A 56,551-nucleotide genomic window follows, 5' to 3' on the forward strand; every position below is an offset into this window, starting at 1 on the left:
GGCCGCCGGCGCGGCCGTGGCCCTGCTCGACGGCGTCACCGAGGACCGCGTCCGCGCGTACGCCGGGGAGCTGGCCCAGTGGCTCGCGGGACCGGACAGCCGCTCCGTCCGCCCCGCGGACCTGGCCCGCACCCTGTCCGGCCGCGTGGGACGGGGCCGCCACAAAGCGGCGGTCGTCGCCCGCGACCGGCAGGAGCTGACCACGGCACTGGCTCGTCTGGCCGGGCGGGAGCCCGACGGGCGGGTGGTCCTCGCGGCGCCCGCGCCCGGCGCGTCGTCGACCGGCCCCGGCGCCGTGTGGGTGTTCTCCGGATACGGGTCGCAGTGGCCCGGCATGGGCAGCGAACTCCTCGCCACCGAACCGGAGTTCGCAGCCGCCGTCGACCGCCTGGAGCCGTTGCTGCGTGACCTGGCCGGCATCTCGCTGCGGGACTGCATGGACCCCGGCGCCGATCTCTCCTCGCCCGCCGTCGTCATGCCCGCCCTCTACGGCATGCAGGTCGCCCTCGCCGAGCTGTGGAGGTCCTACGGCCTCGAACCCGCCGCAGTGATCGGCCACTCCATGGGAGAGATCGCCGCGGCCGTCGCCTGCGGCGCCCTCGACGCGGCCACCGGCGCGCGCGTCGTGGCGATCCGCTCGCGGCTCCTGGCCGGGCTCACGGGCGGCGCGATGGCGGTGGTGGACCGGCCCGGCGAGCACATCGAAGCCCTGGCCGCCGACTTCCGCACGCTCCAGGTCGCCGTGCACGCGTCACCCGCGCAGAGCGTGGTCACCGGCTCCGCCGACGATGTGCGCGGGCTCATCGACCACGTCACCGGGGAAGGCGGGTTCGCCCGCTCCCTGCGCGTCACCGGCGCCGGACACTCGCCCCATGTCGACGCGCTGCTCGGCGAGTTCGCCCGGGAGCTCGGCACCGTGCGCCACGCGCGGCCCGGCTGCCGCCGCTACTCCACCGTCCTCGCCGACCCGCGCGACCCGGCACCCTGTGACGCCGGCTACTGGGTCGCCAACCTGCGGCGTCCCGTCCGCTTCACGCAGGCGGTCCGCGCCGCCGCCGACGACGGCCACCGGCTGTTCGTCGAAGTGGCGCCGCATCCGACGCAGTTGCACCCGCTGACCGAGACGCTGCGCGAGGCGGACGCCGAGAACCCGCTGATCCTGCCGACCCTGCGCCGCGGCACCGACGACGCGCTCACCTTCCGCACGTCGCTGGCCACGCTGCTCGTACGAGGTGTCGGCGGGCCCGCGCCACTGCAGGAACTGCATCCCGGCGCACGCATCGCCGACGTTCCCACGCCGCGCTGGCGGCACCGCCGCTTCTGGGCGGGGGAGGCGCCCGGCCCGCAGGAGATGCCACGCCACGCACCGGCCCCCGCCCGCCTCACGGGTCCGCTCGACCGTCTGCGCGGCTGTGTGGCCGACGTCATGGGCTACACCCCCGACCGCATCGACGCCGACACCCCCCTCACCGACCTGGGACTCGATTCGCTCAGCGCGGCGCGCATCCGGACCGCGGTGGAGCGGGAGTTCGGGGTGGAACTGGAGCCGGGGGTGCTGCTGCGGCAGGCGACACTGCGAGGGGTCGCGGAGCTGCTGCCGCAGGGGCGTGGAGGGGCCTTCCGGGAGGCGAGGGAAGAACCCAGGGCGAGGCGTGGGCAGGGCCCCTTCCGCGTGCTGGCCGACACGGGGCACGGCACCCCCCTGTTCCTGGCGCACGCCGCGGGCGGCACCTCCGAGGTGTACGCCCGTCTCGCCGAGCGCCTGTCCGGCTCCCGCCCCGTGTACGGCTTCGACCGGCTGACGACCCCGGAGGATGTCGAGCCCCGTGCGGCGGAGTTCGCGGAGCGTATCCGCACCCTGTGCCCCAACGGGCCCTGGCTGCTCGGAGGTTGGTCCTACGGCGGGCTGCTGGCCCAGGAGGCGGCGAGGCTCCTCACGCCGCACGGCACCGTCCGCGCCCTGGTGCTCCTCGACTCCGTGCTGCCTCTGCCCGTGCCCCCGGGCCTGACCCCGGTGGCGGAAGCGCACCGCCGCTACGCCGGCTTCGCCACCTACATCGCCCGCACCTATCACGCCGAACTCGCCCTGCCTTACGAGGAGTTGGCGCGCCGGGACGACGCCGAGCAGATCGCCCTCGTGATGAAACTCCTGGAACAGGCCGTCGGCCTCCCCCAAGCGGTCCTCGACCATCAGCGCACCTCGGCCCTCGACCTGCGCAGCGGCGAACGCCACAGGCCAGGACCGTACGCGGGCCGGACCCTGCTCTACCGGGCGACCGAACCGGCCCCGCACACCGTGCGCGACGCACGGTACGAGCGGGACGACCAAGGTCTCGGGTGGGACGCCCATTGCGCCGACCTCACGGTGACCCCGCTGCCGGGACACCACCTCGCCCTGCTCGACCCGCCGGTCGTGGACACCCTCGCGGAGTTCCTGACCCGCGACCTGCGCGACGCCTGACCGTTCGCACGTGCACCCGCCCACCTACCCGCTCGCCCGAGGAGAGGACCACCCCATGCCGCAGAAGCACCGCAGACCACGCAAGAAGCGTGCCGCCCTGGCCGCGGTCGCCGCGCTCCTCGCCACCGGCGGAGCCCTTGGCACCTCCACCGCCCTGGGGGCGCCCACCGCGGCACCGGCGGCAGTCCGAGCCGCCGAGATCCCGCGCGTCGTCGGCGAGCAGTGGATCGACTCCCGCACCGTCGACCTCACCGTGGACTCACCCGCCGTGGGCAAGCAGCTCCCCGTACGCGTCATCCTGCCGGCCCGCTTCAAGGAACAGCCCGACCGCACCTGGCCCGTGCTCTACCTCCTGCAGGGCGCCCACGACGACTACACCTCCTGGACCCGTGAGACAGACGTCGAGGAGTTCATGGCCGACAAGGACGTCATCACCGTCATCCCGGCGTCGGGCCCCACCGGCATCCCCACCGACTGGTGGAACCACGGCAGCCCCACGGCCCCCGACTACGAGACCTTCCAGGTCGAGGAGTTGACGGGAGTTCTGCGCGACGCCTACCGGGCCAACGGCACCCGCGCCGTCGCCGGAGTCTCCACCGGTGGCTACGGCGCCATGGCGTTCGCCGCCCGGCACCCCGGTACCTTCGGCGCGGCAGCCTCGTACAGCGGCGTCCTGGACACCACGGCCCTCGGCATGCCGACGGTGATGAGCGCCATCGTCGCCCGGGAGCTGCAGCTGCCCTCCGCCCTGTGGGGCAGCCCCTTCCTGCACCGCGAGAACTGGAACCGGCACAACCCCGCCGCCCTCGCCAAGCACCTGGCCGGGACCCGGCTCTACGTCTCGCAGGGCAGCGGCGTCCCCAGCAGCGACTTCGGCAACCTCGAGGGCGCGATCCTGGAGGGCACGCTATGGAACCAGGCGCACGCGTTCGCGCGGCAGTTGGACCGCGCCGGTGTCCCGGCGACGGTCAACTTCTACCGCGGCGGCTCCCACGCCTGGCCGTCCTGGCAGCGGGAGTTCAAGGCTTCCTGGCCGACGCTGGCGGCGGGCCTTGGGCTTCCCGCGCGGGCGTCCTGACGTCGGCGGAGATGCGGGCGAGCCGCCGCTCGTCGGGCCACCGCACCGCGCTCGCCCACGAGGCCAGCTCGAAGAGGCGGATCAGCCGGGCGCTGGAGTCGAGCTGCCCGCGCAGCACTCCGTGGCGGGCGGATGTCGGGTCGGCGTGATGGAGGTTGTGCCAGGACTCGCCGCCGGAGAGCGGCGCGAGCCACCAGACGTTCCCCGAGCGGTCCCGGACCCGGAAGGGACGGTCCCCGCTGATGTGGCAGATCGAGTTGATCGACCAGGTGACGTGATGGAGCAGACCGATGCGGACGAGACCCGCCCAGAAGAAGGCGGACCAGGCGGCGCCGGAGTCCCAGGCGCCCGCACCCCACAGGCCGCCCACCACCGCGGGCGCGCCGAACGAGAACAGCACGATCAGCGGCTGCCAGCGCGCCACCAGGACCAGGTCGCGGTCGGCGAGGAGGTCGGGGACGTAACTGCGCTGGTCCGTCTTGTCGTTGTTGAAGGTCCAGCCGACGTGCGCCCAGACCATGCCCTTGAGCAGGGCGCGTACGGAGGTCCCGAACCGCCAGGGGGAGTGCGGGTCCCCCGGCCGGTCCGCGAACCGGTGGTGGCGGCGGTGATCGGCGCACCAGGTGATCGCATCGCCCTCGACGGCCAGCGTCCCGGCCACCGCGAGCGCGATCTTGAGGGGCCGGGCGGCCTTGAACGCCCTGTGCGTGAACAGGCGGTGGTAGCCGATGGTGATGCCGTGAACGGCGACGGCGTACATCACCGCCCCGATCACCAGGTCGTGCCAGGTGACCCCCCACCCCCACAGCACGACGACGGACGCGATCACCGCGACAAAGGGAATTCCGACGAACACCCCCACGACGACCCGGTCCGCTGTGCCCATCCGTTCGCCCCGAGCGGCCTTCACGCTCTCTTCTTCCATGAGCTTTTCTCACCTTTCAGTGCGGGTGAGCCGGACATTAGCGACGGAATTACTAAGACCTCTACTCGGAAAGTGATGACAAGGCGAGGGGTGGCTTAGCGATCCCGGTGAATTGCGGCCGATCCGCTTGTGGAGTGCGGGTGTTCCGCGCACTGTATGGACCCACAGGACAACTGCCGTTGGACAACTGTGCCGAAGGAGGAACCTCATGGATGTGCTCGCAGAGGCGGTCGTAGCGGGAGCCGGGGCGGACGAACTGCGCCGGCTTCCCGTGCCCGCCGAATTCACCGCCGCGCATCTGCGGAGGGAGGACGTGGAGAGTTTCACGGGGGTCGCGGACAAGGATGTCCGAAAGACACTTCATGTCGGCCCGGTGCCGATGCCGGAACTCGCCCCGGACGAAGTCCTGGTGGCCGTCATGGCGAGCGGGATAAATTACAACACCGTGTGGTCGGCGATGTTCGAGCCGTTATCCACGTTCTCCTTTCTGCGGCATTTCGGCGCGAAAGGAGGATGGGCGGAGCGGCACGACCAGCCCTATCACGTGGTGGGTTCGGACGCGGCCGGTGTCATCGTCCGCACGGGGGCCGGGGTGCGCCGCTGGACCATCGGCGACGAGGTCGTGGTCAGCCCCGCCTACGTGGACGACGAGGAACCGGCGACCCACGCCGACGGCATGCTGGGCGACGCGCAGCTGGCCTGGGGCTTCGAGACCAACTTCGGCGGCCTCGCCCACTACTGCGTGGCCCGCGCCAGCCAACTCCTGCGCAAGTCGGACCGGTTGACCTGGGAGGAGGCGGCGGCGAGTCCGCTGTGCGCGGGCACCGCCTACCGCATGCTGGTCAGTGACCGCGGCGCGCGGATGACCCAGGGCGACGTCGTGCTGATCTGGGGCGCGGCGGGTGGCCTCGGCGCGTACGCGGCGCAGCTCGTCCGCAACGGCGGTGGCATCGCGGTGGGCGTGGTCGGCAGCGAGGAGAAGGCGGAACGCGCCCGTGCCTACGGCTGTCACGCGGTGATCAACCGCGCGGAGATCGGGCTGACCGGCACCGCTCCGGCCGATCCGGCGGCGGTCGGCAAGAGGCTCGGCAAGCGGATCCGCGCCGCGGTGGGGGAGGACCCGCACATCGTGTTCGAGCACGTGGGGCGTGCGACCTTCGGGGTCTCCGTCTTCGTGGTCCGCCGGGGCGGCGCCGTCGTCACCTGCGGATCGAGCACCGGCTATCTGCACGAGTTCGACAACCGCTACCTCTGGATGCGCCTCAAGCGCGTCATCGGCAGCCACGGCGCCAATCTCCAGGAACAGGCCGCGGTGGCCCGCCTCCTCGACCTCGGTCACATCCGGCCGGCCCTGTCGGTGACGTACGACCTCGAGGACACCGCCGAGGCCACCCGCCTCGTCCAGACGAACCGCCACACGGGAAAGGTCGGCGTGCTCGCGCTCGCGCCGAGGACCGGTCTCGGGAGGCGGAACGCCGTCCTGACGTGAGCCGGGGCGGGCCCTCCCGTCCGGCGGAAGGGCCCGTCCCGCGCGTGGTGCGCTCAGCGCACCGTCACGAAGACGACGGGCGAGATGGCGCGGCCGCCCACGATGCGCAGGGCGTTGCGGCCCTTGAGGCCGAGCTTGACCCGCATCTTGTAGGTCCCGTTGCGCGCGGTGTACACCGAAGCGGGCAGCGACACCCAGCGCTTGCCCTGCCTCTGCTGCAGCGTGACGCGCGTACCGGCCTTCATGTAGCGGCCGACTCCGTAGATGTAGAAGTTCTGCCACGCGCGCACCTTGGCCGTGGTCGACTTCGCCGTCAGTGTGGGACGCGGGGCCGCGGTCGCGGCGGCTCCGGGTGCGGGAGAGGTGTGCGGGCTCACGGCGCCGGCACCGGCCGCGGGGCCCGCCAGAACGGCCAGAGCCGCGATTCCCGCCACCGTCGTGTACTTCATCGACGTGTACTTCAGCTTCAACCGGTTCACGGTCAACTTCATGTCTCCATCTGTCCGTTGAATTCCGCTCGGACCCGGCTGCGCGGGGGCTCGCTTCCTGGTCGAACCATGTGTAGACCGCGGGAAGATGAACGAATCAGATGAAGAGGCGTCTTTTGTGTAATTTGACCCAAGTGCGTCACGCGCCCGGTGGATCCCACCCGCACGGCGGTGTCCACTCGACCGCGCCGATCGATGGGCCGTGTTCGATCGCGGTGATCAGCTGATGGACCGAGGCGGCGCCGAGCGGCCCGGCGACGGAGACGACTCCGGCGAGAGCCTTGTGCGCCCGGCGCCAGGCCCTGCTGTGCCGACCGCGCAGATGCTCGACGAGGGCGTGGGCGTACTGCGTCATGGAGCGCGCCCATATGTCGTGCCGCGTCTGTGTGCCGGCCGAGGCGCGGCGGACGCTGTGCAGGGCGTCGGCCGGGCGGACGCGCGCCTGTGCCACGGCGAGCCCGGCCCAGCTGACCGCGGCGGGCGGGCCGTGGTCGGCGTGGACGGGGACGGTGTGCGCGGCCTCCCGCAAGTGTTCGATGGCGCGTTCCGTCTCGCCGTCGCGCAACGCGATGACGCCTTGTACGTGGGCGACCCTGCCGATGGTCGCGTCGTCCCCGCAGAGCATGGCGGCCCGCCACGCCTGGCCGAGAAGTTCCTCGGCCTCCGGCGCGCCCGTGCAGGCCGCGAGCCAGCCGGCCAGCCACAGGGCCTGGCCGCGGCCAACGGTGTCCGCGGGCCCGAGCGGCAGCAGCCGCCGCAGATGCTCGCGCCCCTCGGCGGCGTGTCCGCAGACCGCCCACCAGAACCACAGGTCCACGACCATGCCGAGGGCGGTCGCACCCCGGTCGGCGCTGTCCGGACCCCACTCGAGGGCGGCCCGGAGGTTCGGCTCCTCGTCGCGCAGCAGCAGGGTCGCCTGCTCGTGCCGTCCGGTGGACCACAGCTGGTGGGCGGTGGAGGCGACGGTGCGGTACCAGTCGAGGTGGCGGGCTGCCGCCGCGGCGTACTCGCCCGCGGATTCCAGGCGTTCGGCGCCGAAGCCGCGGGCCGCCGCGGGCAGCCGGTAGCGGGGCTGGAGCACGCCGCCGGGGTCACGCACCGGTTCCAGCACCGAGGCCAGGGCGAGGCGGGCCAGGCAGGACGCCACCCGCGCCGGGTCGAGTCCGCCGCCCGCGCAGACATGAACGGCGGCGTCCTCGTCGAACTCGCCCGGGAAGACGCTGAGCCGCGCCCAGACGCTGCGCTCGTCCCGGCCGCACAGCGCGTAACTCGCGCCCACGGCGGCCCGCAAGGACCGGTGGCGCCGTATGGGCGCCTCCGGCCTGCCGAGCCAGCCCTGGGTGAGCCGCAGCATGTGCGCGAGCCGCGCCGGGGGATGCAGGACGGTCTGCGCCGCGGCGAGCTCCACCGCGAGCGGTACGCCTTCGAGCCGCGCGCAGATGTCACCCACGGCGCGCAGTTCCGCTGCGTCGGGTGCGGGCGGGGGGTCCGGGTCGGCGCCCGGGGCCGGTGGCGTGTCCGTCCGGTGCCGGGCTCCGTGCGCACGCTCGATGAACAGCTCCACCGCGGGGCCCGGTTCCTCCTCCGTGCCGGGTGCGCCGACAGGGAGCGGCCTGAGGTGCAGCACCAACTCCTGTCCCAGGCCCAGCGGCTGCCGCCCCGTGGCCAGGACGCGCACCCCCGGCGCTCGCTCCAGCAACGACTGCACGAGCCGTACGCACTCATCACGTACGGGATCGAAGTCGTCCAGGACGACGAGCACCCGGTGATCCTGAAGCCGCGCGATGAGCTCCGTTTCACCGGCTCCGTCCCGGACCCCCGTGCTCTGCCCGCCTCGGGCAGCGGGCGTGACGGGTGTGTCTGTGACCGTGACCGGCACCCCGCCCGGCTCCCCGTCCATGGCCTCGACCAGCGCCCGTGCCACCGACTGCCCCCGCGCGGGGCCGCCGTCCCACCAGCGCACGACGACCACGCTGTCCGTCAGTTGGCTGCCCACCGCCGCCGCGGCGTGCGCGGCGAGGGCGCTCTTGCCGACACCCGGCCCGCCCGTCACCGTCACCAGCCTGCTGCGGGCCAGCAGGCGGCGAACTCCCGCCAGCTCGTCGGCCCGGCCCAGCAGGCCACCCCCGCGCACACGCACTCGCCCTGTCATCCCCTTCATGCCCGGGCCCTCCCGTGTCGCGAGCCTGCCGCCCGCCGCACGCCACACTCGCCCTGCAGAATCGTCTCTGCAATGAATTCGACAGATCCTCTAACTCCGTGTCCCGATCTGGGTTACGGGGCGAAGGTCCGGGCGGCCGCTCAGGCAGATCGGCCGTTACCGGCGTCCTTCCCACGTGACCAAGAACGAGCCGGCGCTGCCGGCCCACCAGATGCCGACGCCGGCGGGACCGGGGCAGGAGCGGCTTTCCGCGGGGGAGACCTGGCGGGCGCTGTACCGCTACTTCCGCCCGCACCGCTGGATCGTCGCGCTCGGCGCCCTGTGCACGCTGATCGGCGCCGCGACCGGCCTCGCCCAGCCGCTCGCCGCGAAAGCCCTGGTGGACCGGCTCGGCAGCGACGACTCGATCACCGGGATCATCGTCCTGCTCACCGCGCTCGTGGTGCTGGGCACCGCCATCGAGTCCATCGGCGCCTACGTCCTTGAGCGCACCGCCGAATCCGTGGTCCTCGCGGCCCGGCGCACCCTGATCGGACGGCTCCTTCGACTGCGCCTGCCGGAGGTGGAGCGCACCCAGCCCGGCGACCTGATGTCCCGGATCACCTCGGACACGACGCTGCTGCGCGCGGTCACCACCCAGTCCGTGGTGTCCGCCGTCGCGGGCGGGCTCACCTTCATCGCGACGATCGTGATGATGGGCCTCATGGACATCGTCCTGCTCGGCGTCACCCTCGGTGTGATCGTGCTCATCGGCGGCGTGGTGGCCCTGGTGATGCCGAAGATCGCGCGGGCGACCGAGCGGGCGCAGGAAGCGGTCGGCACGATCTCGACCGCGCTGGAGCGGGCGTTCGGCGCGTTCCGCACGCTCAAGGCGTCGGGCGCCGAGGAGCGCGAGACGGCCGCCGTGCACGCCGCCGCGCAGGAGGCCTGGCGGCACGGGGTGCGTTCCGCCAAGTGGCAGGCGGTGGCGTGGAGTTCGGTCGGCTTCGCGGTGCAGGTCTCCTTCCTCGCCGTCCTCGGCATCGGTGGCGCCCGCGTCGCGTCCGGCGCCATCTCGGTCTCGACGCTCGTGGCCTTCCTGCTCTTCCTCTTCTATCTGATCGACCCGGTCTCCCGGCTCGTCGAGGGCGTCTCGCAGTACCAGGTCGGCTCCGCGGCCATCGCGCGGATCGTACGGGCCGAGCGCCTGGAGACGGAGGACGCCACCGCGCCCGCCGCGGACGCGGGGCGGCACGGTCCCGCCGCCGTCACCTTCGACGACGTGACCTTCCGCTACCGGGAGTCCCTGCCGTACGTCCATCACGGCGTGAGCTTCGACATCCCGGGCCCCGGCATGACCGCCTTCGTCGGCCCTTCGGGCGCGGGCAAGACCACCGTCTTCGGGCTGCTCGAGCGGTTCTACGACGCCACGGGCGGCCGTGTGCTGGTCGACGGCCGCGATGTGCGGGAGTGGTCACTGGCCGAACTGCGCTCCGTCATCGGCTATGTGGAGCAGGACGCGCCCGTTCTCGCGGGCACCCTGCGCGAGAACCTCCTCTTCGGGGCGCCCGGCGCGAGCGACGACGAGATAAGGGACGTCCTGGTGCGCGCGCGGCTCGACGCACTCGTCGACCGCCTGCCGGACGGTCTGGAGACGCTGGTCGGGCACCGTGGCTCCCAGCTGTCCGGCGGCGAACGCCAGCGTGTGGCCATCGCGAGGGCGCTCCTGCGCAGGCCGCGCCTTCTCCTCCTCGACGAGGCGACCTCGCAGCTCGACGCGGTGAACGAACTGGCCCTGCGTGACGTGGTCGCCGAGGTCTCCCGTGAGGTGACGGTCCTCGTCGTGGCGCACCGCCTGTCGACGGTGACGCTGGCCGACCGGATCGTGGTGATGGACGCGGGGCGGGTCCGCGCGTCCGGCACCCACGAGGAGTTGGTGGCAGCCGACCCGCTGTACGGGGAGCTGGCGGCGACACAGTTCCTCGCCACGTCGGCGTGAGCGCACGGCCACCGAAAAGGGCTGGCCCGGACATGACATTCAGGATTGGATGGCGGGCATGACCAGCGGACGCAGACGTGCGGAACTGTTCGTGGACGAGGAGCAGGACGGCCGACTGGCCGGACCCACCACCGGCGACGAGCGACGCATGCTCGTCGAGTTCCTCGCGGCCCAGCGCACGACACTGGAGCTGAAGTGCGCGGGCCTGGAGAGCGAGTTGGCCCTGCGGTCCGTGGAGCCCTCCACACTCTCGCTGCTCGGTCTCGTCCGGCACCTCGCCGATGTGGAGCGCCGCTGGTTCCGGCGCGTGCTCGCCGGCCGGGAAGCGCCGCTCCTCTTCGGCTCCGACGCGAACCCCGACCAGGACTTCGACGGCGCGGTCCCCGATCCGGCCGTCATCGCCGCCGCGTGGGAGGCCTGGCGTGCCGAGGTGGCGTTCGCCGACCGCCTGGTCGCCGAAGCGCCCGATCTCGACATCGCGGGCGAGGACGGATGGCGCGGAACGGTGTCGCTGCGCTGGGTCCTCATCCACATGATCGAGGAGTACGCCCGGCACAACGGCCACGCCGACCTGCTCCGCGAGCGGATCGACGGCGCGATCGGCGTGTAGCCAAGACCCCGGGCGGCAACGGCGACGATCGCTGCGTGCATGCGGGCGAGATCCCGGTCAGGCAGGCGAGGACGGTGACGTCACCAGCCGGGTGACGAGGTCGTGCCACCCGGCGTCCACGCGGTCGAGCGGCATGCCGCGCTCGACGGTGAGGTGGTGCACGAGGACGCCGTCGATCGATCCGAGCAGGGTGTGCGCGAGGAGTTCGGCGTCGCCCGCGACGCCCGCCTGGCGCAGCAGCATCGTGACGTGCGTGAGTCGCAGGCGGTTCGCCGGGACGGCGTAGGTGCGCAGCGGGTCGGTCCGCGAGGACAGGATCAGTTCGTGGTGGTCGCGCTCGTGGCGGATCAGGGCGGGCCCGAACGCGTGCAGGCGCTCCAGGGCCGGGGCGTCGGGGCCCAGCGGGGCGGGCCCGGAGAGGAAGGCGGCCTGGAGCTGCTGCTCGCTGTGGTCGAGCAGGGCGACCAGGAGCCCGGTGCGGTCGCCGAAGCGCCGGAAGACGGTCCCCTTGCCGACCCCCGCCGCCGTGGCCACCGCGTCCATGGTCAGCTGCGCGGCGCCGCACCCCGCCATCAGCTGTGAGGCGGCCTCGAGGAGCCGTGTGCGGTTGCGCGCCGCGTCGGCCCTGAGCGACGGCGGCTCGCCCACCGGGGTGAGGGCGAGCTCGGTCGACCCGCCCGCTCTGTCGGGCGAGGGGAGGGGCGGGAGAGCGGAGCCGGTCATGCGTCCAGCGTAGCGCCCCGAGCCGCTAAGTGGACCGCGGTCCGGATCGGTGGTACAAATTTAAACGGACCCCGGTCCGCTTGATTCGTAGCCCCCTTGTGAGTCCCGCCCCACTTTTCAGGAGTTCCGCCATGTCTGTACGCATCGTCGCCCTCGTCGGCAGCCTCCGCGCCGGCTCGCACAACCGCCAGCTCGCCGAGGCCGCCGCCAAGCACGCGCCCGCCGGTGTGGACGTCGAGCTGTTCGAGGGTCTTGCGGACGTGCCGTTCTACAACGAGGACGTCGACGTCGAGGGCAGCCTCCCGGCCGCCGCGGCACGCCTGCGCGAGGTGGCGGGGAGCGCCGACGCCTTCCTCCTCTTCTCGCCGGAGTACAACGGCACCATGCCCGCCGTGCTCAAGAACGCGATCGACTGGCTGTCCCGCCCGTTCGGCGCCGGTGCCCTCTCCGGCAAGCCGGTGGCCGTCGTCGGCACCGCCTTCGGCCAGTACGGCGGCGTGTGGGCGCAGGACGACGCGCGCAAGGCCGCGGGCATCGCGGGCGGCGTGGTCGTGGAGGACGTCAAGCTGTCCATCCCCGCCTCCCTGACCCGCTTCGCCGAGACCCACCCGGCCGACGACACCGAGGTGGCCACGGCCCTCACCGAGGTCGTCGGCCGCCTCACCCAGCAGGCCGCGCCCGCCGCCGCCTGACGCGCACGCGGCGCCCGGCCGGGCCGGTCCCGGCCGGGCTACGCGCAGTCGACGCGGTAGGTGTTCGGACGGTCCGGGCAGGTGAGGCACTCGAAGAGGTAGACCCCGCCCATGTCGCCGAACATCATCCCCGCGTGCTCGTGGTGTACCTCGCGGTCCTCGACAGGTGTCCAGGCCCGCGAGGATTCGGCATCGCCTTCGCCGCTCTCGAACGTCAGCAGATGTTCCATCGGCCGCCCGCACCGCGCGCAGGCCGCGGGCTGCGGGTCCTGGCCCCAGCCGGGATAGCCGCCCAGCTTCGTGCCCGGCGCGGTGGAGAGGTGGTACTGGTAGTCCCAGCCCGTCTCCTTCTCCACCTGCTCGAACCGCCCCTCCAGGGCATCCCACACCGTGGCCGCGAGGTCCCAGCTCGGGTACTCCGTCACCCGTTCCGGATGTACGGCGCAGGGGCGCGGCACGTAGTGCGCGTGCCGCTCCGCGGGCACCGGCGGAGCGTCGAGCACCTGCCGCACCTCGGCCGCCGCCCGCCAGTGGATGCGGGGCATGACCCACGGGCCGTCGCTGTGCCGCCGCGGGCACCACAGCACCTGGAGCACGTCGCATTCCTGGGGGAAGGCGACGACGTCCGGCACGTCGGCCCGGTAGATCTGCGCGACGGCCACCATCGGCGCCCCGCCGTGCTCGTCGCACACCGGCCATGGTTCCCGCGCGGGCCAGAGCAAGGGACCGCCGACGGAACTCTCGAGACACGTCGGTTCGCCCGCACGCGGGTGCAGCCGCACCGCCTCCTTCTTGAAGCGCACGACCTCGGGGAAGAGCCGCTCCACGTCCAAGGGGCGCGGCGGCGTGCGGCGGGTCATGCGCCGAGGCTACCTGTGGCCGGGAAAACCGTTTCCACGGCGGCGTGGCCGACGGGTAGCCTGCCGACACCGCCCACCCCTTGGAGAGTTGAGATGGTCGGTTGCCGAAGCGCGCGTTGACGTCGTGGGTCGTGATGACCCGTCATCGCGTGCTGCCCGTGAGCTGTGGCACCGCGTCACCTTCTCTGCCTCAAGGGGCTCTCTGTGCCGTCCGCTCCTCGTGACGTTTCCGCGCGCCATCGGTCCAGCCCGTGGCGTGACGCCGACTTCCGCAGACTCTGGTCGGGGCAGACCGCCTCGCAGCTCGGGGCGCAGGCCGGTCAGGTGACGCTGCCGCTCGTGGCCGTGCTGGCGCTCGACGTCGGCGCCGGTCAGCTCGGCGCCCTGCGCGCGGTGGAGCAGGCGCCGATCCTGCTCTTCTCGCTCTTCGCCGGGGCGTGGGTGGACCGGCGCCGCGCTCGCGACGTGATGGTCGTCGCGGACCTCGGGCGGGCCCTCGCGCTTGCCGCGGTCCCCCTCGCGTACCTGCTGGGAGTGCTCGGGATCCCGGCGCTGCTCGTGGTCGCCTTCCTCGTCGGCTTCCTCAGCGTGTTCTTCGACGTCGCCTATCAGGCGTCGCTGGTACGGCTGTTGCGGCGCGACCAGTTGCTGCGCGGCAACAGTGCGCTCGAAGGCAGCAGATCCGCCGCACAGATCGGGGGACCGGCGCTCGGCGGCGCCCTGGTGTCACTGTTCTCCGCGCCGGTCGCCACCCTGGCCGCCGCGTTCTCCTTCGCGGTGTCCTTCGTGTCGATCCGCCGCATCCGCCGCCAGGAGGTGCTGCCTCCGCGAGCTCCGTCCGAGCGACCTCCGCGCGTCCGGCGGCAGATCCAAGAAGGTCTCCGCTTCGTCGTCGGCCATCCGTCGCTGCGGTCCGTGGGCATCGCCTCGGCCCTCTTCCAGTTCTCGTTCGCGGCCGTCATGACCGTCTACCTGCTCTTCCTGCCGCGCGAACTGCACCTGTCGGGCATGGCGGTCGGCCTGACGCTCGCCGCCACGGGGCCGGGCGCGGTGGTGGGTTCGCTGCTCGCGGCGAGGCTTCCGGAGAGATTCGGATACGGCAGGGTCGTGGTGGCCTCGGCGGTACTCGCCGACGGCGTGATGCTCGTCGTGCCGGCCCTGCACGGATCCACGACCGTCACCATCGGCGCGCTCATGGCGATCAACTTCGTCTTCGGTGTCTTCGGCCAGCTGGTCAACGTCACGCTCATGGCCGTACGACAGGCCATCACGCCCCTGCCGATGCAAGGACGCGTCGTCGCGACCATCAACTTCGTCGGCATGGGCCTGACGCCCGTCGGATCACTGCTGGGCGGGTTCCTGGCCGGTGCGTGGGGCCTGCGCACGAGTCTGCTCCTGACCGCCGTCTGCCTGGCGCTGTCCCCGCTGTTCATGGCCTTGTCACCGCTGGCACGCCTGGGGCGCCGGCTTCCGGAGGAGGACGGTTTCCCGCAGGAGGACGGCCTCCCGGGAGAGCGGCCGGCGCCCTAGATTGGCCCATATGTACTCGACACAGGTGTCCGGGCACGTGAACGCCCCTCGTGCGGCCGTCTACCGGGCGCTGCTTGACGCGGACGCGATCGCGCGCTGGCGCGTCCCGGACGGCATGAGCAGTCATGTGCACGCCTTCGATGCCCGTGAAGGCGGACGCTTCCGCGTCTCGCTCACCTACGACGGGCAGTCGGGCACCGGTAAGTCCGCCTCGCACACCGACACCTACCACGGCCACTTCGCGAAGCTCGTACCCGACGAGCAGGTGGTCGAGGTGCTCGCGTTCGAGACCGAGGACCCCGGCCTGGGCGGCACGATGACGATGACGACCACGCTCACCGACACGGCCGGTGGCGGAACCGACGTCCTGGTCCTGCACGAGGGGATCCCCGACAGCGTTCCCGCCGCCGACAACGAGACCGGGACGCGCATGGCGCTGGCGAACCTCGCCCGGCTCGTCGAGAAGACGCGGTAGCGGATCAGCCCGCACGCGGAGCGGTCGCGCCGGGCAGGGCCGCCGCCAGGGTCACGGCGGCGAGCAGCACGAGCGCGGGCGCCAGCGCGGCGACCGTGCCGTGGTGGATCTGCAGCAGCCCGCCCACGAGGGCACCGGCGAACATCGCGGCGACGGACACGGACCTGCGTACGGACGCCGGACCGAGCCGGTCGGAGGCCAGACCGGTCAGGGTGCGCGTGAGGACGGTGGTGGTCAGGTCGGGCACGGCGAGCTTGCCGACCACCGCGTTCTGCACCCCCATGCCGAGCGCGAGCAACACGATCAGGGCGTGCCTGGCATCGGCCACGAGATCGAGCAGCAGAGCCGCCGCCACCAGCACGGCGTGCGCACCGACGAGGAGCGCGAACAGGCGCAGCGGCCGCGCGACCCGTGGCGCGATCCGCCCGCCCGTCCACGCGCCCGCCACGAACGCGCCGACCGCGAGGAGCGACGCGGTCGCCGAGAGCTGCACGTCACCGGCGAGCGCGAAGCCCAGAAAGACCACGTTGCCGGTCATGTTGGCCACGAAGACACGGTCGAGGCCCAGATAACTGACGGCGTCGACCAGGCCCGTGACGAAGGTCAGCACGACGAGGAGCGGGGGCAGCACGCCGTGGTGACCCTCGGTGTCGGGGAAGAGGAGGACGGCCGCCCGGGCGAGCAATGAGTTCATACCGTCTCTTCGGCAGGCAAGGCCCCCCGCCCGACCCGCGTGCGGCTGCCGCTCACCGCCTCCAGGCCCGGCGGATGTCACCGCGCGGATCTTCCTGAACCGTCCAGCGGCGGCCGATGACCGTCGTGATCCGGCGACGGGTGTCGTACGGAGCCCAGCCGGGATCGCCGTCGCGGGCGAAGCGGATCCAGGCGGCGTGCATGCGGGGAGCCAGGTCGGCAGGAGGCCCTTCCGGGCCGAACAGGGCGTTGAGGCCGCGTAGTTGGGCCAGTTGGTCCGGGTCGAGTCCGAAGGCGAAGGGGAGCTCCATCGTGTGGGTGGCCCCGAGCAGTCCGTCGAAGGCATGGGAGCGCCAGTCGAACCGGTAGCCGTACGTGGCACCGGACGACCGTTCGGCGTGCGCGTCGGCCAGCGCCCAGCTCCCCTTGCCGAACAGTGCGTCGCCCATGACGGCCGCGCGCAGCCGGCCGGGGGAGGCGCCGGGGTGCGCGGCGCGGTAGGTGTCGACGAGTAGGTCCGGCTCCGGGTGGGAGAGGCGGGCGGCGGCATGGACGTCGGCGGTCGTCGAGTGGGCGTAGGCGCCGGAGGGGACGAGGTAGAGGTTGCCCTCATCCGCGTTGGTGCCGATGAGGAGATCGATGTCGGCGCTCCCGGCTCCGGCGGCGACGGCGGCCGCGGGCTGACGGTCCGCCACCACGCTGAACGGACTGAGCCCGATCAGCGGGTCGTACGCGGTCGGGGTCCGCAGGTCGATCCCGCCGAGACCGGCCATGGCGTCGACCAGACGCGCGTCGGGGACGGCTTCGAAGGCCTCGGCTCGGGGCGCGATGCCCAGGGCCGCGGCTGCCGCCTTCGTCACACGGGCTGCCTGTTCGGGCGAGAATGCGCCGAGGCCGCTGCCGCTCTGCACGATGGCCCGCCGCACGAGCCCCCTGCTCTCCGGGGCGGCGATGACGGCCCCCGTGAGGGTGGCGCCGGCGGACTGGCCGAACAGCGTCACCTGGTCGGGGTCGCCGCCGAACGCGGCGATGTTCTCCCCGATCCAGCGCAGCGCGGCGAGGACGTCCAGGAGGCCGCGGTTGCGCGGTGCTCCCGGCAGGTCGAGGAAGCCGCTGATCCCCAGGCGGTAGTTGACGGTCACCAGGACGACACCGCTGCGCGCGAAGGCGTTGCCGTCGTACAGGCCGGCGCGGGTCGAACCCGCCGTGAAGCCTCCGCCGTGCACGAAGACCATCACCGGCAGGGCCGCCTGGCGGTGGCGGACGGGGCGCTCGGGGGTCCATATGTCGAGGGTGAGGTAGTCTTCCCCGGGGACCCAACCGGGGCCGAAGTAGGGCGACATGTCGATGGCGCCCAGGTTCCGCTCGGCCTGGGGCGCGGTCGGCCCCGCCGCCGTCGCGTCCCGCACGCCCTCCCACGGGGCGTGCGGCTGAGGTGCGGCGAAGCGGCCGGTGCGGGCCGGGGGCGCGGCGTACGGGATGCCGCGGAAGACCGTGCAGCCCTCGTGCCGGGCGCCGGCCACCGCTCCTTGAGCCGTGAGCACCGTGCTGGTGCTGGTGCTGGTGTTGGTGCCTGTACGGGGCCTGGGGCGGCGCTCGGCGGTCATGCTGCCGTCACCCCGTCCGTGCGCTCGTACGGCGTGAAGGGCGCCCACCGCTTGACGGTGAACGTGCTGCCCGAGCGTGCGACCTCGGCGGCGCCGTGACCACCCAAGTGCGCGGGAACGACGAGCGCGTTGTGGTCCGCGGCCCAGCCCAGGATGCGACGGCGCGTGGCGCGGGCGCCGACGGGGTCCTCGCAGAAGCAGCTGTTGTGGTCCGGGTCGAGAAGTTGGACGGGGCTGTGCAGCAGATCGCCGACGAAGACCGCGCGGTCCGTCCCGCTGACGAGGGTGAGAACACTCGATCCCGGGGTGTGGCCCGGTGCCGTGTCCAGTCGCAGAGCGGCGTCGATGCGGTGGCTTCCTTCCCACAGGCGCACTTGTCCCGCGCGGTGCACGGGGGTGACGCTGTCCTCGAAGACGTTCTGGTTGCCGCGGCCGAGCAGCGGCTTGTGGCCGTTCTCGGGGTTCCAGAAGTCGTAGTCGTCCTTGGGCAGCAGATAGGTGGCGTTCGGGAAGGTGGGGACCCAGTCCCTGCCGTCCAGGCGGGTGTTCCAGCCGACGTGGTCGACGTGCAGATGCGTGTTGATGACGATGTCGACGTCCTCGGGCGCGACGCCTGCCCGTGCCAGACCGGCCAGGAAGTCGGTGCGCAGGTGGCTCCACACCGGGGCGTACGGGCGCTCCTTGTGATTGCCGACGCCCGTGTCGACAAGGATGGTCTTCCCTTCGCTGCGCAGCAGCCAGCTCTGTACCGCCGAGTTGACGAGGTTCGTCCGCGGGTCGAGGAAGTGCGGCGGGTGCCAGGCGGCTTCGTTGTGCCAGGCACCCGCCGGGGCGGTGGGGAGGAACTGGCCGGGCGTCATGTCGACGGGGCCGTAGTACTCCTTGACGCGGGTGACAGTGACGTCTCCGAGTTCGATCTGATGCGTTTGGTCGATGTGGTCGATGTGGTCGACGTGGTCCGCATGGTCGATCTGGTCGATCTGGGTCATCGGGTGCTCCGGGGGTCGGGGACGGGCGTCGGAGCACCACCGTCGCCGGGTCCGCGCAGGTCAGCCAGACCCGCCGCTGCCTACCCCGGACAGGGTCAGGCTGCCGCGCGGGGGCCGATGCAGACTGGGAGACATGAGCGAACGAGGCCGACTCGGCGACTTCCTGTACGCACGGCGTTCACAGCTGCGTCCCGCGGACGTCGGCCTCAAGGATTACGGCGACCGTCGGCGCGTGGCGGGCCTGCGCAGGGAAGAGCTCGCGCTGCTCGCCGGGGTCAGCGCCTCGTACTACACGCGGCTGGAGCAGGGACAGTCGGTGGGAGCCTCCCCGGAGATCCTGGACGCAGTGGCGCGGGCGCTCTGCCTCGACGAGTCGGAGCGGCGGCATCTGCACGACCTCGCCGACGCCGGCAGGAGGCGGACCCCGGCCCGCCGACCGCGGGCCGAGCAGGCGGGCACCACCACGCTCCATCTGCTGAGCACCCTGGAGAGCGTTCCGGCACTGGTCAGCGGCCGCCGCACCGACGTCCTCGCCTGGAACCGCCTCGGTCACGCACTGTTCGCGTCGCACCTGGGCTTCGACAGCCCTCAGCGGCCTGCCGGGCGTCCCAACCTCGCCAGGATGCTTTTCCTGGACCCGCACACCCGCGCGTTGTACGCCGACTGGACGGCGAAGGCCAGGGCCGTCGTCGAGAATCTGCGGATGGTCGCGGGGCGCCACCCCGACGACACGCTGCTGACCTCGCTCATCGGCGAACTCACCGTCAAGAGCACGGAGTTCGCCGCCCTGTGGACCGGCCACCGGGTGCATCCCTGTGACTTCGCCCGTTACGAGATGCGCCATCCCCTCGTCGGCACACTCACCGTCACCCAGCAGAGCCTCCACCTCCCCCAGGCGCAGGATCAGCACCTCGTGCTCGCCGTCACCGAGCCGGACTCGCCGTCGAGGGAAGCCCTGACCCTGCTCGGGCAGGGCGTGATGGCCGAGGACCACCCGCGCGCTGACGGCGAGCGGGCTGACGGCGAGCGGGCCGACGGCGAGCGGGTCGACGGTGAGCGGGTCGACGGCCGCGACCGCCGCGACGCGGACCGGCCGGGTGCGGCGCACGGCTTCGGAGGGCAGTTCTAGGAGGGTGTGCGCCCCTCCAACGCCGTCTGCCAGCCGGGGAGTTCGGCCTCCCGTGCCGGTGCCGCGCGGCGCCCGCCCCGGGCGAAGAAGTCGGCCAGCGGCAGCGTCGCGGCGCCGACCGTCACCGCGTCCGGGCCGAGGCGGCCCAGGCCGATGGCGACGCGCCCCGCCGGGTAGGACAGGGCGTAGGTGGGGATGTACCGCTTCACCGCGCTCAGGAAGCGCTGGCCGAGCTGGAGTCCGGCCCAGCCGCCGACGAGGATCCGCTCCGGCTGGAAGAGGTTGATCAGGTCGGCGAGACCCGCGCCCAGGTATTCGGCGGTCTCTTCGAGCACCGCGAGCGCCGTCGGATCGGCCGCGCCGCCGCCCTCGGGGTAGGCGGCGTCGAGCATGGCGGTGAGGGCGCTCTCCTCGTCCGTGCCCTTGGGCGGCAGCCCGCCCGCCTCCTGCCACCGTTCGAGCAGCGCCTCCGCACCCGCGTACGCCTCCAGGCAGCCCAGGGCCCCGCACCGGCACCGTCTGCCCTGCACCCGCACCGTGAGATGACCCCACTCAAGGGCCCGGCCCTGCTCCACGTCCTCGGTGACGACGCACGCGCCGACACCCGAACCGAACAGGACCACCACCGCGTTGCGCGTCCCGCGCCCCGCGCCGAACCACATCTCCGCCTGGCCTAGGGTCTTGGCGCCGTTGTCGATGAAGTAGGGCACGGAATCCGGGAGTTGGGACACGCCCCGGCCGGTCTCCCGCAGCAGGGCCTCCAGGGGGACCGCGTTCCAGCCGATGGTCTGGCCGTGCACGACGGCACCGAGTTCGCTGTCGCGCGCGACGATTCCGGGTACGCCGATCCCGACGCCGAGGAGACCTTCCGTGACACCCCCGGCGCCGAGCACTTCTCCCATGCCGTCACGGATGAGTTCCGTGATGCCGGCGACGTCGTGGCCCTTGAGGGTCAACGGCCTTTCGGCGCGGGCAAGTTCGGAAAGGGAGAGGTCGAAGAGCTCGACGCGTACGCGGGTCTCGCCGACGTCCACGCCGATCAGCTGACCACGGCCGGGCGCGACCCGCAGCAGCGTACGCGGGCGTCCGCCGTCGGACTCCACGCTGCCGGCCTCCTCCACCCACCCTTCCGTCACCAGCTCGGCCACGACATTGCTGATGGAACCTGAACTCAGTCCGGTGGCGGGGCCGAGCGTGAAGCGGCTCATCGGTCCCTCGAAGTACAACCGCTGCAGTACGGCGGCGCGGTTCTCCCGCCGCAGGTCGTGCACCGTGCGCCCGTTGCGCTGCCCAGCCATGTGGTTCCTTCCGGCCTGCTCTGCCTCGAAGTTGGTTCTGTGTGACCCCTTGACGGTATCTTCCCTGCCGGTTTAACTCACGTCCTAAATTAAGTCATGAGGTCATTCAAGAGTTGAACGCAGCGCCGGTTTCGGTCCGGTGTTGGGCCATCCGCCCCATGACTCCCTCCGGAAGGGACACCTGGAGCCATGCGCAGATTCCGAGCCGCCGCCTCCGTCGGCGCCGCCACCCTCTCGCTCGCCCTCACCGCGACCGCCTGCGGAGGCGGTTCGACGACGGGTGGCGAGGGGTCCAACGACTCGCCGAAGACGCTGACCTACTGGGCGTCGAACCAAGGGCCCAACATCGAGGCGGACAAGAAGATCCTCAGGCCCGAACTCGACAAGTTCGAGAAGCAGACCGGCATCAAGGTCAAGCTCGAGGTCATCCCCTGGTCGGACCTGCTCAACAAGATCCTGACGGCGACGACGTCGGGTCAGGGGCCGGACGTCCTGAACATCGGCAACACCTGGAGCGCGTCGCTGCAGGCCAGCGGAGCCCTGCTGCCCTGGGACGAGAAGAACTTCGCCAAGATCGGCGGCAAGGACCGCTTCGTGGAGTCCGCGCTCGGTTCGGCAGGAGCGGCGGACAAGGACCCGGCCGCGGTGCCGCTGTACTCCATGGCGTACGCCCTCTACTACAACAAAAAGATGTTCAAGGAGGCCGGCATAGACAAGCCGCCCGCCACCTGGGACGAGCTGGTCGAGGACGGCAAGAAGATCTCCAAGGGCGGCAAGTGGGCCCTGGGCGCGGAGGGGGCGAACCTCTCCAACAACATCCACCAGGTCTTCGCGCTCGGCAAGCAGCACGGTGCCGACTTCTTCACCCCGGACGGCAAGCCCGACTTCACCTCCGAGGGTGCGGTCGCGGCCGTGAAGCAGTACGTCGACATGATGGGCAAGGACAAGATCATCGCGCCCGGCAACGCCGAGTACGCGCAGAACCAGTCCCTGAGCGACTTCGCCAAGGACAAGACGGCCATGGTGCTGTGGCAGGCGGCGGCCACCACCTTCAAGTCGCAGGGCATGAACGACGACGAGTGGGGCGTGGCGCCCGTGCCCGTCGAGTCCGGCGCGCCGGGTCAGGGCAAGGCCACCAACTCCATGGTCGCCGGCATCAACATGGCCGTCTTCAAGAACACCAAGAACATCGACGGCTCGCTGAAGTTCGTGAAGTTCATGACGAGCGACGCCGAGCAGAAGATCCTTTGCAAGTCCTACGGCTCCGTGCCGCCGGTCAAGGCCGCCCAGGAGGACGCCGCCTTCGACCGCCCCGAGCTGAAGGTCCTGCGCGACACCCTCGCCAAGAGCGCCGCGCCCCTGCCCCAGGTGGCCAACGAGTCCCAGTTCGAGACCGCGGTCGGCACCGCCGTCAAGAATCTCTTCGCCAACGCCGCCGCCGGCCGGGCGGTGACCACCGCGTCGGTGAAGGCCGAACTGGTCAAGGCTCAGCAGCAGATGTCCCAGCAGTGAGCGACACGACCGTGCCCACTGTGCCCACCGGGACCACGACCATCGTCCGGAGCGCGGGGGAGCCGTCCGTGAAGGTCCCCGAGACGAAGCGCGGGCCGCGCCGCCGTCCCGGGCGACTCCGCCGCATCGGCCTGCCGTACCTCCTGCTGCTCCCTGCCCTCCTGCTCGAACTCCTCGTCCATCTGCTGCCGATCGTCATCGGCATCGTGATGAGCTTCAAGGAGCTCACCCAGTTCTTCATCCGTGACTGGGGCGCCGCGCCCTGGTCCGGCCTGGACAACTACAAGATCGCGGTGGACTTCGACGCGCCGGTGGGCGAGGCGCTGCTGCACTCGTTCTTCGTCACCTGCGCGTTCACGGTGCTCTCGGTCGGCCTGTGCTGGCTGATCGGGACGACCACCGCGATCTACCTGCAGGAGACGTTCAAGGGCCGGGGCTTCCTCAGGGCGCTCTTCCTCGTCCCCTACGCACTGCCCGTGTACGCCGCGGTGATCACCTGGGGCTTCATGTTCCAGCGTGACAACGGCCTCATCAACCACGTGCTGCACGATCAGCTGGGCCTCACCGACAGCGCCCCGTTCTGGCTCATCGGCGACAACAGCTTCGTCGCGCTGCTCACCGTCTCGGTGTGGAAGGGCTGGCCGTTCGCCTTCCTCATCCTGATGGCGGGGATGCAGAACATCCCCAAGGACATGTACGAGGCGGCGGCGCTCGACGGCGCCGGCATGTGGCAGCAGATCCGCCGCATCACCCTGCCGTCCCTGCGCCCCGTCAACCAGGTCCTCGTGCTCGTCCTGTTCCTGTGGACGTTCAACGACTTCAACACGCCGTACGTCCTGTTCGGCAGGTCGGCGCCGGAGGCCGCGGACCTGGTCTCGATCCACATCTACCAGTCCTCGTTCGTCACCTGGAACTTCGGCACCGGCTCCGCCATGTCCGTCCTGCTGCTCCTGTTCCTGCTCGTGGTGACGGGCGTCTATCTGCGGGTCACGTCACGCGAGAGGAAGTCCGCTCATGTCTAGCGCCCGCATGTCCGTGCGGCCGGCCGGGGCCGCGAAGCCCCGCTCGCCGATGGCGGCGCCCCGCTCGTTCCTCTGGTCACGGCGGATCTTCCTGACGCTGCTCACGGGCTTCGTGCTGCTGCCGGTGTTCGTGATGGTGTCCAGCTCGCTCAAGCCCCTCGAAGACGTGTCGGGCAAGTTCCGCTGGATGCCGAGCGGGCTCACGATCCGCCCCTACATCGACATCTGGAACACCGTCCCGCTGGCCGACTACTTCATGAATTCGCTGATCGTGGCGGGCGCGGCCACCGTCTGCTCGGTGGTGATCGCCGTCTTCGCCGCCTACGCCGTCAGCCGCTACCAGTTCCGCGGCAAGCGCGTCTTCACGGTGACGGTCCTGTCCACCCAGATGTTCCCCGGCATCCTGTTCCTGCTCCCGCTGTTCCTGATGTACGTCAACATCGGCAACGCCACGGGGATCGCCCTGTTCGGCTCGCGGGCCGGGCTCATCCTCACCTATCTGACCTTCTCGCTGCCCTTCTCGATCTGGATGCTGATCGGGTACTTCGACTCGGTGCCGCGCGACCTGGACGAGGCGGCACTCGTCGACGGCTGCGGGCCGATCGGCGCGCTCTTCCGGGTCGTCGTGCCCGCCGCGATCCCCGGCATCGTCGCGGTCGCCGTCTACGCGTTCATGACCGCATGGGGAGAAGTGCTCTTCGCCTCCGTCATGACGAACGAGGCCACCCGCACCCTCGCCATCGGCCTGCAGGGCTACTCCACCCAGAACGACGTCTACTGGAACCAGATCATGGCTGCGTCGCTGGTCGTGAGCGTGCCGGTGGTGGCGGGCTTCCTGCTGCTCCAGCGCTATCTGGTGGCCGGCCTCACCGCCGGAGCCGTCAAGTGACCTCTTCCGTCACGCCTGTTACGCCTGCCACGCCTGACTCCCTTACGTCTGAGAGGACGTCCGTGTCCGAGCTCATCGACCTTTCCGCACTCCCGCACGACTTCGCGTGGGGCACGGCCACATCGGCGTACCAGATCGAGGGGGCCGTCACCCAGGACGGCCGTTCCCCCTCGATCTGGGACACCTTCTCGCACACCCCCGGAAAGATCGACAACGACGACCACGGCGACGTGGCCTGCGACCACTACAACCGCTGGCGCGATGACATCGCGCTGATGAAGCAACTGGGTGCCAACGCCTACCGGTTGTCCCTCGCCTGGCCGCGCATCGTGCCCGGCGGCGACGGGCCGGCCAACGCCAAGGGCCTGGACTTCTACGACCAGTTGATCGACGGCCTGCTCGAAGCCGGCATCACCCCCTCGGTGACCCTCTACCACTGGGACCTGCCGCAGGTTCTCCAGGATCGCGGCGGCTGGCCCGAGCGGGAGACGGCCGAGCACTTCGCGGCGTACGCGTCCATCGCCGCCGAGCGCTTCGGTGACCGCGTCACGCAGTGGGCGACGCTGAACGAGCCCCTCTGCTCGGCCTGGATCGGTCACCTCGAAGGGCGGATGGCACCGGGACTGACCGACCTGACGGCGGCCGTACGCGCCTCGTACCACCTGCTGCTCGGGCACGGTCTCGCCACCCAGGCCATCCGCGCCGCCGCCCCCGGCGCGCAGATCGGCATCGTCAACAACCTCTCCACGGTCGAGGCCGCGAGCGACCGCCCCGAGGACGTGGCCGCCGCCCGCCGCGTGGACGGCCACACCAACCGCTGGTGGCTCGACCCGGTCCACGGCCGCGGCTTCCCGGCCGACATGCAAGAGGTCTACGGGGTCGAACTCCCCGAGCGGGCAGGCGACTTGGCGACCATCGCGCAGCCGCTCGACTGGCTGGGCCTGAACTACTACTTCCCGGCCGTGGTCTCCGACGACCCCGCGGGCCCCGCGCCCTACGCCCACCAGGTGCGCCGCGAGGGAGTTCCCCGTACCGGCATGGACTGGGAGATCGACGCGAGCGGCATCGAGACGCTCCTGCTGCGCCTGACGAACGAGTACGGCGCGCGCAAGCTGTACGTCACCGAGAACGGCTCGTCCTACCCCGACGTCGTACGCCCCGACGGAACGATCGACGACTCGGAGCGCACCGACTACCTGGTCCGCCATCTCGCCGCGTGCGCGAGCGCGGCCCGCAAGGGGGCGCCGCTGGCCGGGTACTACGCGTGGTCGCTGCTCGACAACTTCGAATGGGCCTACGGCTACGACAAGCGGTTCGGGCTCGTATACGTCGACTACGAGACGCAGCGCCGCACGATCAAGGGCAGCGGACTGCGCTACGCCGACATCATCCGCGGCCACCAGGGGCGCGTGAGCCGCGCCGCCTGACGGGCTCGCACCACTGACGGCGGCTCCCGGCTCTCCGCCGATCCGGGGGCCGCCGCGCTTGTGTGGCTCCGCCTTCCTGTGTCAGGTCGTGTTCACTTTCCGGCCCTCCTTCGCCGCCGCGCCGGTGCAGACGAGGCCGAGGAGGAGGGTGAGGCCGCCGATGATGACGTTGGTGAGGATGACGCCCATGTCCGGGCTCGTGCCGACGACCCACGGCGACACGATCATCCAGACGCCCATCGCGCACATGGCCCAGCTCAGGCCGTACATCCTGGCCGGAGCGACGGTGAACCCGAGGCCCAGCAGGCCGATCGCGATGCCCATGATGAGGTTGTGGGTCGCGAGGACGGGCTGACTCGCGGTGAAGTGGACCACCCAGGGGGAGATGGCACAGAAGAGGCCCGTGAGGAACACGGGCCCGTCCACGAGTGCCACATCGCGTCCACCGAGTACGCGGGCGTACCGATCCCGCATTTCGGATACGTCAGGGTGAGCGGCTATGTCTCCCCTGTGTGAGACGTCGGCCATGAGACTCGTCTCCTCTGCTTCGTGCAGGCCTGATCACCTCGCGCGGCGGGATGTCGCGCATATCCATTCTGCTCTTATTTTTTCTTTATGTGTAGTCGAGGGCGTTTTGTGACGGGGTGGGTGCCGCCCGTACGGGGGACCAGAACGCGCCGTCACACGCCCCGCCCGCTGGAATGAACGAGTGACCGCGCCCCCGGACGACTGCCTCGCGCGCAACGAGTGGATCTGCGGCGAGTATCTGAGCACCCGCCGCCAGATCGTCGTCGACGCCGTCCTCCAGCACCTGGAGCTGACGGCCGTCTCCGTCCTCATCGCGCTCGTCATCGCCGTGCCGCTCGCCGTCGTCGCCCGCCGCTGGGCCCTTGCGGCCGGTCCCGTCCTCGCGCTGACCACGGTCCTCTACACGATCCCCTCGCTCGCGATGTTCTCGCTGCTGCTTCCCGTGTACGGCCTCTCCGCGTCCCTGGTGGTCGCGGGACTCGTCCTGTACTCGCTGACGCTGCTCGTCCGCAACATCCTGGCCGGTCTGCGTGCCGTCCCCGAGGAGACGCGGCAGGCCGCCCGCGGCATGGGCTACGGACCGATCCGCCTCCTTCTCACGGTCGAACTGCCGCTCGCGCTGCCCGCCGCCATGGCCGGCCTGCGCATCGCCACCGTCTCCGCGGTCTCCCTCGTCACGGTCGGCGCGATCGTCGGCTTCGGCGGACTCGGAAACCTGATCTACGCGGGCATGAACACCTACTTCAAGGCGCAGGTCCTGACCGCGTCCGTGCTGTGCGTCGTCATCGCCGTACTGGCCGATCTGCTGCTCCTGGGCGTACAGCGGATCCTCACCCCGTGGACGAGGGCGGTCCGCTCATGAACACCATCAGCGATGCCTGGCAGTGGCTGACCGACTCGGCACACTGGGCGGGCGACGACGGCATCTGGCACCGGCTCACCCAGCACCTCGTGCTCACCGTGGTGTGCCTGATCCTGAGCTGCCTGATCGCGCTGCCGGTCGCGTTCGTCCTCGGCCACCTGGGCAAGGGCGGCGCGCTCGCGGTCAACATCTCCAACGTGGGCCGCGCGGTGCCCACCTTCGCGGTCCTCGTCCTGCTGCTCCTCACCCCCATCGGACAGTGGGGCGAGGGGCCCACGGTGGTGGCACTCGTCCTTTTCGCCGTGCCGCCGCTGCTCACCAACGCCTACGTCGGGATGCGCGGGGTCGACCGCAGCGTCGTCCAGGCCGCGCGCGGCATGGGGATGACGGGGCGGCAGATGCTGTGGCGGGTCGAACTGCCGCTCGCCATGCCGCTGGTCCTGAGCGGGGTGCGGATCGCGGCCGTGCAGCTCGTGGCCACCGCCACCATCGCCGCCCTCGCGGGAGGCGGGGGACTCGGCCGGATCATCACGGCCGGCTTCAACCTGGCGAGCACCCCGCAGGTGGTGGCGGGGGCGGTGCTGGTCGCCGTCTTCGCCCTGATCGTCGAGGGACTCTTCGAGATCGGCGAACGGCTCGCTCCCGGCTGGGCGCGGGGGAGAGGGCGGACAGGATGACGCGACGCGCGCTGCGTGGTGCGAGGCGGGGTGCCGCGGCCGGTCTCGGTCTCGCCCTGCTCCTGTCCGGCTGCGCTTCGGGACCGTCCCTGGAGACCCAGGGAGAGGTGACCGCGCCACCCGGCGACAGCCATCACCTGGTCGTCGGCTCCGCGGGCTTCACCGAGAGCGATCTGCTCGCCCAGATGTACTCCCTGCTCCTGCGGAAGGCCGGATACGGCGCCGACATCCTCTCGGTGGCCAACCGTGAACTCTATGAACCCGCCCTGGAGTCCGGCCAGATCGACGTCGTCCCCGAGTACGCGGCGACCTTCGCGGACTGGCTGAACGCCAAGAAGAACGGCGCGGACGCGAAACCGGTCGGCTCACCCGACCTGGCCGCCACGATGAAGGCCCTGCGCGACCTCGCCACCCCGCGCGGCCTCACCGTCCTCGACGCCGGGAAGGCCGTGGACCAGAACGCGTTCGCCGTCACCGCGTCCTTCGCGAAGAAGCACCACCTCAAGACCTTGAGCGACCTCGGCAAGTCCGGCCTGAAGGTACGCCTCGCCGCGGGCGACGAATGCGTGCAACGCCCGTACTGCGAACCCGGTCTGAAGAAGGTCTACGGCATCGACATCACCTCCGTCGACCCCAAGGGCGTGGGCACGACGCAGGCCAAGAAGGCCGTGCAGAGCGGTCAGGACCAGATGGTCCTGACCACGTCCACGGACGCCACGCTCGACAACTTCGGCCTCGTCCTGCTGAAGGACGACAAGAAACTCCAGAACGCCGACTACATCGTCCCGGTCGTCAACCGCTCCCGCGCGGGCAGCGAGGGCGTGGCGAAAGCACTCGGCCGCCTCAACTCCGTGCTGACGACGGCGGACCTGGCGTCGATGAACGAACAGGTGGACAGCTGGCGCAGACTGCCGCAGGACGTGGCACGGACGTACCTGGAGGAGAAGGGGCTGCTGTGACGCCCGCCGGTCTGCTGTGACGGCCTCGCGCGTGACCGTCAGGCGTCGGCCACCGAGTCGAACTCCACCTGATCCCGGGGCACGCCCTGCGCGTCCGCGTCCACCGAGCGGCGCAGGGCCTCGTGCAGTTTCGCGGGGGTCAGTACGCCGAGGAAGCGGGCCCCGTCGAGGACCGCGACCCAGCCCGCGTCGTGCTGCAGCATCACGCCGAACGCCTGCTTGAGCGGGGCGCCCACCGGGACCCATGCCTTCATGCGATGGGCCAGGTCACCGACCCTGCCGCCCTCGCCGGCCAGCGCGACCTCGTCGATGCCGACCCAGCCGTGCAGATCTCCGCCCGTGTCCAGGACGACGCCCCAGCGGGCGTCCTCCTCGCGCATCCGGGCCGCGGCGTGCGCGGCGGGCTCGTCGAGGCGGACCACCGTCGGCTGCTCCAGGTCGTCCGGCAGGATTTCCGTGACCGAGAGCCGCTTCAGGCCCCGGTCGGCGCCCACGAACCCGGCGACATACGGCGTGGCCGGGGTGCCGAGCACTGCCCCGGGGGTGTCGTACTGCTCGATGCGCCCCTGCCCGTACACCGCGATCCGGTCTCCGAGCCTGACCGCCTCCTCGATGTCGTGCGTGACCAGGAGAACCGTCTTGCGGACCGTCGCCTGCATCCGCAGGAACTCGTCCTGCAACTGTTCGCGCACCACCGGGTCGACCGCCCCGAACGGCTCATCCATGAGAAGTACGGGCGGATCGGCGGCCAGGGCACGCGCCACGCCCACGCGCTGGCGCTGCCCGCCCGACAACTGCTCGGGATAGCGGGAGCCGTACGTCTTCGGGTCCAGGCCCACCAGGTCGAGCAGCTCGGCCGCGCGCGCCCGTGCCTTCGCCTTCTTCCAGCCGACCAGCGCGGGGACCGTCGCGGTGTTGTCGAGGACCGTGCGGTGCGGGAAGAGCCCCACCTGCTGGATGACATAGCCGATTCGGCGGCGGAGGCGGACCGGGTCGACGTCCGCGATGTTCTCGCCGTTGACGAAGATGCGGCCCGCGGTCGGCTCGATGAGACGGTTCACCATCATCATCGTGGTCGTCTTGCCGCATCCGGACGGTCCGACGAGGGTGACCAGTTCACCCTCGGCGACCTCGAAGGACAGCTCGTCCACGGCCATCGTGCCGTCCGGGTAGCGCTTGCTGACCTGCTCGAACCGGATCATGCACTCACGCTAACCGCGGCCTTCACACTCCGCTCACCAGCACCACCTCCAGGGTGCGCGGGCCGTGCACGCCCTCCACCCGGTCCAGTTCGATGTCGCTGGTGGCGGACGGTCCCGAGATCCAGGTCAGCGGGCGGGCGGGGTCGAGCCGTTCGAGTGCCTGCGGGACGGAGGAGACCACCTGGTCCGGGACCCGCACGACACAGATGTGGTGGTCGGGGACGAGCGTGATGCGCCGACGGCCCTGGTCGGGGCCGCCGTCCAGGACGATCGTGCCGGTCTCGGCGACGGCGATCGCACAGCCGGTGACGACGCTGTCGGTGGCGTCCAGCTCCCGCGCGGTGTGCGCCGCGAGATCCTGGACGAGAGCGGCCGGGCCGCCGTCGGACAGCCAGTGGGGCGGCAGCGCGGGCGGTACGAGCACCGTGCGCGAGCCCCGCTCGGCGAGAAGCCGCGCGAGCAGGGCCGGGAGCCGGTCGTCGTGTGTGCGGTGCACCTTCGCTCGGTAGTCCGCCAGGTTCTCCGCCAGCAGGTCGACGGTCTGCTCGGTGGTGCGGTCGCCGTGCTCACGCAGGTAGCCGCGGGGGAGGGTCGTGGCGGGCGTATCTGGTTCCCCGCCGTCGCGTACGTCGGCCAGTGCTCGCCGGACGCGCCCCAGGATCTGCTCCCTGCTGCTCACTTCTCGCCGCCCTTCTGCGCCCGGTCGCCGGACGTACGCAGCCACCACTCGCGGAACGGCTCCGCGGGCACCTTCGGCAGGTCCCGTGTCCCGCTCCACGCCCGACCCGGTCCGGGCAGCGTGCGCGGATGGACGCGCCGGGTCCCGGACGCAAGCCGCTGACCGGCCCGCAGCACCCCGGGACGACCGAACGCCCAGCCCGCCGCGCGCATCGCCGCCCGCTCCGCGGCGTGCCCCTTCGCGGGCCGCAGCGTCACCTTCGATCCGTGCCGGGTCACTTCGCCGCCCTGGACCACCCGCTCGCGCAGGTGCACGAGGACTTCGGGGATGTCGATGGCCACCGGGCACACCTCGTAGCAGGCACCGCAGAGGGACGAGGCGTACGGGAGTGAGGCGTCGATCTCGCTCTGGGTGCCGCGCAGTTGAGGGCTGAGGATCGCTCCGATGGGGCCGGGGTAGACCGAGCCGTACGCGTGGCCGCCCGCGCGCTCGTACACCGGGCAGACGTTGAGGCAGGCCGAGCAGCGGATGCAGCGCAGTGCCTGGCGGCCCACCTCGTCGGCGAGCGTGTCGCTGCGGCCGTTGTCGAGGAGCACGAGGTGGAACGTGCTCGGGCCGTCCTCCTCGGACGTGCCCGTCCACATCGACGTATACGGGTTCATCCGCTCGGCCGTCGAGGAGCGGGGGAGGGTCTGCAGGAAGACCTCCAGGTCCCGCCAGCTCGGCACGATCTTCTCGATGCCGACGACCGAGATCAGCGTCTCGGGAAGCGTCAGGCACATGCGGCCGTTGCCCTCGGACTCGACGACGACCAGGGTGCCCGTCTCGGCGACCATGAAGTTCGCCCCGGAGACGCCGACCTTGGCGCGCAGGAACTTCTCCCGGAGGTGGAGACGGGCGGCCTCGGCGAGTTCGGCGGGCGTGTCGGTGAGGCCTTCGGGGGCCGGACGACCCCACTCGCTCATCTCGCGCGCGAAGATCCCGCGGATCTCACCGCGGTTGCGGTGGATGGCGGGCACGAGGATGTGCGAGGGGCGGTCCTTGCCCAGCTGCACGATGAGCTCGGCGAGGTCGGTCTCGTACGCGTGGATGCCCGCCTCTTCGAGCGCTTCGTTGAGGCCGATCTCCTGCGTGGCCATCGACTTGACCTTGACGACCTCCGACTCGCCCGTCTCCTGGACAAGGCGGGTCACGATGCGGTTGGCCTCGTCCGCGTCGGCGGCCCAATGCACGATGCCGCCCGCCGCCGTGACCGACTCCTCCAGCTGGACCAGATAGTGGTCGAGACGGGAGAGGGTATGGTCCTTGATCTGTTTCCCGGCCTCGCGCAGCTGTGCCCAGTCGTCCAACTCCGCGACGGCGCGGGCCCGTTTGTCGCGGATGGTGTGTGTGGCGTGCCGCAGGTTGGCGCGCAGGGTCTTGTCGCCCACGGCCTCGCGGGCCGCGACGGGGAAGGCGGGCATGCCCACGAAGGTGCCGCTCGTGCCGCTCACACCGCTCATGACAGGGGCTCCTCTTCCGTGCTCGCCAGGATCTCCGCGATGTGGACCGGACGCAGCCCGCTCTTCAGGCGGGTCATGGTGCCCCCGATGTGCATCAGGCAGGAGTTGTCCGCCGCACACAGCACGTCGGCGCCCGTCGACTCGGCGTTGCGCACCTTGTCCGTGCCCATCGCCGATGAGACGTCGGAGTTCTTCATGGCGAAGGTGCCGCCGAATCCGCAGCACTCGTCCGCGCCCGGGAGCGCGCGCAGTTCCAGGCCCTTGACCGCCTGGAGCAGGCGCGTGGGTCGATCGCCGAGACCCAGGCTGCGCAGGCCGTGACAGGTCGGGTGGTACGTCACCGTGTGCGGGTAGTACGCCCCGACGTCCGTCACACCAAGGACGTCCACCAGGAACTCGGTGAGTTCGTAGGTCTTGGGCACGACCGGTGCCAGCGTCGCCGCCAGGCTTCCGCCGCGGCCCTCCGAACGCGCCCGTTCTCCCATGCGGGGGTACAGCTCGCGGACCATCGCCCCGCACGAACCCGACGGCGTCACGATCGCGTCGTACTCATCCGAACCAAAGACATCGGAGAAATGACGGGCGAGTGGCTCTGCCTGGTGACGGTAGCCCGTGTTGTAGTGCGCCTGTCCGCAGCAGGTCTGCGCCATCGGGAAGTCGACCTCAACTCCCAGCCTGGTCAGCAGTTTCACCACCGCTCGGCCCGTGCCCGGATAGAGCGTGTCATTGACACAGGTCAGGAACAGGGCGACACGCATCGCGGGTTCCTCCTCGTCGATCATCGGATGGATGCAGCGTAGGCGCTACGCGCGCTTTGCGGGAGTCATGACGCCGGGACGCGTCGGGACGCCGCATCCCACGCCGCACGGCGCGCCGGGTCACCGGTCGGTTCGTAGCGAGTCAGGTGCTGGGTGCGGGCCAGCAGGGCGCGCATCTGGTGACGGTCATCGCCCACCAGGCCGTGCGCCCGGGCCTGGACCAGTACGTTGCCGAGCGCCGCTGCCTCTGCCGGGCCCGCGACGACGGGCAGCCCGCAGGCGTCCGCGGTCAGTTGGCACAGAAGAGAGTTGCGCGCGCCGCCGCCGACCATGTGGACCACGTCCACGGTGCGGTCCGCCAGGCGCTGGGCGTCCTCGATGGCCCGGCGGTGGGCCAGGGCCAGCGAGTCGAGGATGCAGCGGGTCGTCTCGGCGGGGGTGGCCGGAGCGGGCTGTCCGGTGGCTGTGCAGGCGTCGGCGATGCGGTGCGGCATGTTGCCGGGAGACAAGAAGGCGGGGTCCGCCGCGTCGACGAGTGAGCGCAGGGCGGGAACGGCGGCGGCTTCGAGCAGCAGCGCTTCCAGGCCGGGGGCGCCCGCGTCCGTGTTCCAGGTGCGCAGGCACTCCTGGAGCAGCCACAGGCCCATGATGTTGCGCAGGTAGCGGACCGTGCCGTCTATGCCGAGCTCATTGGTGAAGTTGGCCCTGCGACTCTCCTCGGTGCGGACGGGTGCGGTCAGCTCCAGGCCCGCGAGGGACCAGGTGCCGGTGCAGATGTAGGCGAAGTCGTCGGTCGTGGCGGGTACGGCGGCGACGGCTGACGCGGTGTCGTGCGAGGCGACGGTCGTCACCGGGGTGGGCGAGGTGAGGCCGGCGTCTTCGAGTACCTGAGGGAGCAGGTGACCTGCGGGGGAGCCCGGGTGCCGCAACGCAGGGAACAGGGCCAGGTCGATGCCGAGACGCGTGGCCACCTCGTGGGACCAGGTGCCTGTGCCGGGGTCCATGAGCTGTGTGGTGGAGGCGTTGGTCAGCTCGGTGCCGAGCTCGCCCGTCAGCCAGTACGTCAGCAGATCCGGGATCAACAACAGGCGTTCGGCTGCCGCCAGTTGAGCGGAACCCTGCGCGGCGATCAGTTGGTACAGGGTGTTGAAGGGCGCGTATTGGATGCCTGTGGTGGCGTAGAGCTCGGTGGGTGGGACGGTCGTCCATGCCTTGGCCGCGATGCCCTCGGTGCGGGCGTCGCGGTAGTGCACCGGGTTGCCCAGGAGCGCGCGATCCGCGTCGAGCAGGCCGTAGTCGACTGCCCAGCTGTCGATGCCGATGGACGTGAGGGGGGCGGCGGATCCCGCGACGCGCAGACCGGCGAGGATCTCGGCGTACAGGGACAGGACGTCCCAGTGCAGGGTGCCGGCGATACGGACGGGGCGGTTGGGGAAGCGGTGTGCCTCCTGGAGGGTGAGGGTGTCGGGGCCCGCCTCGGCCACCATGACGCGTCCGCTGGAGGCGCCGAGGTCGACGGCGGCGAAGTGGTGTGGTGAGTGACGGCGGGGACGCGGGCGGGAGTTGGGCATGGTGGCTCGCAGGGTTGAGGGTCGAGGGTCAGGTCCGGTGTTCGGCGGCCGTGTGCCGCTCTTGTGGGCGGGCGTTCCGGTGGCGCCTCCCTCCGGCCGTGGCGCCGGCCGGAGGGGGTGTGGGCTACCTGAGGAACGCCGCCGCGACGCCCGCGTCCACCGGTATGTGCAGACCCGTCGTGTGGGTCAGATCGCCTGCCGTCAGGGCGAAGACCGCGTTGGCCACGTGCTCGGGGAGCACCTCGCGCTTGAGGAGGGTGCGCTGGGCGTAGAACTCGCCCAGGTTCTCCTCCTCGATCCCGTACGTCGCCGCGCGCTGCGCGCCCCAGCCGCCCGCGAAGATCCCCGAGCCGCGAACCACTCCGTCCGGGTTGATGCCGTTCACGCGGATGCCGTGCTCACCCAACTCCGCTGCCAAAAGCCGTACTTGGTGGGCCTGGTCGGCCTTGGTGGCGGAGTACGCGATGTTGTTCGGGCCCGCGAACACCGCGTTCTTGGACGTGATGTAGATGATGTCGCCGCCCAGCGACTGGTCCCGCATGACGCGGGCCGCCTCGCGGGAGACGAGGAAGGAGCCGCGGGCCATGATGTCGTGCTGGAGGTCCCAGTCCCGGGCCGTGGTGTCGAGCAGGGGTTTGGAGATGGAGATGCCCGCGTTGTTCACCACCAGGTCGACTCCGCCGAAGGCCAGGGCCGCCGACTTGAAGGCGGCCGTGATCTGCTCCTCGGACGTGACGTCCATGGGGATGGCCACTGCCTTGTCCGGGCCGCCCAGCTCGTCCGCCACGGCGGCCGCGTTCTCCGCGTTCAGGTCCGCCACCGCGACACAGGCGCCCTCCGCCACCAGGCGGTGCGCGATCGCCTTGCCGATGCCGCTGCCCGCTCCGGTCACGAGGGCGACGCGGGTCGCCAGGGGCTTGGGCTTCGGGAGGCGTTGCAGCTTGGCCTCCTCCAGCGGCCAGTACTCGATGCGGAACTTCTCCGACTCGTCGATCGGTGCGTATGTGGAGACCGCCTCGGCGCCTCGCATGACGTTGATGGCGTTCACGTAGAACTCGCCTGCCACACGGGCCGTCTGCTTGTCCTTGCCGAAGGAGAACATGCCCACGCCCGGGATGAGGACGATGGCCGGGTCGGCGCCGCGCATGGCGGGGGATGCGGGGTCGGCATGGCGGGTGTAGTAGGCCGCGTACTCCTCCCGGTAGGCGGCGTGCAGTTCCTGGAGGCGCGCGACGGCCTCCTGGAGCGGGGCGGTCGGCGGCAGGTCCAGGACCAGCGGCCTGATCTTCGTGCGGAGGAAGTGGTCGGGGCAGGAGGTGCCCAGGGCCGCAAGACGCGGGTGCTCTGTCGCGGCCAGGAAGTCCAGGACGGTGTCCGTGTCGGTGAAGTGGCCGACCTGGGGGCGGTCCTGCGAGGCCAGCGCGCGGATGTGCGGGGCCAGTTGGGCCGCACGGTCGAGGCGGGCGGCGGTGGGGAGCGGGCAAAACCCCTCCAGGGCCGGGCCGAACGGGGCGGGCTTTCCACGGTCGGCGAGAAATGCCTCCGCCGTGTGGATGATGTGCAGCGAGTTGCGCTCGCATTCGTCGGCCGTGGCACCCCAGGCCGTGATGCCGTGCCCGCCCAGGACGCAGCCGATGGCATCGGGGTGGGCCGCCTGGACCGCCGCGATGTCCAGGCCGAGCTGGAAGCCGGGGCGCCGCCAGGGCACCCAGGCCACCGTGGGGCCGAAGCACTCGGCCGTCAGCTTCTCGCCGTCCGCCGCGCAGGCCAGGGCGATGCCCGAGTCCGGGTGCAGGTGGTCCACGTGCGGTGCGTCCACCAAGGCGTGCATCGCGGTGTCGATGGAGGGTGCCGCGCCTCCCTTGCCGTGCAGGCAGTAGTCGAAGGCGCCGACCATCTCGTCCTCGCGGTCCGGGCCCGCGTACACCTCCTTCAGTGCGTGGAGGCGGTCGAGGCGCAGGACCGCGAGGCCGTCCTCGGTGAGGGTGCCCAGGTCGCCGCCCGAGCCCTTGACCCACATCAGGTCCGTGTCCGCGCCCGTGACCGGGTCGGGGGCCGTGCCCTTCGCCGACGCGTTGCCGCCCGCGTAATTGGTGTTGCGCGGGTCGGCGCCCAGGCGGTGGGCACGGTCGAGGAGTTCCGTGATGCGTGCGTGCTGTGTCATGTCGCTCATGCCCCCCATCCGGCCTGCTCGCCGCCCACGCGGTCCTTGACGATCTGCTCCTGCCAGCCTGACTCCCGATAGGCCCTCATGGGATCAGGGGCGAGCCCCGACTCCTCCCTGACTTCTGCCAGTAGGGGGCGGACGTCCGTGTTGAACGCGTCCATCAGGGCCGCGTTGGCGGCGAGCACGTCCCCGGTCCGCTGGGCCTCGGCCAGCGCGTCCGCGTCGACGAGGAGGGCCTTCGCCGTGGCCTCCTGCACGTTCATCACCGAGCGGATGATCGCGGGGATCTTCGCCTCGATGTTGTGGCACTGGTCGAGCATGAAAGCGATGTCCGAGTCCAGGCCACCGCCCCGGACGACCTCGTACATGATGCGGAAGAGCTGGAAGGGGTCCGCGGCGCCCGCCATCAGGTCGTCGTCGGCGTAGAAGCGCGAGTTGAAGTCGAAGCCGCCCAGGCGGCCCTCGCGCAGGAGGGTCGCGACGATGAACTCGATGTTGGTGCCGGGCGCGTGGTGGCCGGTGTCCACGACCACCTGCGCCTTCGGGCCGAGCTTCAGGCAGTGTGCGTAGGCAGTGCCCCAGTCCGGGATGTCCGTCGCGTAGAAGGCGGGCTCGAAGAGCTTGTACTCGATGAGCATGCGCTGGTCGTCGCCGAGCCGGTCGTACGTGGTCGCCAGCGCCTCCGAGAGCCGGTCCTGGCGGCTGCGGAGATCGTCCTGGCCCGGGTAGTTGGTGCCGTCGGAGAACCACAGCTTCAGGTCGCGTGAACCCGTCGCGTCCATGATGTCCACGCACTCGAGAAGGTGGTCGAGCGCCTTGCGCCGGATCGTCGGGTCGGGGTTGGTGACCGAGCCGAGCTTGTAGTCGTCGTCCTGGAAGACGTTGGCGTTGATCGCGCCGAGCCGGACGCCGCGCTCGGCCGAGTAGTCCGCGAGCGCCGCGTAGTCGTCGACCTTGTCCCAGGGGATGTGCAGGGCGACCCTGGGCGCCACGCCCGTGTGGGCGTGCACGCGGGCGGCGTCATCCAGCTTCTCCCGGGTCGTGCGGGGGACACCTGGCTGCGCGAAGACCTTGAAGCGCGTACCGGAGTTGCCGTATGCCCAGGACGGGGTCTCCAGGGCCTGGGTGGTGAGTGCCGCTTTCACGGCGTCCTTGCTGGTTCCGGCGGTCATCGCGCAGCCTTCCGAAAGAGCGGTCGTGGTGGGTCAGTTGGAGAATCGGTGCGTGCCGGAGGCGGCGGCGAAGACGGCGCAGCCGTCCTCCATCCGCAGGAACTCCGCCGCGTCGTGCGACACCTGGGTGCGCTTGTCGGCGGGGATCCACACCTCCGCCGTGGTGTTGGCGGGCAGGGTGAGGGTGAGACGGAACCCTTCGTCGTCCGTCTTCCAGTGGGTGCTGACCGGGCCGTAGAGCGCGTCGAAGCTGCTTCGGGCCTCGGTCACGCCGCCGCCGGGCCGCGGACGGACGAGGATCTTGCGGAAGCCCGGGTCGGCCGGTGCGATGCCCGCGATGTTGGCGTACATCCACTCGCCCACCGAGCCGTAGGCGTAGTGGTTGAAGGAGTTCATGCCGGCGTCCTGGAAGCTTCCGTCCGGCTTGATGGAGTCCCAGCGCTCCCACATCGTCGTGGCGCCCTTGTCGATCTGGTAGCCCCAGCTGGGGAAGGACTTCTGGACGAGGAGGCGGTAGGCGACGTCCGTGTGACCGGTGGCCGTCAGGACGGGGAGCAGGCGCGGCGTGCCGAGGAAACCCGTCGAAAGGTGCCAGTCCTTGGACTTGATGAGCTCCACCAGGCGTGCGGCGGCCGGCGCCCGGTCGCTGTCGGTGAGCAGGTCCATGGACAGGGCGAGGACGTAGGCGGTCTGGGTGTCGCCCTTCACCCGCCCGCCGCCGGTCACGTACGCCGCGCGGAAGGCGTCGCGGACGCTCGCGAAGAGCTTCTTGTACGGGGCGGGGTCCTTGCCCAGTACTTCGGCCACCCGCGCCACGAGGTCGGCGCTGTGGGCGAAGTAGGCGGTGCCTATGACGTCCTTGGGGGTCTCGTCCTGGATGTTCAGCCAGTCTCCGTAACCCTCGGCGGGACGCAGATATCCGGAACTGTGCTTCTCCAGGTAGTCGAGCCACTTCAGCATCGAGGACCAGGACTGATCGAGGACGCGTGTGTCCCCGTAGGCCTGGTACAGCGCCCAGGGCACGGTCAGTCCCGCGTCGCCCCAGCCGGCGACGCCCTTGCCGACCGTGCCGACGAACGGGGCCACGTCGGGGAACGCGCCGTCCTCGGGCTGCCCGTCACGCAGGTCGTCGAGCCATTTGGTGAGGAAGCGCGCCGACTCCATCGTGTAGGCGGCGGTCGGCGCGAAGACGTTGATGTCGCCGGTCCAGCCGAGCCGCTCGTCGCGTGCGGGGGTGTCGGTCGGGATGGAGAGGAAGTTGCCGCGCTGGCCCCAGGTGATGTTGCCGTGCAACTGGTTGAGCATGGGGACGTTCGTCTCGAAGTCCATCGTGAAGGGCGCCGAGGTGTGGATGACGCGGCCGGTCACCGCGTCGAGCGGTGGCGTGCCCGGGTAGCCCGTCACCTCCACGTAGCGAAAGCCGTGGAAGGTGAACCGCGGCTCGTACGTCTCCTTGCCGCCGCCCTTGAGCGTGTAGGTGTCGGTGGCACGCGCGGACCGCAGATTGGCGGTGTAGATCGTGCCGTCGGGGTCGAGGACCTCCGCGTGCCGCAACCGGACCTTCGTACCGGCCTTCCCGGAGACCGTCAGCCGGACGGCGCCGACCATGTTCTGCCCGAGGTCGAAGACGAAGACGCCGGGCTTTGGCTCGCTCACCTTCTGGGCGGAGATCTCGCTCTCCACGCGCGTGTGCCCGTCGATCTGGGCCACGACGGCGGCTTTGACGTCGGCGACGGCATCGGCCGCGATCCAGTCGGAGTCGTCGAATCCGGCGCGCGTCCAGCCCGCCGTCTCCAGGCGGGCGTCGTAGTCCTCGCCCGAAAGCAGGTCGGCGGCGACGACCGGGCCCGTGGCGGCGCGCCAGTCGGTGCCGGACAGCACGCGGTCGGTCGAGCCGTCGGTGTACGTGACCTCCAACTGGCCCAGGAACGCCGGACGTTCGCCGTACTGATGCGGACCGAACATGCCGACGTTGCCCGCGTACCAGCCGACCGCCACCGTCACGCCGAGCGCGTTGGCGCCGGACTTGAGCTGCTTGGTGACGTCGTACGTCTGGTACTGGACCCGCTTGTCGTAGTCGGTCCAGCCGGGCGCCAGACGGTCGTCGCCGACGCGTTCGCCGTTCAGCCAGGCGTCGTACAGGCCGAGGGCCGTGGAGTACAGCCGGGCTCGGGCGACCTTCTTGCCCGGCCGCAGCCGGAACTCGTGGCGCAGCTGGGCGGCGGGGCAGTGGTTGGCGGCGACCTTCCCCCACGGGCCCGAACCCCAGGCCGCGGCGACCTTGGCCGCGGACCACGAGGTGTCGTCGTATCCCGTCGACTGCCAGTCGCCGGCGGGCTCCTTGTCGGTGGTCCTCCACGTGGCGTCGGTGGTGAGGGTGCGTACGCCGTCGGCGGTCGTCAGCTCCAGCACTCCGAGCAGACCGGCGGGCCCGGTGGTGGCGTTCGTGGCGGACACGGCGATGACCGTGGCGCCCGCGCGGAGCCGGCCGGTCACGTCAATGACCGTGGGGCGGCGCCAGTTGTCGGCGGCACTGTCCGCCTCGGTGTGCGCCACGCGCGTGCCGTCCACGTACGCGGTGTAGCCGTCGTCGGCGGTCATGACCAGCCGCGCGCGGGTCACCCCTTCGGGGACATCGACACGGCCGCGGAACCAGCGGGTGGCGGCCGGAGCGCTGGTTGCGGGGTCGCCCTCGGGGAACCAGATCCAGGAGGCGTCGTCCAGGGCGGGCGCGCCGACGAGCGAGGCGGGCGCGCCGATCCACCGCGCCGTCCAGTCCTTCGCCGCCACGAGCCCGGTCTCCCACCAGGAGGCCTCGCTCCAGTCGGAGACCTTGCCCGCGGTGTCCCAGACGCGGACCGACCAGTAGTAGCGCGTACGGGACTTGAGGTCGGGGCCCGCGTACGGGACCAGGACGGAGTCACCGGACGCGACCTTGCCGCTGTCCCAGACATCGGGCTCGGGCAGGCGGCCCGCGGCGGTGGCCACGCGCACCTGGTAGGCGCTCTGCGCCTGGCCCTCCTTGGCTGACGTCAGGGGCCAACTCAGCCTCGGTCGGGGCACGTCGAGACCGAGGGGGTGTCTCACGTACTCCACGGTCGGTCTGGTCACGCGCAAGGCCCGGCCTCCCGCGGAGGGGGCGGCATGGGCTGTTGGAACGGGCCCGGCGGCCATCGCTGTTCCCAGGGCGGCCGTGGCGGTGGTGCTGAGCAGTCGTCTTCTGCTGATCACAACTCGACTCCGTAACGACTCGACGATGAATCGTTTCACGAGAGGCGAAGCTAGGGAGCGCATCGCCTGCTGTCAAGAGCCCTGAGGCGTCAGCCCCTTGGCGCACCAAGTCGCGACAGGATTTTCAAGTCCTGCCCATTGACGCCGCAGTTGGCGCGGGTTTAGCTTCCTCGAAAATTGATTGAAACCTTTCACGCCAGGTGTCCGGTGGGTGACTCCCGATGACGCCCGACGCCTGAGCTCCCCATGCCAGAAGCCGCATGCCCTTCGTGACCGATCGGTGCTACCTATGAGAGAGCCCCCCGTCCTTGCCGTGCAGGGCCTCAGCAAGTCCTTCGGGGCCGTGCGCGCCCTCCATGACGTCTCCCTGGAGCTGTACGCCGGTGAGGCGCACGCCCTCGCGGGCGAGAACGGCGCAGGGAAATCCACCCTCATCAAGACCCTCGCCGGGGTCCACCGCCCGGACGCGGGAGAGCTGTCGCTCGACGGGTCCCCGGTTGTCTTCCACGGCCCGGGAGACGCCAGGGACGCGGGCGTGGCCGTCATCTACCAGGAGCCGACGCTCTTCCCCGACCTCTCCGTCGCGGAGAACATCTTCATGGGGCGCCACCCGCGCCGCTCGCTGGGCCGCGTCGATCACAAGGCCGTGCACGCCGCCGCCGACGCGCTCTTCAAGCGCCTGGCCGTGGACCTCGACCCCGAACAGCCCGCGCGCGGCCTGTCCATCGCCGACCAGCAGATCGTCGAGATCGCCAAGGCGCTCTCCTTCGACGCCCGTGTCCTGATCATGGACGAGCCGACCGCGGCGCTCACCGGCAGCGAAGTCGCCCGTCTCTTCGGAGTCGTCCGCACCCTGCGCGAACAGGGCGCCGCGGTGCTTTTCATCTCGCACCGCCTGGAGGAGATCTTCGAACTGTGCCAGCGCGTCACCACGCTGCGCGACGGCGGCCTGATCGCGAGCGAGCCGCTCGACGGCCTCACCGAGGACGACCTCGTGCGCCGCATGGTGGGCCGAGACCTCGACGAGCTCTACCCGAAGCAGGACACCCAGGTGGGCGACGTCGCCCTCAGCGTCCGCCGGCTGACCCGCGAGGGCGTCTTCACCGACGTCTCGTTCGACGTGCGGCGCGGCGAGATCGTCGGGCTCGCGGGCCTCGTCGGAGCCGGACGCAGCGAGGTCGCACGGGCCGTCTTCGGCGTCGACCGGTGGGACGCGGGCACGGTCGAGGTGCAGGGGAAGGCACTGCTCAACGGAGCCCCCAGCACCGCCATGGCGGCCGGGCTCGCGCTCGTCCCCGAGGACCGGCGCGCCCAGGGCCTGGTGATGGACATGTCGATCGAGCGCAACATCGGGCTCACCGGACTGCGTACGACGGTACGCGCGGGCCTCATGGACCGCGGCGCCGAACGCAGCCGCTCGCTCGACTGGGCGGTGCGCCTCCAGGTGAAGTACGCGCGCATCGCAGACGCCGTCGGCACCCTGTCCGGCGGCAACCAGCAGAAGGTCGTCCTCGCCAAGTGGCTCGCCACCCGGCCCCAGGTGCTGATCGTGGACGAACCGACCCGCGGCATCGACGTCGGCACCAAGGCCGAGGTGCACCGCCTGCTCTCCGAACTCGCCGCCGACGGGGTCGCCGTCCTGATGATCTCCTCCGACCTGCCCGAGATCCTCGGCATGGCCGACCGGGTCCTCGTCATGCACGAAGGCCGGCTCACGGCCGAGATCCCGCGCGCGCGGGCCACCGAGGAGTCCGTGATGGCGGCCGCCACCGGGAGGACGGCATGAGCGTGACCACCCAGAGCCCGGCCCCCGCCGTCGACCCGGAGAAGGCCGCGGGCACGCGCCTGGTCGACCGCGTCTTCAAGATGCGCGAACTCGCCATCCTGCTCGTCTTCCTGGTGATGATCGGCATCACCCAGGCCGGCAACAGCGAGTTCCTCTCCGAGCAGGGCATCAAGGACCTGCTCCTGAACGCGACCATCCTCGTCCTTGTCGCCACCGGCCAGGCCCTCGTCGTGATCACCCGAAACGTCGACCTGTCGGTCGGCTCGACGCTCGGGATCAGCGCCTTCGCCGCGGGCAACCACCTCCAGGGCGGCGGCGACTCGACGGTCGCGATCCTGCTCGCCGTCGCGCTCGGCGTCGGCTGCGGGCTGCTCAACGGGGCGCTCGTGAGCCTCGGACAGGTGCCCGCCCTCGTCGTCACACTCGGCACCCTCTACGTCATCCGGGGCATCGACTCCATCTGGGTCGGCTCCCGGCAGATCACCGCGTCCGACCTGCCGGACGGCTTCGTCGACTTCGGCTCCGGCGGGATCTCGGCGGTGCCCTACCTGGGCCTGATCGCGCTCGCCGTCCTGGTCGTGGTCGCGTACTACCTGCGGCACTTCGGCGGCGGACGCGAGCTCTACGCCCTCGGCTCCAACCCCGAGGCCGCCCGGCTCGCCGGCATCCCGGTGCGCAAGCGCATCCTCGCCGCCTACACCGCGTGCGGGGCGCTCGCCGGGCTCGCGGGCGCGCTCTACCTGGCCCGCTTCGGCAACGTCGACTCCGCCACCGGCAACGGCTACGAACTCACCGTCGTCAGCGCCGTCGTGGTCGGCGGCGTCGTCTTCACCGGCGGCTCGGGCAGCGTCTACGGAGCGGCGCTCGGCGCCCTGCTCCTGACGTCCATCAACAGTGTGCTTCCCGCGCTCGGCGTCAGCTCCGTGTGGGTGCTCGCCATCAACGGCGTGCTGCTCGTCCTGGCCATCGCCGTCGACCGCATCGTCGCCCTGCGCGTCGCCAAGGCCCTGAAGAAGAGGAACGCCCGCCATGGCTGACTCCAATCGGCTCAACGTCATGCGCGCCGTCCGCTGGGACACCGTTGTCGGCGCTCTCCTTGTCGTTCTGCTCCTGATGTCCTTCTCCTTTGTCGACGGTTTCGGCAACGCCCTCAACCTGTCGTTCCTCATCGGCAACACGCTGCCCATCGCGCTGATCGCGCTGCCGATGACGCTTCTCGTCGTCTCCGGAGAGATCGATCTGTCGGTGGCCTCGACGGCGGGGCTCTCCGGAGCAGTGATGGGCGCACTGTGGAACGCCGGCATGGCCATCGAGACGATCATTCCGCTGGTGCTCCTCATCGGAGTCCTCTGCGGCCTGGTCAACGGCCTCCTGGTGACCCGCCTCGGGCTGCCCTCGCTTGCCGTGACCATCGGCACCATGGCCGCCTATCGCGGCATCGCACAGATCGTCCTCGGCTCCGACGCGGTGACCGACTTCCCCTCGCAGTACCTGGACTTCGCGGCCGGACGCATCGGCGACACCTTCCTGCCGTACGCGTTCCTGCCCTTCCTCGCGCTGCTCGCGATCGCCGTCCTCGTCCTGCACGCCACGCCCTTCGGGCGCTCGCTCTTCGCGATCGGCGCCAACGAGGAGGCGGCGCGCTTCGCGGGTGTCCGCGTCAAGCGGCACAAGCTGTGGCTGTTCGTCGCCACGGGGCTCATGGCCTCCCTCACGGGGATCTTCTGGGCGCTGCACTACGCGAGCGCCCGCTACGACAACGCCACCGGCCTCGAACTGTCCGTCGTCGCCGCCGTCCTGCTCGGCGGCGTCGACTTCGACGGCGGCAAGGGAACACTCGGCGGGGCCATCGCCGGAGTGTTCCTGCTCGGCGCGCTGCAGAACGCGATGAGCCTGCTGAACGTCTCCGCCCAGTCGCAGATCGTCGTCACCGGAGTGCTGCTCGTGGTGTCCGTGCTCGGGCCGCGCGTGGCCCGCCAGATAGCCGTCGCCAGGGCGGGCCGCCGCGCCGCTGCCGCTCCCGCCCGCTGACCCCTCGTACCGTCCGCACGTCCGAAAGGGACCAACGATGCTCTCTCCCCGCCGATCCCCCCGCCGCTCCGCCCTCACCCGCGCCTGCGTGACCCTGGCAGCCGTCACCTCGCTCGCCCTCACCGCCACCGCCTGCGGAGGCACCACCAAGGAGTCCTCGAAGGACGACGACGCCGCCAAGGCCTCGAACGCCAAGGCCGACCCGAACGCGCCGACCAAGAAGGGCCTCACGGTCGCCTTCCTGCCCAAGCAGGTCAACAACCCGTACTTCACCGTCGCCGACAAGGGCGGCGAGAAGGCACTCAAGGACCTCGGCTCCTCGTACAAGGAGACGGGCCCCAACAGCGCCACCGACACCAGCGGGCAGGTCAGCTACGTCAACACGCTCACCCAGCAGCAGGTCGACGCCATGGCCGTCTCCGCGCAGGACCCCGGCGCCCTGTGCACCGCCCTCAAGCAGGCCATGAAGAACGACATCAAGGTCGTCACGTACGACTCCGACACCAACCCGGGGTGCCGTGACGTCTTCGTCTCGCAGTCCAGCGCCGAGGCGCTCGGCCGCACCCAGGTGGAACTGCTCGGCAAGCAGCTCGGCTACAAGGGCGACATCGCGATCCTCTCCGCCGCCCAGACCGCGACGAACCAGAACACCTGGATCCGCTACATGAAGGACGAGCTGAAGAAGCCCAAGTACAAGAACATGAAGCTGGTCAAGACCGCCTACGGCAACGACGACGCCCAGCAGTCCTTCCAGCAGACCCAGGGACTGCTCCAGGAGCACCCGAAGCTGGCCGGGATCATCTCGCCGACGACCGTCGGCATCAAGGCGGCCGCCCAGTACCTCTCGGGATCGAAGTACAAGGGCAAGGTGAAGCTCACCGGCCTGGGCACGCCCAACGACATGCGTCAGTACGTGAAGAACGGCACCGTCGAGGGCTTCGAGCTGTGGGACCCGGCCAAGCTCGGTGCGCTCGCCGCGCACACCGCCGTGGCCCTGAAGTCCGGCCAGATCACCGGCAAGAAGGGCGAGAAGTTCGAGGCCGGCGACCTCGGCAGCTTCACCATCGGTGACAAGGGAGTCGTCGATCTCGGCGAACCGACCGTTTTCGACAAGAAGAACATCGACCAGTACAAATTCTGAGGGGATCGCACGCGGCGGTGCACAATGCACCGCACGCGCAACGGAACAAGGGGACGCATGGTCGGCATCAAAGACGTGGCGAAGCACGCCGGCGTGTCGGTGGGCACCGTGTCGAACGTGATCAACCGTCCGGACGTCGTCTCCGAAGAGACGCGCCACCGGGTGCAGTCCGTGATCGACCGGCTCGGCTATGTACGCAGCGAGTCCGCGCGGCAGCTGCGGGCGGGCCAGAGCCGCATCATGGCCCTGCTCGTGCTCGACATGGGCAACCCCTTCTTCGTGGACGTCGCGCGTGGCGCCGAGCGGGCCGCGCGCGACGCGGGGCTGCGCGTCATGATGTGCAACAGCGGACAGAGCCCCTCCGAAGAGGCCGAATATCTGGCGCTCTTCGCCGAACAGCGGGTACGCGGCGTCCTGCTGACCCCGGCCGACGCGACGGGCCGCAACATCGAGGCCTTCCGCAGGCACGACATCCCCTTCGTCCTGGTCGACCGGGTCGCCGAGGGTGCCACCGAGTGCTCCGTCTCCGTGGACGATGTCCTGGGCGGTGCGCTCGCGGTGCGCCATCTCCTCGACACGGGGCACCGCAGCATCGCGTACGTGAGCGGTCCGCCCGGACTCAACCAGGTCAAGGACCGCAGAGAAGGGGCGCTGCAAGCCCTCGCCGAGGCCGGTCTGCCCGCCTCGGTGCTGCGGGAACTGCCCACCGAGCGCCTCGACGTGGCCGCCGGGCGTGACGCGGGGGCCCGCGTCCTCGGCCTCGCCGAACGGCCGACCGCCGTCTTCTGCGCCAACGACCTGCTCGCTCTCGGGGTCCTTCAGGCGATGTACGCGGCCGGGGTGAGCGTGCCCGAGGACATCGCCATCGTCGGCTACGACGACATCGAGTTCGCCGCCGCGGCCGTCGTCCCGCTCACCTCGGTGCGCCAGCCCGCCATCAAGATGGGCGCGATGGCCGCGGAACTCCTCCTGGAGGAGACCGAGTCGGACACCGACGCCGATGACCATGATCACCGGCGCGTGGTGCTCCAGCCGGAGCTCGTCGTACGGCGATCCAGCCTGACGCCCCGCTGAGTTGCGCACGCATTCCGCTGAGCGTGCCCACGCACTGACGCCCCGCCGACGACCCCCGCGGCGGGTGTGCTGAACTGGGGCGAAGCGTCCCGTTCCGCATCCGCCCAGGAGCTCCCTTGACCGCCACTGCGTCCTACCGTCAGCCCGGTGTGGTCCTCACCGACCACCGCTTCTCCGTGCCCCTGGACCACGACGACCCGGCGGGGGAGCGGATCGAGGTCTTCGCCCGCGAGGCCGTGGCGAGCGCGCACGGGGACCGCGGGGCCGGCCTGCCGTGGCTGGTGTATCTGCAGGGCGGCCCGGGATTCGGGGCCAACCGGTTCGTGGGCAAGGAGGCGTGGCTCGGCAGGGCCCTGCAGGACTACCGGGTGCTGCTCCTCGACCAGCGCGGCACCGGCAGCTCCACGCCGGCGACGCGCCAGACGCTTCCGCTGCGCGGCGGACCCCGCGAACAGGCCGACTACCTGACGCACTTCCGCGCCGACTCGATCGTCCGCGACTGCGAGCTGATCCGGCGCGAGCTGACCGGCGGCGCCCCCTGGACCGTCCTCGGCCAGAGCTTCGGCGGTTTCTGCGCCACCCACTACCTGTCGGCGGCCCCCGAAGGACTGCACACCGCCCTCATCACCGGCGGCCTGCCCGCACTCGACGGCCACGCGGACGACGTCTACCGCGCCGCCTACCCGCGCATGGAGCGCAAGACCCGCGCCCACTACGCCCGCTACCCACAGGACATCGAGCGCGCCCGCCGCATCGCCGCTCACCTCGCCGAGCACGAGCCGGTGCTCGACGGCGGCTACCGGCTCACCGTCGAGGCGTTCCAGTCCCTCGGCATGCTGCTCGGCATGGGCGACGGCAGCCACCGCCTGCACTACCTCCTCGAAGACGCCTTCGTGCGGACCCCGGCGGGGCACACGCTCTCCGACGCCTTCCAGGAAGCCGTACAGACCGCCCTCTCGCACCGTGGACACCCGCTCTTCGCCCTCCTGCACGAGACCATCTACGGTCAGGGCGAGCGCCCCACCGACTGGTCGGCCGAGCGGACGCGCGGCGAGTTCCCGCAGTTCGACCCCGGCAAGGCGCTCGCCGGGGACGCGCCGCTCCTCTTCACCGGGGAAGCCGTCCAGCGCTGGCAGTTCGACTGCGACCCGGCCCTGAGGCCGCTGCGGGAGACCGCCGACCTCCTTGCCGCGCGCACCGGTTGGGCGCCGCTGTACGACACGGCGCGCCTGGCCGCGAACGAGGTGCCGGCCGCCGCCGCGATCTATCACGACGACCTGTACGTCGACACCGGCCACTCACTGCGCACCGCCCGTTCCATCCGCGGCCTGCGCACCTGGGTCACCGACGAGTACGAGCACGACGGGCTCCGGGTGGGTTCGCCGCGTGTCCTGGACCGTCTCCTCGCCCTTGTGAGGGGCGAGGCCTGAGCCCTTCGCGAAGGGGCCCGCGAAGCTAGGCTGCGGGCATGACAGAGCCGTTGAACGAGAACGACCAGCTCACGCCCATGCCCGAGGACTGGCAGCGGGCCCTCGCCGTGGTCGCCCACCCGGACGACCTGGAGTACGGCTGCGCGGCCGCGATCGCCGGATGGACGGACGGCGGGCGCGAGGTCGCCTACCTCCTGGCCAGCCGCGGCGAGGCGGGCATCGACACCCTTGACCCCGCCACGTGCGGCCCGCTGCGCGAGCGCGAGCAGCGGGCGAGCGCGGCCGTCGTCGGCGTGTCGAGCGTGGAGTTCCTCGACCACAGGGACGGCGTGATCGAGTACGGGCTTGCGCTCCGCCGCGACATCGCCGCCGCGGTCCGCAGGCACCGGCCCGAGCTCGTGATCACGCTCAACCACCGTGACACGTGGGGCGGCGTCGCCTGGAACACCCCGGACCACGTCGCCGTCGGCCGCGCCACCCTGGACGCCGTGGCCGACGCGGGCAACCGCTGGATCTTCCCCGAGCTGATCGAGGAGGACGCGCTCGAGCCGTGGAACGGCGTGCGCTGGGTGGCCGTCGCCGGTTCCTCCTCGCCCACGCACGCCGTGGACGCCACGGCAGGGCTCGAACGCTCGGTGCGCTCGCTCCTCGAACACCGCACGTACATCGAGGGGTTGACCCAGGAGGACCCCGAGAAGTACTGCCGGGAGTTCCTGACCGGCAACGCACAGGGCGTGGCCCCGCGCTTCGGCGGGAAGCCCGCGGTGTCCTTCGAGGTCTTCAGCTGCTGACGAGGTCTTCAGGCGCTGGGCCCCCGCCACTAGGCTGACGACCCGTCACTTCACTGACGGGCCGTCAGAAACTAGGCAGGAGCTGGTGCTGGATGATCGACACCATCGGCACGGACATCCCGGAGGGTGAGGAGCGGCTGCGCCTCGACATCGAGGACGGTCTGGGCATCCTCACCCTCTGCCACCCGAGGAAGCTCAACGCGTGGAGCTGGGAGTCCACGCGGCAGTTGGGCATCTTCGCCGACCGGATCCGTTTCGACGACTCGATCAGGGCGGTGCTGCTGCGGGCGGAGGGGCGGGCGTTCTGTGCCGGGATCGACGTCACGGCGGTCAACGGCGGTGCGATACAAGGGCGTTCGGGTTCCGAGCGCACGCGCAACTACTACGAGGGCCTGCGCTGGGTTCATGAACGCTTCCGCACGTTCGCGCGCCTCCCGCAGCCGGTCGTCGCCGCCGTGCAGGGATACTGCCTCGGTTTCGGCTTCGAGCTCGCGCTGATGGCGGACGTGCGGATCGCTTCCGATGACGCGGTGTTCGCGCTGCCCGAGGCGCAGATCGGCGTCGCGGTGGACGCGGGCGGCGATCTGCGCATCGCGCGCGACGCAGGTGCGGGCTGGGCCAAGCTGCTCTCACTCACCGGCCGCCGCATCGACGCGGCCACGGCGGAGCGGTTGCGCCTGCTCCAACTCGTCACCCCGGCAGATGCGTTGACCAAGACCTCCCGCGAAGTCGCCGCGGAGATCGCGGCGAACGCCCCGCTGGCCGTCCAGGGCATCAAGCGGGGTATCGACGCGTACGCGGACGCGGGGATGGACGCGGCTCTCGACCGGGTCGCGATGAACGCGGCGATCACGCTGACGTCCGAGGACTCGCGTGCCGGGTACGCGGCGAAGGGGGAGCGGAGGGCGGCTGCGTTCGAGGGAAAGTAGGGCGGCGCGGCCCGCTACCCCCCGAAGGGCCCTCGCCCCATCTGTTTGCGCACCGTCACCACCTCCGGGCTCACCAGGCCCCTGCGCTGCCAGTTCGCGCCGTCGACCACCAGGGTGTGGCCGGTGATGAAGCGTGCGTAGGGGGAGGTCAGGAAGGTCGCCGCCCAGCCCAGTTCGCGCGGGGCGCCGACGCGCAGGGCGGGCTGGCGGGTGGCCTCGTCCTTGACCCGGTCGAGGTTGCCCCTGATGTCCGCGGTCATGTCCTCGTGCGGCATCAAGCCCGGGACCAGGCCGTTGACCTGGATCCCGTACGGGCCCCATTCCACCGCCAGGCTCTCGACGAGGCTCTTCACGCCCGCCTTGGCCGCCGCGCTGTGCGCGAAGCCGGGGCCGCCCGTCCACGCGTACGACGCCCCGATGCTGATGACGGAACCGGGCGTGCTCGCCGCGAGGTGGCGGCGGCCGAACTCGCGTGTCATGAAGAACGTCCCGGTCAGCGTGATGTCGACGACCGCGCGCCAGGCGTTCGGCGACATGTCCTCGGCGGGCACGGGGAAGTTCGCCGCCGCGTTGTTGACCAGGACGTCCGGCAGGCCGTGGGCCGACTGCGCCGCGTCGAACACCTCGGCGACACGCTCGGGGTCCCGGATGTCGCACGGCACGGCCGTAACCCGGCCGCCGAGGCCCGCGAGTTCGTCCCGGGCCGCCTTCAGCCGCTCCTCCTTGCGGCCGGCTATCACCAGGTCCGCCCCGAGCCGCGCGAACTCCGTGGCGATGGCTTTGCCGAGGCCCGTCCCGCCGCCGGTCACGAGGACGACCGTCCCGTCGTACGTTCCCTGGGGCAGGGCGCTCGACCCCGGCGGGGCGGGGGCGGGCAGACCGGGCAGTGCGCTGCCCGGCCCATCGGATGCCACGGCCTCGTCGTCGTCCATGCGCGCGTCCCTTCCGTTGCGTCGTGTCCGTCGTGCGCGCATCGATACCGCCTCCGGGGTGAAACCTCCATGCCCGTAAGGGAATCGGGCGGGCGACTAGGGGGTCAGGCCGTGCACGCGGTTGCCGCCCACCGAGGCGGCCACCTGAGCTTCCGCCTCAGGTGTGAAGATGCCCGCCCGCCGCCGGGCCGCCGTCGCGTCGATGTCCCCCATGACGAGTTCGGCGTTGATCGTCACCCCGGCCCGGTAGCCCGCACTCGCCGCGTTGACCACCTGCTCCATGGGGCTCGCGGCGTTGCCGACCGCCCAGATGCCCGGGACGCTCGTGCGGCCCGTCTCGTCCACCGCCGGAAACGGCCCGAGCGGGGTGTCCCTCACCTCGGCGCCCAGTGCCCCGATGAGGCCGTCACGGGGCACCGTCTTCGTGGCGACGAACAGCACCGAGCGGGGGACCACCCGGCCGTCGGCGAGCCGCACGCCCGCCAGCCGGTCGTCCGCCACCTCCAGGCCCGCCACCTCGCCCTCCACCACCGAGACCCCGGCGGCCGCGAGACGCTCCCACTCGGTGTCCGGCAGCTCCGCCACGGTGTGCAGGAACAGCGTCACATCCTTGGACCACTGCGTGACCAGCAGCGCCTGGTGGGTGCCCGTCACCGGCGACGCGATCACGCCGAAGGGCTGGTCCCGCACTTCGTAGCCGTGGCAGTACGGGCAGTGCAGCACGTCATTGCCCCAGCGCTCGGCGACGCCGGGAATGTCCGGCAGTTCGTCCACCAAGCCCGTGGCCAGGACGACGCGGCGAGCGTGCGCGGAACCGCCGCCCGTGAGACCGACCTCGAACTCCCCGGCACCGTCGGGCCGTACGGCCGTCACCCGGTCGTGGGCGAACTCCACGCCGTACGCCTCGACCTCTTTCCGCCCCAGGGCGAGGAACTCGGCGGGCGGCATGCCGTCCCGCGACAGATAGCCCTGCATGTGTGCGGCGGGCGCGTTGCGCGGCTCGCCCGCGTCCACGATCAGTACGCGGCGCCGTGCCCGGCCGAGGACGAGCCCCGCGCTGAGCCCCGCCGTGCCGCCGCCGATGACGACCACGTCGTACGCGTTCTTGTTGTTGCTGTTCATGGTGACCACCTCCACGGAGACCGTCGCACCAAGGATGCGGGATTGACAATCAAGTTTGCCGATACTGCAATAGACGCATGGGAGAGAACCGAGAAGAGAACAAAGAAGAGAACACCGACGACGGCGCGGACCTGGACGGTGTCCTTGCCGAGGTCGGCCCCCGCCTGCGCAGAATCCGCAAGGAGCGCGGCGCGACGCTCGCGGGCCTCGCCGACGCCACCGGAATCTCCGTGAGCACCCTTTCCCGCCTGGAGTCCGGCCGGCGCAAGCCCAGCCTCGAACTCCTGCTCCCCATCGCCCGCGCCCACCAGGTCCCCCTGGACGAGCTGGTCGGCGCCCCGCCCGTGGGCGATCCCCGCGTGCGGTCCAAGCCGATCGTGCGGCACGGGCGCACCATGTTCCCGTTGACCAGGCAGCCCGGCGGCCTCCAGGCGTACAAGATCGTCGAGCCCGTCCGCTCCGTTCAGCCCGATCTGCAGACCCACGAGGGATATGAGTGGCTGTACGTCCTGTCCGGGCGGCTGCGGGTCGTGCTCGCCGATCATGACGTGATCCTCACGGCGGGCGAGGCCGCGGAGTTCGACACCCGGCTTCCGCACTGGTTCGGGTCCACGGGGGAGGGGCCCGCGGAATTCCTCAGCCTGTTCGGGCCCCAGGGCGAGCGGATGCACGTACGGGCGCGGCCCTCCCGGCAGAAGCCCGAAACGGACTGACGAGAAGGTTCCCCTGCCTGCAAGCGACCGCTTAGTATGCGACGGAGCCCGGTCTACGAAAGCCCCGTGGAGGCCCCGCATGCAGGCATGGCAAGTGCACCAGAACGGCGAGCCGAGCGCGGTGATGCGCCTCGAAGACGTGGACCGGCCGGTGCCCGGCGAAGGACAACTGCTCCTGAAGGTCCGCGCCGCCAACATCAACTTCCCGGACGCCCTGCTCTGCCGCGGGCAGTACCAAATCACGCCCCCGCTGCCGTTCACGCCCGGCGTGGAGATCTGCGGCGAGACCGAGGACGGGCGGCGTGTGATCGCCAACCCCGCTCTTCCGTACGGCGGTTTCGCCGAGTACGCGCTCGCGGACGCGGCGGCCGTGCTGCCCGCGCCCGACGCCCTGGACGACGCCGAGGCCGCCGCGCTGCACATCGGCTACCAGACCGGCTGGTTCGGCCTGCACCGCCGCGCGCACCTCCAGGCGGGCGAGACCCTCCTGGTGCACGCGGCCGCGGGCGGTGTCGGCAGCGCCGCCGTCCAGCTCGGCAAGGCGGCGGGCGCCAAGGTCATCGGCGTGGTCGGCGGCGCGGCGAAGGCCGAGGTCGCGCGCGAGCTCGGCTGCGACCTGGTCATCGACCGGCGCACGGAGAACGTCATCGGCGCGGTCAAGGAAGCCACCGGCGGCCGTGGCGCCGACGTCATCTACGACCCCGTGGGCGGCGACGCGTACACGCAGTCCACGAAGTGCGTCGCCTTCGAGGGGCGGATCATCGTGGTCGGCTTCGCGAGCGGTGTCATCCCGACGCCCGCGCTCAACCACGCCCTGGTGAAGAACTACGCGGTCCTCGGACTGCACTGGGGGCTCTACAACACCAAGGACCCGCAGGCCGTCCTCCGCTGCCACGAGGAGCTCACCCAGCTCGCGGCCAAGGGCGCCATCAAGCCGCTCATCAGCGAGCGTGTACCGCTGAGCGACGCGGCCGCCGCCGTCCAGCGCGTCGCGGACGGCGTCACCACGGGGCGGGTGGCCGTGGTCCCCGAGGGAGGCGACGCATGACGGATGCCGCCGAACTGCGCAGCCGTACCCAGGAGTTGCTCGCCGCGCACCCACCGGCGACGACGGAACGCGCGGCCTTCCTGAAGGCCCGCTTCGATGCCGGTCTCGCGTGGGTGCACTACCCGGAGGGGCTCGGCGGGCTCGGGGCCCCGCGTTCCCTGCAGGCCGTCGTGGACGCCGAGTTGGAGGCGGCGGGCGCGCCCGACAACGAGCCGCGCCGCATCGGCATCGGCCTCGGCATGGCCGCGCCGACCATCCTGCGCTTCGGCACCGAGGAGCAGAAGCGCAGCTTCCTGCGGCCGCTGTGGGTCGGCGACGAGGTGTGGTGCCAGCTCTTCAGCGAGCCGGGCGCCGGGTCCGACCTTGCCGCCCTGGGCACGCGCGCGGTACGTGACGGCGACGCTTGGGTGGTCAACGGTCAGAAGGTGTGGACGTCCGGCGCGCACGCCGCCCGCTGGGCCATCCTCATCGCCCGCACCGACCCCGAGGTGCCCAAGCACCGGGGCATCACGTACTTCGTCTGCGACATGACCGACCCGGGCGTCGAGGTGCGGCCGTTGCGGCAGATCACCGGCGAGGCCGAGTTCAACGAGGTCTTCCTCACCGATGTACGCATCCCGGACGCGCACCGCCTGGGGGAGATCGGCGACGGCTGGAAGGTCGCGCAGACCACCCTCATGAACGAGCGTGTTTCCATCGGCGGTGCCCGCATCCCGCGTGAGGGAGGCATGATCGGCCTGGTCGCCGGGACGTGGCGGGATCGCCCCGAGCTGCGCACGCCCGATCTGCATCAGCGGCTGCTCGAGCTGTGGGTCGAGGCCGAGGTCGCCCGGCTCACCGGGGAGCGCCTGCGCCAGCAGCTCGTCGCGGGACAGCCGGGGCCCGAGGGCTCCGGCATGAAGCTCGGGTTCGCCCGCCTCAACCAGGAGATCAGCGGCCTGGAGGTGGAACTCCTCGGCGGGGAAGGCCTGTTGTACGAGGACTGGACGATGCGGCGGCCCGCGACCGTCGACTTCGTCGGCCGTGACGCGGGCTACCGCTATCTGCGCGCCAAGGGCAACAGCATCGAGGGCGGCACGAACGAAGTGCTGCTCAACATCGTCGCCGAGCGCGTGCTCGGACTGCCCTCCGAGCCGCGCACCGACAAGGACGTCGCCTGGAAGGACCTCGCCCGATGAGTACGCAGACCACCCAGATCCCGCAGCCCCCACCGCGCGACCTGCTGTACTCCGAAGAGGAAGAGGCGCTGCGCTCGGTCGTGCGCGGCCTCCTCGCCGACCACTGCGATGCCACCGCCGTGCTCGCCCGCACCGAGTCCACCGAGCCGCACGACCGCGAGCTGTGGAAGGCACTCACCGACGGCATGGGGCTCGCCGGCCTGCTCGTGCCCGAGGAACTCGGCGGCCAGGGCGCCACGCACCGCGAAGCCGCCGTCGTCCTGGAGGAGTTGGGTCGCGCGGTGGCGCCCGTGCCCTACCTGACCAGTGCCGTCATCGCGACCGAGACCCTGCTGGCCTGCGACAGTGACGCGGCCAGGGAACTGATCGGCGCGCTCGCCTCGGGACGCAAGGTCGGCGTGCTCGCCGTGCCGCTGGCCACCGCTCCGGACGGCGCGCTGCCCGGCGTACACGCGAAGGACGGCGCTCTGCACGGCGGCGCCACCGGTGTCGCCGACGCGGTCGCCGCCGATGTGTTCCTCGTGCCGACGGGCGCGGGGCTGTACGCGGTGGACGCGGAAGACGCCGGCGTGACCGTCGTGCCGCAGACCTCGCTCGACCAGACGCGGCCGCTGGCCACGGTCAGCTTCGAGGGGGCACGCGCGCGTGCGGTCGGTCCGGAATCCGGACCCGCCGTACGGCGTGGTCTGCGGGCGGGGGCGGGTCTCCTGGCGTCCGAGCAACTGGGCCTCGCCGAGTGGGGTTTGACGGAGACCGTGCGGTACACGAAGGAACGGCACCAGTTCAACCGGCCCGTCGGCTCCTTCCAGGCGCTCAAGCACCGCCTCGCCCAGCTCTGGCTGGAGGTCGTCAGCATCCGGGCCGCCGCCCGCAACGCCGCGGACACCCTCGCCGCCGGAAGCGAGGACGCCGATGTCGCGGTGGCGCTCGCGCAGGCCTACGCGTCACCCGCCACGGTGCACATCGCCGAGGAGGCGCTCCAGCTGCACGGCGGCATCGGCATGACGTGGGAGCACCCCGTCCATCTCTGCC

The 56,551-nt window shown here is 71.1% G+C and carries 48 protein-coding genes (2 of these 48 running past the window's edge); 28 read left to right on the forward strand and 20 right to left on the reverse strand.

From position 1 onward, the window contains the following. Together ACWD02_RS16635 and ACWD02_RS16640 are read left to right on the forward strand one after the other, a co-directional pair. On the forward strand, positions 1–2,461 hold the 3' portion of the coding sequence (locus tag ACWD02_RS16635) for an acyltransferase domain-containing protein (RefSeq protein WP_451210448.1). 1,613 nt of this gene lie to the left of the window's left edge; the window shows 2,461 of its 4,074 coding nt (coding positions 1,614–4,074); the start codon falls outside the window, past its left edge; the stop codon is at positions 2,459–2,461. A gap of 55 nt (positions 2,462–2,516) precedes the next feature. Further along, entirely contained in the window at positions 2,517–3,539 is a 1,023-nt protein-coding gene (locus ACWD02_RS16640; protein WP_451210451.1) for an alpha/beta hydrolase, read from the forward strand. Here ACWD02_RS16640 and ACWD02_RS16645 read toward each other — a convergent pair. Continuing rightward, positions 3,481–4,464, reverse strand: coding sequence for an acyl-CoA desaturase (locus ACWD02_RS16645; RefSeq protein WP_451210454.1), 984 nt, complete (start codon positions 4,462–4,464; stop codon positions 3,481–3,483). The two genes, ACWD02_RS16640 and ACWD02_RS16645, sit on opposite strands and share 59 nt — an antisense overlap. A 208-nt stretch (positions 4,465–4,672) precedes the next feature. Here ACWD02_RS16645 and ccrA point away from each other — a divergent pair, with 208 nt between their 5' ends. Further along, positions 4,673–5,953: a crotonyl-CoA carboxylase/reductase gene (ccrA, locus tag ACWD02_RS16650; protein ID WP_451210457.1), complete on the forward strand. Its 1,281-nt coding sequence runs from the start codon at positions 4,673–4,675 to the stop codon at positions 5,951–5,953. 53 nt (positions 5,954–6,006) lie between these two features. On the opposite strand, the gene ACWD02_RS16655 is transcribed toward ccrA, so the two are convergent. Next, on the reverse strand, positions 6,007–6,444 hold the full coding sequence (locus ACWD02_RS16655) for a hypothetical protein (RefSeq protein ID WP_451210460.1): 438 nt from the start codon (positions 6,442–6,444) through the stop codon (positions 6,007–6,009). A gap of 136 nt (positions 6,445–6,580) precedes the next feature. After that, positions 6,581–8,602 (reverse strand): ATP-binding protein, encoded by a 2,022-nt coding sequence (locus ACWD02_RS16660; RefSeq protein ID WP_451210462.1) that lies wholly within the window; start codon positions 8,600–8,602, stop codon positions 6,581–6,583. Positions 8,603–8,813: 211 nt separating this feature from the next. On the opposite strand from ACWD02_RS16660, the gene ACWD02_RS16665 reads away from it, so the two are divergent. Together ACWD02_RS16665 and ACWD02_RS16670 are read left to right on the forward strand one after the other, a co-directional pair. Beyond that, positions 8,814–10,580 carry an ABC transporter ATP-binding protein gene (locus tag ACWD02_RS16665; protein ID WP_451210806.1) on the forward strand — a complete coding sequence of 589 codons (1,767 nt, stop codon included), beginning with the start codon at positions 8,814–8,816 and terminating at the stop codon, positions 10,578–10,580. A 58-nt stretch (positions 10,581–10,638) separates the two neighbouring features. Then, positions 10,639–11,190 carry a DinB family protein gene (locus ACWD02_RS16670; protein WP_451210465.1) on the forward strand — a complete coding sequence of 184 codons (552 nt, stop codon included), beginning with the start codon at positions 10,639–10,641 and terminating at the stop codon, positions 11,188–11,190. A 57-nt stretch (positions 11,191–11,247) separates the two neighbouring features. Here ACWD02_RS16670 and ACWD02_RS16675 read toward each other — a convergent pair whose 3' ends face one another. Continuing rightward, on the reverse strand, positions 11,248–11,913 hold the full coding sequence (locus ACWD02_RS16675; RefSeq protein WP_451210468.1) for a TetR/AcrR family transcriptional regulator: 666 nt from the start codon (positions 11,911–11,913) through the stop codon (positions 11,248–11,250). Between the two features lie 131 nt (positions 11,914–12,044). Between ACWD02_RS16675 and ACWD02_RS16680 the strand changes: the two genes are divergently transcribed. Beyond that, positions 12,045–12,605, forward strand: a complete 561-nt coding sequence (locus ACWD02_RS16680) for an NAD(P)H-dependent oxidoreductase (RefSeq protein ID WP_451210471.1) — start codon at positions 12,045–12,047, stop codon at positions 12,603–12,605. A gap of 38 nt (positions 12,606–12,643) precedes the next feature. On the opposite strand, the gene ACWD02_RS16685 is transcribed toward ACWD02_RS16680, so the two are convergent. Next, positions 12,644–13,465, reverse strand: coding sequence for a DUF1963 domain-containing protein (locus tag ACWD02_RS16685; protein ID WP_451210474.1), 822 nt, complete (start codon positions 13,463–13,465; stop codon positions 12,644–12,646). Between the two features lie 204 nt (positions 13,466–13,669). Between ACWD02_RS16685 and ACWD02_RS16690 the strand changes: the two genes are divergently transcribed. Next, positions 13,670–14,995 (forward strand): MFS transporter, encoded by a 1,326-nt coding sequence (locus tag ACWD02_RS16690; protein ID WP_451210477.1) that lies wholly within the window; start codon positions 13,670–13,672, stop codon positions 14,993–14,995. 10 nt (positions 14,996–15,005) lie between these two features. Then, entirely contained in the window at positions 15,006–15,470 is a 465-nt protein-coding gene (locus ACWD02_RS16695; protein ID WP_451210479.1) for an SRPBCC domain-containing protein, read from the forward strand. Between the two features lie 4 nt (positions 15,471–15,474). Here the strand turns inward: ACWD02_RS16695 and ACWD02_RS16700 are convergent, their stop codons facing one another. The 3 genes from ACWD02_RS16700 to ACWD02_RS16710 are packed head-to-tail and all read right to left on the reverse strand — an operon-like array spanning position 15,475 to position 18,759. Next, positions 15,475–16,164: a YoaK family protein gene (locus tag ACWD02_RS16700; RefSeq protein ID WP_451210482.1), complete on the reverse strand. Its 690-nt coding sequence runs from the start codon at positions 16,162–16,164 to the stop codon at positions 15,475–15,477. Positions 16,165–16,216: 52 nt separating this feature from the next. After that, positions 16,217–17,770 (reverse strand): carboxylesterase/lipase family protein, encoded by a 1,554-nt coding sequence (locus tag ACWD02_RS16705; RefSeq protein WP_451210485.1) that lies wholly within the window; start codon positions 17,768–17,770, stop codon positions 16,217–16,219. Continuing rightward, positions 17,767–18,759, reverse strand: coding sequence for an MBL fold metallo-hydrolase (locus ACWD02_RS16710; RefSeq protein ID WP_451210488.1), 993 nt, complete (start codon positions 18,757–18,759; stop codon positions 17,767–17,769). Before ACWD02_RS16710 ends, ACWD02_RS16705 begins: the two co-directional genes overlap by 4 nt. Before the next feature lie 133 nt (positions 18,760–18,892). Between ACWD02_RS16710 and ACWD02_RS16715 the strand changes: the two genes are divergently transcribed. Beyond that, positions 18,893–19,888 (forward strand): helix-turn-helix transcriptional regulator, encoded by a 996-nt coding sequence (locus tag ACWD02_RS16715; protein ID WP_451210491.1) that lies wholly within the window; start codon positions 18,893–18,895, stop codon positions 19,886–19,888. On the opposite strand, the gene ACWD02_RS16720 is transcribed toward ACWD02_RS16715, so the two are convergent. After that, positions 19,885–21,186, reverse strand: coding sequence for an ROK family transcriptional regulator (locus ACWD02_RS16720; RefSeq protein WP_451210494.1), 1,302 nt, complete (start codon positions 21,184–21,186; stop codon positions 19,885–19,887). The genes ACWD02_RS16715 and ACWD02_RS16720 overlap by 4 nt on opposite strands. A 189-nt stretch (positions 21,187–21,375) precedes the next feature. On the opposite strand from ACWD02_RS16720, the gene ACWD02_RS16725 reads away from it, so the two are divergent. The 4 genes from ACWD02_RS16725 to ACWD02_RS16740 all read left to right on the forward strand — a co-directional run bounded on the left by ACWD02_RS16725 (position 21,376) and on the right by ACWD02_RS16740 (position 26,036). Then, positions 21,376–22,698, forward strand: coding sequence for an ABC transporter substrate-binding protein (locus ACWD02_RS16725; protein WP_451210497.1), 1,323 nt, complete (start codon positions 21,376–21,378; stop codon positions 22,696–22,698). Between the two features lie 41 nt (positions 22,699–22,739). Continuing rightward, positions 22,740–23,720, forward strand: a complete 981-nt coding sequence (locus tag ACWD02_RS16730; protein ID WP_451210809.1) for a carbohydrate ABC transporter permease — start codon at positions 22,740–22,742, stop codon at positions 23,718–23,720. Continuing rightward, positions 23,713–24,609, forward strand: coding sequence for a carbohydrate ABC transporter permease (locus ACWD02_RS16735; RefSeq protein ID WP_451210500.1), 897 nt, complete (start codon positions 23,713–23,715; stop codon positions 24,607–24,609). The genes ACWD02_RS16730 and ACWD02_RS16735 overlap by 8 nt, the downstream gene beginning before the upstream one ends. 62 nt (positions 24,610–24,671) lie before the next feature. Next, complete coding sequence (locus ACWD02_RS16740; RefSeq protein ID WP_451210502.1) at positions 24,672–26,036, forward strand: GH1 family beta-glucosidase; 1,365 nt, start codon at positions 24,672–24,674, stop codon at positions 26,034–26,036. A gap of 81 nt (positions 26,037–26,117) precedes the next feature. Here ACWD02_RS16740 and ACWD02_RS16745 read toward each other — a convergent pair whose 3' ends face one another. Beyond that, positions 26,118–26,564: an SPW repeat protein gene (locus ACWD02_RS16745; protein WP_451210505.1), complete on the reverse strand. Its 447-nt coding sequence runs from the start codon at positions 26,562–26,564 to the stop codon at positions 26,118–26,120. A gap of 181 nt (positions 26,565–26,745) precedes the next feature. Here ACWD02_RS16745 and ACWD02_RS16750 point away from each other — a divergent pair, with 181 nt between their 5' ends. Genes ACWD02_RS16750 through ACWD02_RS16760 form a run of 3 tightly spaced genes read left to right on the forward strand, consistent with a single transcriptional unit; the run spans position 26,746 to position 29,062 of the window. Then, the gene (locus tag ACWD02_RS16750; RefSeq protein ID WP_451210508.1) at positions 26,746–27,426 is read left to right on the forward strand and encodes an ABC transporter permease; all 681 of its coding nucleotides are present in this window, start codon (positions 26,746–26,748) and stop codon (positions 27,424–27,426) included. Continuing rightward, positions 27,423–28,103 (forward strand): ABC transporter permease, encoded by a 681-nt coding sequence (locus tag ACWD02_RS16755; RefSeq protein WP_451210511.1) that lies wholly within the window; start codon positions 27,423–27,425, stop codon positions 28,101–28,103. Before ACWD02_RS16750 ends, ACWD02_RS16755 begins: the two co-directional genes overlap by 4 nt. Continuing rightward, positions 28,100–29,062, forward strand: a complete 963-nt coding sequence (locus tag ACWD02_RS16760) for an ABC transporter substrate-binding protein (RefSeq protein ID WP_451210515.1) — start codon at positions 28,100–28,102, stop codon at positions 29,060–29,062. The genes ACWD02_RS16755 and ACWD02_RS16760 overlap by 4 nt, the downstream gene beginning before the upstream one ends. Before the next feature lie 38 nt (positions 29,063–29,100). On the opposite strand, the gene ACWD02_RS16765 is transcribed toward ACWD02_RS16760, so the two are convergent. The 8 genes from ACWD02_RS16765 to ACWD02_RS16800 all read right to left on the reverse strand — a co-directional run bounded on the left by ACWD02_RS16765 (position 29,101) and on the right by ACWD02_RS16800 (position 41,344). Then, complete coding sequence (locus ACWD02_RS16765) at positions 29,101–30,264, reverse strand: ABC transporter ATP-binding protein (protein WP_451210518.1); 1,164 nt, start codon at positions 30,262–30,264, stop codon at positions 29,101–29,103. Positions 30,265–30,286: 22 nt separating this feature from the next. After that, a complete protein-coding gene (locus ACWD02_RS16770) occupies positions 30,287–30,943 on the reverse strand; it encodes a LutC/YkgG family protein (RefSeq protein WP_451210520.1) in 657 nt (218 codons plus the stop codon). Continuing rightward, complete coding sequence (locus tag ACWD02_RS16775; RefSeq protein ID WP_451210523.1) at positions 30,940–32,445, reverse strand: LutB/LldF family L-lactate oxidation iron-sulfur protein; 1,506 nt, start codon at positions 32,443–32,445, stop codon at positions 30,940–30,942. Before ACWD02_RS16775 ends, ACWD02_RS16770 begins: the two co-directional genes overlap by 4 nt. Beyond that, complete coding sequence (locus tag ACWD02_RS16780) at positions 32,442–33,203, reverse strand: (Fe-S)-binding protein (protein WP_451210812.1); 762 nt, start codon at positions 33,201–33,203, stop codon at positions 32,442–32,444. The genes ACWD02_RS16775 and ACWD02_RS16780 overlap by 4 nt, the downstream gene beginning before the upstream one ends. A 65-nt stretch (positions 33,204–33,268) precedes the next feature. Next, positions 33,269–34,774, reverse strand: a complete 1,506-nt coding sequence (locus tag ACWD02_RS16785; RefSeq protein WP_451210526.1) for a rhamnulokinase — start codon at positions 34,772–34,774, stop codon at positions 33,269–33,271. 124 nt (positions 34,775–34,898) lie between these two features. Then, entirely contained in the window at positions 34,899–36,938 is a 2,040-nt protein-coding gene (locus ACWD02_RS16790; protein ID WP_451210814.1) for a bifunctional aldolase/short-chain dehydrogenase, read from the reverse strand. 5 nt (positions 36,939–36,943) lie between these two features. Beyond that, positions 36,944–38,113 carry an L-rhamnose isomerase gene (gene rhaI, locus ACWD02_RS16795; protein ID WP_451210529.1) on the reverse strand — a complete coding sequence of 390 codons (1,170 nt, stop codon included), beginning with the start codon at positions 38,111–38,113 and terminating at the stop codon, positions 36,944–36,946. Between the two features lie 33 nt (positions 38,114–38,146). Continuing rightward, positions 38,147–41,344, reverse strand: coding sequence for an alpha-L-rhamnosidase (locus ACWD02_RS16800; RefSeq protein ID WP_451210532.1), 3,198 nt, complete (start codon positions 41,342–41,344; stop codon positions 38,147–38,149). A gap of 289 nt (positions 41,345–41,633) precedes the next feature. On the opposite strand from ACWD02_RS16800, the gene ACWD02_RS16805 reads away from it, so the two are divergent. From ACWD02_RS16805 to ACWD02_RS16840, 8 genes are all read left to right on the forward strand, one after another. Beyond that, a complete protein-coding gene (locus tag ACWD02_RS16805) occupies positions 41,634–43,130 on the forward strand; it encodes a sugar ABC transporter ATP-binding protein (RefSeq protein ID WP_451210535.1) in 1,497 nt (498 codons plus the stop codon). Then, positions 43,127–44,167 (forward strand): ABC transporter permease, encoded by a 1,041-nt coding sequence (locus ACWD02_RS16810; RefSeq protein WP_451210538.1) that lies wholly within the window; start codon positions 43,127–43,129, stop codon positions 44,165–44,167. The genes ACWD02_RS16805 and ACWD02_RS16810 overlap by 4 nt, the downstream gene beginning before the upstream one ends. Further along, a complete protein-coding gene (locus ACWD02_RS16815) occupies positions 44,160–45,161 on the forward strand; it encodes an ABC transporter permease (RefSeq protein WP_451210540.1) in 1,002 nt (333 codons plus the stop codon). Before ACWD02_RS16810 ends, ACWD02_RS16815 begins: the two co-directional genes overlap by 8 nt. A gap of 37 nt (positions 45,162–45,198) precedes the next feature. Beyond that, the gene (gene rhaS / locus ACWD02_RS16820) at positions 45,199–46,302 is read left to right on the forward strand and encodes a rhamnose ABC transporter substrate-binding protein (protein ID WP_451210543.1); all 1,104 of its coding nucleotides are present in this window, start codon (positions 45,199–45,201) and stop codon (positions 46,300–46,302) included. Between the two features lie 57 nt (positions 46,303–46,359). Next, positions 46,360–47,376 (forward strand): LacI family DNA-binding transcriptional regulator, encoded by a 1,017-nt coding sequence (locus tag ACWD02_RS16825; RefSeq protein WP_451210545.1) that lies wholly within the window; start codon positions 46,360–46,362, stop codon positions 47,374–47,376. 116 nt (positions 47,377–47,492) lie between these two features. Then, on the forward strand, positions 47,493–48,806 hold the full coding sequence (locus ACWD02_RS16830) for an alpha/beta fold hydrolase (RefSeq protein WP_451210548.1): 1,314 nt from the start codon (positions 47,493–47,495) through the stop codon (positions 48,804–48,806). Positions 48,807–48,844: 38 nt separating this feature from the next. Continuing rightward, the gene (locus tag ACWD02_RS16835) at positions 48,845–49,597 is read left to right on the forward strand and encodes a PIG-L deacetylase family protein (protein WP_451210551.1); all 753 of its coding nucleotides are present in this window, start codon (positions 48,845–48,847) and stop codon (positions 49,595–49,597) included. Between the two features lie 92 nt (positions 49,598–49,689). Continuing rightward, positions 49,690–50,526, forward strand: coding sequence for an enoyl-CoA hydratase/isomerase family protein (locus ACWD02_RS16840; protein ID WP_451210554.1), 837 nt, complete (start codon positions 49,690–49,692; stop codon positions 50,524–50,526). A gap of 14 nt (positions 50,527–50,540) precedes the next feature. Here the strand turns inward: ACWD02_RS16840 and ACWD02_RS16845 are convergent, their stop codons facing one another. Together ACWD02_RS16845 and ACWD02_RS16850 are read right to left on the reverse strand one after the other, a co-directional pair. Next, positions 50,541–51,458: an SDR family oxidoreductase gene (locus ACWD02_RS16845; RefSeq protein ID WP_451210557.1), complete on the reverse strand. Its 918-nt coding sequence runs from the start codon at positions 51,456–51,458 to the stop codon at positions 50,541–50,543. Positions 51,459–51,554: 96 nt separating this feature from the next. After that, complete coding sequence (locus tag ACWD02_RS16850; protein ID WP_451210559.1) at positions 51,555–52,580, reverse strand: NAD(P)/FAD-dependent oxidoreductase; 1,026 nt, start codon at positions 52,578–52,580, stop codon at positions 51,555–51,557. A gap of 77 nt (positions 52,581–52,657) precedes the next feature. On the opposite strand from ACWD02_RS16850, the gene ACWD02_RS16855 reads away from it, so the two are divergent. The 4 genes from ACWD02_RS16855 to ACWD02_RS16870 all read left to right on the forward strand — a co-directional run. Further along, on the forward strand, positions 52,658–53,293 hold the full coding sequence (locus ACWD02_RS16855; RefSeq protein WP_451210561.1) for a helix-turn-helix domain-containing protein: 636 nt from the start codon (positions 52,658–52,660) through the stop codon (positions 53,291–53,293). Positions 53,294–53,372: 79 nt separating this feature from the next. Continuing rightward, on the forward strand, positions 53,373–54,341 hold the full coding sequence (locus ACWD02_RS16860; protein ID WP_451210564.1) for an NADPH:quinone oxidoreductase family protein: 969 nt from the start codon (positions 53,373–53,375) through the stop codon (positions 54,339–54,341). Continuing rightward, the gene (locus ACWD02_RS16865) at positions 54,338–55,519 is read left to right on the forward strand and encodes an acyl-CoA dehydrogenase family protein (RefSeq protein ID WP_451210567.1); all 1,182 of its coding nucleotides are present in this window, start codon (positions 54,338–54,340) and stop codon (positions 55,517–55,519) included. Before ACWD02_RS16860 ends, ACWD02_RS16865 begins: the two co-directional genes overlap by 4 nt. Beyond that, positions 55,516–56,551: the 5' portion of an acyl-CoA dehydrogenase family protein gene (locus tag ACWD02_RS16870; protein WP_451210569.1), read on the forward strand. It continues 92 nt past the right edge of the window; the window shows 1,036 of its 1,128 coding nt (coding positions 1–1,036); its start codon is at positions 55,516–55,518; the stop codon falls past the right edge of the window. Before ACWD02_RS16865 ends, ACWD02_RS16870 begins: the two co-directional genes overlap by 4 nt.

This window comes from Streptomyces sp. NPDC002853 (assembly GCF_053591915.1).

Coding starts and splice junctions, on each gene's coding strand:
- ACWD02_RS16640 (WP_451210451.1), top strand. CDS start 2,517: ATGCCGCAGAAGCACCGCAGACCACGCAAGAAGCGTGCCGCCCTGGCC.
- ACWD02_RS16645 (WP_451210454.1), bottom strand. CDS start 4,464: ATGGAAGAAGAGAGCGTGAAGGCCGCTCGGGGCGAACGGATGGGCACA.
- ccrA (WP_451210457.1), top strand. CDS start 4,673: ATGGATGTGCTCGCAGAGGCGGTCGTAGCGGGAGCCGGGGCGGACGAA.
- ACWD02_RS16655 (WP_451210460.1), bottom strand. CDS start 6,444: ATGAAGTTGACCGTGAACCGGTTGAAGCTGAAGTACACGTCGATGAAG.
- ACWD02_RS16660 (WP_451210462.1), bottom strand. CDS start 8,602: ATGAAGGGGATGACAGGGCGAGTGCGTGTGCGCGGGGGTGGCCTGCTG.
- ACWD02_RS16665 (WP_451210806.1), top strand. CDS start 8,814: ATGCCGACGCCGGCGGGACCGGGGCAGGAGCGGCTTTCCGCGGGGGAG.
- ACWD02_RS16670 (WP_451210465.1), top strand. CDS start 10,639: ATGACCAGCGGACGCAGACGTGCGGAACTGTTCGTGGACGAGGAGCAG.
- ACWD02_RS16675 (WP_451210468.1), bottom strand. CDS start 11,913: ATGACCGGCTCCGCTCTCCCGCCCCTCCCCTCGCCCGACAGAGCGGGC.
- ACWD02_RS16680 (WP_451210471.1), top strand. CDS start 12,045: ATGTCTGTACGCATCGTCGCCCTCGTCGGCAGCCTCCGCGCCGGCTCG.
- ACWD02_RS16685 (WP_451210474.1), bottom strand. CDS start 13,465: ATGACCCGCCGCACGCCGCCGCGCCCCTTGGACGTGGAGCGGCTCTTC.
- ACWD02_RS16695 (WP_451210479.1), top strand. CDS start 15,006: ATGTACTCGACACAGGTGTCCGGGCACGTGAACGCCCCTCGTGCGGCC.
- ACWD02_RS16700 (WP_451210482.1), bottom strand. CDS start 16,164: ATGAACTCATTGCTCGCCCGGGCGGCCGTCCTCCTCTTCCCCGACACC.
- ACWD02_RS16705 (WP_451210485.1), bottom strand. CDS start 17,770: ATGACCGCCGAGCGCCGCCCCAGGCCCCGTACAGGCACCAACACCAGC.
- ACWD02_RS16710 (WP_451210488.1), bottom strand. CDS start 18,759: ATGACCCAGATCGACCAGATCGACCATGCGGACCACGTCGACCACATC.
- ACWD02_RS16715 (WP_451210491.1), top strand. CDS start 18,893: ATGAGCGAACGAGGCCGACTCGGCGACTTCCTGTACGCACGGCGTTCA.
- ACWD02_RS16720 (WP_451210494.1), bottom strand. CDS start 21,186: ATGGCTGGGCAGCGCAACGGGCGCACGGTGCACGACCTGCGGCGGGAG.
- ACWD02_RS16725 (WP_451210497.1), top strand. CDS start 21,376: ATGCGCAGATTCCGAGCCGCCGCCTCCGTCGGCGCCGCCACCCTCTCG.
- ACWD02_RS16735 (WP_451210500.1), top strand. CDS start 23,713: ATGTCTAGCGCCCGCATGTCCGTGCGGCCGGCCGGGGCCGCGAAGCCC.
- ACWD02_RS16745 (WP_451210505.1), bottom strand. CDS start 26,564: ATGGCCGACGTCTCACACAGGGGAGACATAGCCGCTCACCCTGACGTA.
- ACWD02_RS16755 (WP_451210511.1), top strand. CDS start 27,423: ATGAACACCATCAGCGATGCCTGGCAGTGGCTGACCGACTCGGCACAC.
- ACWD02_RS16760 (WP_451210515.1), top strand. CDS start 28,100: ATGACGCGACGCGCGCTGCGTGGTGCGAGGCGGGGTGCCGCGGCCGGT.
- ACWD02_RS16765 (WP_451210518.1), bottom strand. CDS start 30,264: ATGATCCGGTTCGAGCAGGTCAGCAAGCGCTACCCGGACGGCACGATG.
- ACWD02_RS16775 (WP_451210523.1), bottom strand. CDS start 32,445: ATGAGCGGTGTGAGCGGCACGAGCGGCACCTTCGTGGGCATGCCCGCC.
- ACWD02_RS16780 (WP_451210812.1), bottom strand. CDS start 33,203: ATGCGTGTCGCCCTGTTCCTGACCTGTGTCAATGACACGCTCTATCCG.
- ACWD02_RS16785 (WP_451210526.1), bottom strand. CDS start 34,774: ATGCCCAACTCCCGCCCGCGTCCCCGCCGTCACTCACCACACCACTTC.
- ACWD02_RS16790 (WP_451210814.1), bottom strand. CDS start 36,938: ATGACACAGCACGCACGCATCACGGAACTCCTCGACCGTGCCCACCGC.
- rhaI (WP_451210529.1), bottom strand. CDS start 38,113: ATGACCGCCGGAACCAGCAAGGACGCCGTGAAAGCGGCACTCACCACC.
- ACWD02_RS16805 (WP_451210535.1), top strand. CDS start 41,634: ATGAGAGAGCCCCCCGTCCTTGCCGTGCAGGGCCTCAGCAAGTCCTTC.
- ACWD02_RS16810 (WP_451210538.1), top strand. CDS start 43,127: ATGAGCGTGACCACCCAGAGCCCGGCCCCCGCCGTCGACCCGGAGAAG.
- ACWD02_RS16815 (WP_451210540.1), top strand. CDS start 44,160: ATGGCTGACTCCAATCGGCTCAACGTCATGCGCGCCGTCCGCTGGGAC.
- rhaS (WP_451210543.1), top strand. CDS start 45,199: ATGCTCTCTCCCCGCCGATCCCCCCGCCGCTCCGCCCTCACCCGCGCC.
- ACWD02_RS16825 (WP_451210545.1), top strand. CDS start 46,360: ATGGTCGGCATCAAAGACGTGGCGAAGCACGCCGGCGTGTCGGTGGGC.
- ACWD02_RS16835 (WP_451210551.1), top strand. CDS start 48,845: ATGACAGAGCCGTTGAACGAGAACGACCAGCTCACGCCCATGCCCGAG.
- ACWD02_RS16840 (WP_451210554.1), top strand. CDS start 49,690: ATGATCGACACCATCGGCACGGACATCCCGGAGGGTGAGGAGCGGCTG.
- ACWD02_RS16845 (WP_451210557.1), bottom strand. CDS start 51,458: ATGGACGACGACGAGGCCGTGGCATCCGATGGGCCGGGCAGCGCACTG.
- ACWD02_RS16850 (WP_451210559.1), bottom strand. CDS start 52,580: ATGAACAGCAACAACAAGAACGCGTACGACGTGGTCGTCATCGGCGGC.
- ACWD02_RS16855 (WP_451210561.1), top strand. CDS start 52,658: ATGGGAGAGAACCGAGAAGAGAACAAAGAAGAGAACACCGACGACGGC.
- ACWD02_RS16860 (WP_451210564.1), top strand. CDS start 53,373: ATGCAGGCATGGCAAGTGCACCAGAACGGCGAGCCGAGCGCGGTGATG.
- ACWD02_RS16865 (WP_451210567.1), top strand. CDS start 54,338: ATGACGGATGCCGCCGAACTGCGCAGCCGTACCCAGGAGTTGCTCGCC.